Below are 57,671 nucleotides of genomic sequence, written 5' to 3'. Positions count from 1 at the left end.
TTCCGGCGTGGCGTCGCTGTCGGCGCTGCGCTTTCCGCCGGGTTCGCGAGTCGAGCCATTGGCCGACCGCATGTGGCTGAGCGGTGCACCCGTGCAGGTGGTCGTATTCGACGCGCCGGTCAATGCACCTGAATTGATTCGCCAGCTGTCACGCCAGCAGCCGGCGCTGGGCGATCTTCAGGTGCTGCCGGGGCAGGCGATCTTGTCCGGCCAGGTCGGCGATGCCTGGTGGGTGGCGCAGATGGAAAGTCCCGAAGCCGGACGCTGTGTCGGCAGCATTTCCGCGATTCATGCGCAACCGTTGCCCGCCTCGGTCCCGCCGGCCTGGTTGCCGGCCAACGCCCGTCTCAGATTGGATTTCACCGTATTGGAAGGGGGCATGAAGGTGTCTGAACATATTTGGCAGCATCCTCTGCCGCCCGCACGCCTGGCGTTGCTGTTGCAGCAGGGGCTGCTACGGGATGGATGGCGCCGTGTTGAAAGCGAGCCGGCCGGCGCAGGGCGGCAGTCGTGGCGGCGTCAGGGGGCCCAATTGCAATGGCTGCTGGTGCCGTTGGATGCAGGCAGCGGTTTGTGGGTCAGGCGGTGGACGCCATGACCGGCTTCTTCACGCAAGGTGTGCGGCGCTTGCGCAAGGCCGCCGTGTATCTGCTGGCGCTGGCGGCGGGCCTGTTGTCCGCCTGGGCGGTGCGCGAGCACGTGCAGCAACGCGTGCTGGCGCTCGAAGCCGAGGCGCGCACGCCGCAGGTCAGCCGATTGGTGGCGGCCTACGATCTGCCTGCCGGCACGACGCTGGACGAATCGCATCTGGCGATACGAGACATCCCGGCGCAATGGGCGCCGGCCGCCAGCGTCGAGCCATCAGACATCGACGGCGTGCTGGGCGCCCAGCTGACTGCCGACCTGGCCCAGGGCGAACCGGTGCTCAAGGCCTATCTGGCCTTCTCCCTGCCTGTGCCGGCGCTGGCTTCGCGGCTCAAAGCCGGTCAGCGTGCGCTGATGGTTGCCGCGGGCGACCTGGGCGGTCTTTCGGACATGCTGCGAGCCGGAGACGCCATCGACATCTACGTGTCCTTCTCGTATCGCGATCGCGAGGTGACGGTGCCGCTGTTGCAAGGTATGCGGGTGCTGACGGCGGTGGACACGGCTGGGGGGGATGGGGCGGCCCATGTCACGCTGGCCGCCAGTCCGGACGAAGCCATGCGATACATCGCGGCCAGGCAGGCCGGAACGCTGACGGCGATGCTGCGCAGCCGCGACGACGCCGCAGCCGTCAGTGCGGTGCCGCAAAGCGACCTGGCTTCGTTGATCGGCCTGAACCGCGAGCCTCGCCGCAAGCCGGGCGTGGTCATCCTGTACGGCGACCAGCTGGGCGCGCAGAGCAGCGTGCAGGGCGCTGGCGCAGCCCGTTTCGAATCGGAGCATCCATGATCATTCGATACGTGGCGGCAGTGTCCGCGCTGTGCCTGGGACTGGTCTGCGCACCCGCCTGGCCCGCCGACGAGGCGCTGGAAATGCAGGTCGGCGAAACCCGTGTGCTGTCGCAGCCGGGCGTGACGCGCGTTGCCATCGGCAACGGCCAGGTGCTCAGCGCCGTCGCGACCGAAGGCCGCGAGGTCGTCGTCTTTGCACGCGCCGAGGGCGTGTCTTCGGTGCATCTTTGGGCGGCGGGGCAAGTCAAGGCCTACGACGTGCGGGTGGTACCGGCGGGGGCGCCGCGCTTGCGGGCCGAGGTCGAATCCCTGCTGGCGCGCATTCCGGGAACCCGCAGCACCTTGGTGGGCGGCCGCATCGTCATCGAAGGCGATGATCTGTCCGATGATGACCGCGCCCGCATTGCCGCCTTGGCCGATCGTTATCCGGATGTGCTGGATTTCACCGGGCAGGTCGGTTGGGACAGCATGGTGCTGCTGGACGTGCAGGTGGTCGAGATTCCCAGTTCCCGGCTGCGCGAGTTTGGCGTGCGCTGGGACGGCATGACGCAGGGGGGCGTGAATGCCGGCCTGGCTTGGGATGGCGGGTCGCGTGGCAGGATGGGCCGCCCCGGAGAACAGGTGATCGAGACCCCGGCGCCGGTGTCGTCGGCGGCGGGCTATTTCGGCGTCAATGCACTGCTGTCGGCGCGCATTGCTGCCCTGGCCCAGAACGGCGAGGCCGTCATGCTGGCGCAGCCCCAGTTGCTGGCGCGCAGCGGCGCCAGCGCGACCTTCCTGGCCGGGGGCGAGGTGCCTTATACGTCCACCGATTCGCGTGGCAATCCCACGACGCTGTTCAAGCCCTATGGTGTGTCTCTGCGCATCACGCCGCGCATCGATCGCAACGGTGTCATCCGTTCGTTGATCGAGGTCGAGGCCAGTTCCGTCGATATGGCGCTGACGTCGGCCAGCGGGCCGGCATTGCGCACGCGCCGCGCATCCACCGAGTTCAACGTGCGGTCGGGCGACACGCTGGTCATCGGCGGCTTCCTGTCGCGCGAGCGTTCCGACGAGCACACCGGTCTGCCTGGACTGAAAGACATCCCGATTCTCGGCGCGCTGTTTTCATCGCGCCGCTATCAACTGCGCGAAACCGAGCTGGCCATTTTCGTCACGCCCAAGATCGTCTCGCGCCACGAACCGGCCATGGCCGATCGGGTGCGGCGTGGCCGTGAAGTGGTGGATGCCGCGTTTCCCGAATCCCCGCGGCTGGGGACGGCGGTTCCGACGGCGGGGGGATGGGACCCCTATGCGGGGGCCGGTTCGCAGTGGGCCGATGGCAGCCGCGGTGTGACCGCGATCAACCAGGAATAGCGCCATGCTTGAAATCGAAATGACCTATGAAGACGCGGCGACGCGCAAGATCACCGTGGCCGCCCCGATTCTGATCGGCCGGGGCACGCAGTGCGGGCTGCGCATCGCCAACTGGCGGGTCGGGCGCCAACACGCGCGGCTGCTGCACGAGGCGTCGATGATCGTCCTCGAGGACCTGGGTACGCTGGGCGGCACGCTCGTCAATGGCCAGCGGGTGGTGCGCCATTCGCCCGTCATGCCTGACGACGAGATTCTGATCGGGCCATGCCGTCTGCGTGTGGCGTGGGCGCAGCCGGGCGGGGCGGAGGACGAACCGGCCGATGCCGCCACATTGGCGCAGCCTGTCACGGCGCTGGTTCCGGATGCAGGCATGCCTGCGCCCTTGGTCGTCGCGGCGCTGCCGTCCCTGCAGCAACGCCGACGATTGCATGCGGCGTTGCTGGGCGCGCTGGATTTGCGTCGGCGCGACGTCGCCGGCATGAGCGACGCGATGCTGCGCGCCGAGGCCGAACGGCTGTTGACGCAGATCGTGGCCGACGACGTTGATTTGCCGCCCGGAGCTGATCGAGTCGCGCTTTGTCGCGATGTGCTGGACGAGGCCGTGGGGCTGGGGCCGCTCGAACCCCTGCTGGCGGCGCCGGGCGTGACCGAGATCATGGTCAATCGGTACGACGAGATCTACATCGAGCGCGAAGGCCGGCTCTGGCGGCACGCAGGCGCCTTTACCAGCGAGCAGTCCGTGCGCTGGGTCATCGAACGCATCGTCACGCCGCTGGGGCGCCGCATCGACGAAAGTTCGCCGATGGTGGATGCCCGCCTGCCGGATGGTTCGCGGGTGCACGCCATCATTCCGCCGGTCGCGCTGAAAGGCGCCAGCCTGACCATCCGCAAATTTCCACAGCGCCGGCCCGGCATGCCCGACCTGCTGGCGGCAGGCTCGTTGAGCGAGGCCATGGCGCGGTTTCTGGCGCTGTGCGTGCGCATGCGCAAGAACGTGGTGGTGTCCGGCGGGACGGGCTCCGGCAAGACCACGCTTCTGAACATCCTGTCCAACGAGATCCCGGACGGCGAGCGCGTGGTTACCATCGAAGATGCCGCCGAGCTGCGGCTGAACCACGAACACCTGGTGGCGCTGGAGGCGCGGCCGGCCAACCAGGAAGGGCGGGGCCGCATCGACATCCGCGAACTGGTGCGCAATGCCCTGCGCATGCGTCCGGACCGTATCGTGGTGGGCGAATGCCGTGGCGCCGAGGCCTTTGACATGCTGACCGCCATGAATACGGGGCACGAGGGGTCGTTGACCACGTTGCATGCCAATTCCACACGCGATGCGCTTGCCCGCCTGGAATCGATGATTCTGATGGCCGGGATGGATCTGCCCTTGGCGGTGGTGCGCGAACATATCGCGGCCAGCATCGACATCATCGTGCAGCAGGCGCGCCTGGCGGACGGGCGTCGCGTGGTGACCTCGGTGGCCGAAGTGACCGGCATGGAAAGCGGCCGTATCCAGTTGCAGGAGCTGTTCCGGCACGAGCGGTCGGGCGGCTTCGTCGGGTGTGGGGCGGTGCCCAGCTTCGCGCAGGAATGGCGGGACGCGGCCGCGGGGCTGGACCCCGCCTGGTTCTGCGGTGCGGGCGAGATGGGCAATTCGGGCAATGCGGCGCCGGGCTATCCGGCGGGCCTGGCATGATCTGGCTGGCCGCGGGTGGGGCGATGGTGTGCGTCATGGTGTTGGCCTGGTGGGCGCAGGGCTGGTTCGCACCGGCGCTGCGGCGGTATCGCGCGATCTACACGCAGGAAGCCGGCGTCAAGCTGGGTGAGCTGTTCCTGTTCATCGATCCGGCGCAGCTGTGGGTGGGGGCGATGGTCGGCGCGACCCTGGCGGCGTTGCTGGCGTTCGCTGCGACCGCCAGTGGCCTCATTGCCGCAGTCGTCGGCCTGGCCGCGCTGCGCGTCCCGCGCATGCTGGTGGACGGCCTGCGGCGCCGGCGTGCCAGCCGGTTCGAGCAGCAGTTGCCGATGGCGCTGCTGATGCTGGCGTCGGCGTTGCGGGCTGGGGTGGCGCTGACGACCGGATTGCGCCACATGGTGGATCAGGGCGCTGCGCCGCTGGCCCAGGAATTCGGCCTGATGCTGCGCGAGCAACGGCTGGGCGTGCCGTGGGACCAGGCGCTCGAGAACCTGAATGTGCGCATGGCGGCCGATTCCACCGCGCTGGTCGTAGCCGCGATGCGCATCGCCGCACAGACGGGCGGCAACCTGGCCGAAGCGCTGGAAAGCATTGCCCAGACGGTGCGTGCCAGGCTGCAATTGCAGGCCAAGTTGCGGGCCTTGACGTCGCAAGGGCGCATGCAGGCCTGGATCGTGGGCGCCTTGCCCTTGTTGCTGCTGGCCGTGCTGGACCGGATGGAGCCGGAGATCATGGGGCTGTTGTGGCGTACCCCGCTGGGGTGGGCGGTGCTGGCCATCGTGGCGGTGCTGGAAACCGCGGGCGTGCTATTGATCCGGCGCATCGTCCGGATTGATTTCTGAGAGGCGCGCCATGTGGCTGTATCTGGGAATGGTATTGGCGGCGTTGGGCGCGGCCTGGTGGGCCTGGATTGTGCTTCGCCCCTTGTTGCTGGACGAACCGGCGGTGGCAAGCGCCATGCCATGGTGGTGGCGCATGGCCTGGCCCTGGATCAGCGCGGTGGCGCCCTTGGCGGCACCGCTGTGTTCCTGGCGGTGGCGGCGCCGCCTGGACCGGGCCATCGAGCGGGCCGCCTTGCCCGCGGAGATTCGCTACGAGCATATGGCCGCGTTAGGGGTGACCGCTGCGCTGGCGGGGGCAGGGGCGGCGGCCGCATTGGCGTGGGTCTTGACGGACGGCGGCCTGCTGGCCTGGGCGCCATGGGCCGGGGGCGCCGCGGCGGTGGCTGGCAGCGTGCCTGGCCTGTGGTTGAGAGGGCTGGGTGCGAAGCGGCGCCGCAGTGTCGAGCGCGACCTGCCGTTCGTTTTCGACATGATGACGCTTTGCGTCGAGGCCGGCCTGAGCATGCATGGCGCCTTGCAGCTGGCCGCGGCCAATGGGCCCAAGGGGCCGCTTCGCGATGCGCTGGCTGGGGCGTTGGCCGACATGCGCGCGGGCGTTTCCCGCACGGCCGCCATCCAGGCGTTGGCGGATCGTTGCGACAGCCCGCTGGCGCGCAATTGGGCCGCGGCGCTGGCTCAGGCGGACGCCCTGGGTATCAGCCTGGGGCCGGTGCTGAGGGCCCAGGCGGCGCAAAGCCGCAATGATCGTCAGGTGCGCGCCGAGCAACTGGCGATGCAGGCGCCCGTGAAGATGCTGCTGCCGCTGATTGCCTGCATCTTCCCGTGCACGTTCATCGTGCTGGCATTTCCCATCGCCATTCAACTGCTGCAGGGGACCCAGTGACCGGCCGGACGCCTTTGCCGCGGACGCGTCTGCGCCTCGTGCGGGTGTCGGGCTGGATGGGCAGGATGCGCGGCCTGTTGGGACGCCGCCCGCCGGGGCCGCGGTCGGGCATTTTGCTGGCGCCTTGCTGGGCGGTGCATACCTTCGGCATGCGCCACGCCATTGACGTGGCCTTCGTGTCGCGCGAGGGGCGGGTGATGAAGGTCTGCAGGGCGCTGGCGCCCCGCAGGCTGGCGTCATGCCTGGGCGCTGTGGCCGTTGTCGAGGTTCGGGCTGGCGTTATTGATGCCGAACACGGCGGTGTACGACGGATAGAAGCTGCAATAGAACACGCCGGCCGCCGCGATCGTGAACGGAATCTGCAGCGTGCTTGCAAACTGCGGTGACAATCCGATGTAGACGAGCAGGCCCGAGCAAAGATCGAGGAACAGGGCGATCAGCACCCAGGTGGCGGCATACACCAGAAAGGCCCATTTGTTGCGCCAGCAGGCAATGCCGGAGAAGAACAGGGCCTGCATCAGGCGCAGCCCATGCCAGGCCACCAGCACGGGCGCATACCAGAACAGCGCCGCGATGATGACGTACAGCACCGTGAAGATGATGAGCGGCGTGCGCAGCGCCTGCAGGATGGGCTCCATGCTGTTTTCGATGGATGCGATGCGCATGCCTTCGGCGAAGGCAGCCGAGAAGGGCAGGAAGGTGGCCAGGCCGGCGATCAGGCTGACGGCGGCATACAGCAGGCCCATCAGGAACAGTTTCCTGAAGACGCCAGGCTGTTTCAGGGGCTTGGCCCACATCGAGGGCAACATCACGCGGTCTGCCTCGACGTGCTTGCAGGCTGCCAGACTCATCATCGTGACGGACGGCATCAGGGCGATGAACAGGATCGGGCCGACGATCTGTGCCGCGAAAGCAAAAATGACCAGGAGACTGTTGGCCAGCGCCCAGGTGTACATGGCCAGGGGTTGCTTGCGGAACAGACGGAAGCCGTCTCGGACCCATTGCCAGCCGGAGGACGCGGGTAGGAATGCTGCTTGCATGGCTCTCTTGGGGAGTGATCTCTCAATAAGGGACGTGCTACCCCCATTATGGGGGGCGTAACGGTTACGGCAATACTGGCAGGCCCGCGCGGTGGCGCGCCTGCAACACTCTTTCGAAATGGCGGGGGTCGTGCGGCTTGAGCGTCTGGGCCGGCCGCGGCAGGAAATAGTCGTACAGGCGGGACAACCAGAAACGCAGGGCAGCCGCGCGCAGCATCAGCGGCCAGGCCTGGCGTTCGGCGTCGGTGAACGGCCGGACCCGGGCGTAGGCGGCCAGCCAGGCCTGGACCAGCTCGGGGATGAATTCGCCGGTATCGCGTTCGATGCACCAGTCGTTGACGCTGACGGCCACATCGAACAGCCAGGTGTCGCAGCCGGCGAAATAGAAATCGATGATGCCGCCCATGAGCGGATCTTCGAAGGTGCCGGCGAACAGCACGTTGTCGCGGAACAGGTCGCAGTGGGCCGGGCCCGCGGGCAGCGTCTGCCATGCCGGGGTGGCGGCGGCCGCTTGCTGGTCGGCCAGTTCGGTCTGCAGCAGTTGGGCCTGGCCGGCTTCCAGGAAGGGCATGACCTTGGGGGCCGTCTCGACCCACCAGGACAGGCCGCGCAGGTTGGGCTGCTGGATCGGGAAGTCCTGCCCTGCCAGGTGGGCGCGGGCCAGGGTAGCGCCGATCAGGCCGCAATGGGCGGCGCCGGGCGCAGGCTCGTAGCCGCCGGGCAGGCGCGAAACGATGGCGCAGGGCTTGCCGTGCAGGGTGGTCAGTCGGGTGCCGTCGCGCAGCGTCTGCGGCTGCGGCACGGGGATGCCGCGGCTGGCCAGGTGGTACATCAGCTCGATGTAGAACGGCAGTTGCGCCTGCGTCAGCACTTCGAACAGCGTCAGCACGTACTCGCCGCGGCTGGTGTACAGGAAATAATTGGTGTTTTCGATGCCCGCCGTAATCCCTCGAAGCGAGACGAACTCGCCCAGGTCGAAATGCGCCAACAGGGCGCGCGCGTCGTCGTCGGATACGGGGGTGAATACGGCCATTGATGTACGGAAAGAGGGGGAGTTAACGGGCGGGCGGACATGGCTGTACGCGGCGGCGGCGCAATTTTAGACCACATGGCGGGCAGGGGTTCACTGCCCGCGCAAACCGCTTGCCGGACACAAACCGGCCAAGCACCGTAAAATACCGCATCCCCTTGTTTTACTGAGCGATTCTTGGACTCCCCCGACTGGCGGCTGTGCGTCGCCCCGATGATTGACGTGACCGACCGGCATTGCCGCTATTTCCACCGGCTGCTGGCCCCGCGCGCACGTCTGTACACCGAAATGATCACGACCGGCGCGCTGCTGTATGGCAATGTCGCCCGCCACCTGGACTTCGACGAGGCCGAGCACCCGGTTGCCCTGCAACTGGGCGGTAGCGAGCCGGACGCCTTGGCGCAGTCGGCCAAGCTGGGGCGCCAGTGGGGCTACGACGAAATCAACCTGAACTGCGGCTGTCCGTCGGAACGCGTGCAAAAAGGGGCTTTCGGCGCCTGCCTGATGGCCGAGCCGGATCTGGTGGCCGATTGCATCAAGGCCATGCAGGACGCCGTGGACATTCCTGTCACCGTCAAGCACCGGTTGGGGCTGGATTACGACGAGTCCTATTCCTTCGTGCGCGATTTCGTCGGCAAGATCTACGACACCGGCTGCCGGGTGTTCGTGGCCCATGCCCGCAATGCGGTGCTCAAGGGGCTGTCGCCCAAGGACAATCGCGAGATTCCGCCGCTGCGCTACGACGTGGTGCGCCAGCTCAAGCAGGACTTCCCGGATTGCGTGTTCGTGCTGAACGGCGGGCTGGCCGATGCCGACCAGTCCGTGGCCGCCGCCGCCGATTTCGACGGCGTCATGCTGGGCCGTGCGGCATGGCACACGCCACGCGTGCTGTCCGAAGTGTCATTGCAGCTGTGGCCATCGGTGCGCCTGCCCAGCGATGCGCAGGTGGTCGACGCCATGATGGAATATGCCGCGCGCCAAGTGGCGCAGGGCGTGCCGCTGCGCGTCATGACGCGGCCCATGCTGGGCCTGGTGAATGGCCAATCGGGCGCGCGCCGCTGGCGCCGCATGCTGTCGGACCCGGCCCTGTTGGCCGCGAACAATCCGGCGCTGATCTATGACGCCTGGCGCAGCCAACGGCACGCGCCGGATATGCGCGGTGCCGCGCTGACGGCGGCGCCGGCGGGTATCTGATCCGGATATCCAGGCCAGATACTCAACCCAGGCATCCAGGCAAAAAATAACGGCCCCTGAGCAGGGGCCGTATCTGTCCGCAGTAAGTGTCCGCGGGCCGGACTCAGGACTTGGCCGGTTCGGCGCTTTCGGCGGGCCAGTCGCGGATGTAGGCCTTGAGCATGTTGTTTTCGAACTGCTGGGCCGCCACGATGGCCTGGGCCATGTCGTAGAACGAAATCACGCCCATCAGGGTCGGGCCATCCATGACCGGGATGTAGCGCGCATGCTTTTCGAGCATCAGGCGCTGCACTTCGTCGGCGCTGGTGTTGGGCGACACGCTGACCGGGGCGTCATCCATGATGGACCGGATGGTGGTTTCGCCTGCGCCGCCATGCGCGTGCATGTGGCGGATGATCTCGCGGAACGTCAGCATGCCCGTCAGGGTGCCGAATTCCATGATGACGAGCGAGCCGATATCCTGCTCGCTCATGGTTTGCACGGCCTGGGACACGGGCATGTCCGGCGATGCCGTGTAAAGCGTGTCTCCTTTGACGCGCAGAATCTCGCTGACCTTCAACATCGGTTTCTCCTGGGCGCAACGCGCCCTGATGCTATTTGCTATTTCTTGTTCGCTTCCAGCTGCAAGACCGGGGCGATGCCATTTCCGGTATTTTGCGCCTCTCCGCAAAGTTCTTCCAGCGTTGGCGTGTTTTGCTGGGAAATCACGGCCGAGGCGACCTTGAGGATTTCGGCGTCGTCGCGGACCCGCGGCTGGCCGCGATCCAGCAGGAAACGGTCCACGACGGGGGCCAGGGATGTCTCGCGGGCGTCGCAGGTCAGCACCCACAGGTCGTCCGGGCTGCGGGTGATCAGGCCCATGTCGCTGAGCCGTTCCAGGACCTCGTTCAGTTCGTCCTGGTGCAGTTTCAGGCCGGAAGCCAGCCGGTTGGCGGCCAGGCCAGGGGGGCTTTCGGACTGGGCCCGGCGCAATACGCGCAGCACGTCCAGGGCGTCCACGAAGGGCGCGCCAGGGTAACGGTTGAATTCCCAGCGGCCCAGCCGGATGAGCGGGGCGCTGGCGGCCAGGGTAGCCCCCAGCAGCACGGCCAGCCACGACAGGTAGATCCACAGCAGGAAAATGGGCAGCGTGGCAAACGCGCCGTAGATGACGGTATAGGTCGGGAAGCGGGTCAGGTAATAGGCAAACGCCGATTTCATGACTTCCAGCGCCACGGCGGTGACGCAGCCGCCCACCAGGGCGTCGCGCCACAGCACGTCGCGGTTCGGCACCACCACGAACAGCGCCGCGAACCCCAAGCCGGTGAGCACCAGCGGGATGAACGACACGGCGACGCTGACGATTTCGGGTACGTCGCGCACCAGCCCCAGGGATTCCCGGGCTACGAACGAGGTGGCCCACAGGCTGGCGCCGGCCACCACGGGCCCCAGCGTGATGACGGCCCAGTACACCAGGGCGCGCTGCGGCAGCGGCCGCTGCCGGGTGACGTGCCAGATGTCGTTGAAGGCCTTGTCGATGGTCATGATGAGCAGCAGCGACGTGACCAGCAGGAAGCCGCCGCCGATCGCGGTCAGGCGCGAGGCCTGGCGGGCGAACTGGTTCAGGTATTCCATGATGTTGTCCGACACGGACGGCGGCATCAGGCTGTTGGTCAGGAAGTCTTCGAGGGCGACCCGGAATTCCTGGAATACGGGAAAGGCGGTGAACAGCGACAGCACCACGGCCAGCATCGGCACGATGGCCAGCACCGTGGTGAAGGTAAGGCTGGACGCAACCTGCAGCAGCTTTTCTTCGTCGGCGCGCTGGGCGGTGAACAGGAAGGCGCGGCCCACGCGGACGCCCCACGAAGCGCGTGGGGGCGGGGGCTCGGTGGCCGCCGGCGCGGCGGCGGCAGGCTCGGCGGGGCGGTTCATCAGGCGATAATAGCAGCATGAACCCTGAACTCAACCCCCGCTTGCGCCTGGCGGCATCGGTGTCGCTGTTCGCCCTGATCGTGTTGTGCGTGACCTGGGAAACGGTCGTGGCGCCGCTGCGCCCGGGCGGCTCCTGGATGCTGCTCAAGGCCTTGCCGCTGGTGTTGCCGCTGCGGGGCATCCTGCGCGGCAATCTCTATACGTACCAGTGGGCCTCGATGCTGTCGCTGCTGTACCTGATGGAAGGCGCGGTGCGGGCGATGTCGGACCCGGCGCCGCTGTCGGTCCTGATGGCCTGGGGCGAGATCGTGCTGTCCACCGTGTTTTTCCTTAGCGCCATTTTCTACGTGCGGCCGGCCAAGCGGGCCGCCAGGAGCCAACGCGCATGAGCGCCCATTCCTTGTCCGAATTGCAGGCCGTCAACTCGTTCGCGGCCTTGCCAGAGGCGTTCTATACGCGGCTGGCGCCGCAGCCGCTGAACAATCCCCGGTTGCTGCACGCCAACGCCGAGGCCGCCGCCCTGATCGGGCTGGACCCGTCGGTGCTGCAGACGCCGGAATTCCTGCGTGTCTTTTCCGGGGCCGATCCGCTGCCGGGCGGCGATACGCTGGCCGCGGTGTACAGCGGCCATCAGTTCGGCGTCTGGGCGGGCCAGTTGGGCGATGGCCGCGCGCACCTGCTGGGCGAGATCCAGGGGCCGTCGGGCGCCTGGGAGTTGCAGCTTAAAGGGGCGGGTCTGACGCCGTATTCCCGCATGGGCGATGGCCGGGCGGTGCTGCGCTCGTCGGTGCGCGAGTACCTGGCCAGCGAGGCCATGCACGGCCTGGGCGTGCCGACCACGCGCGCGTTGGCGCTGGTGACCTCGGACGATCCGGTGTGGCGCGAAACCGTGGAAACCGCGGCCATCGTCACCCGCATGTCTCCCAGCTTTGTGCGCTTTGGTTCCTTCGAACATTGGTCGTCGCGCCGCCAGCCGGACATGCTCAAGGCGCTGGCCGACTACGTGATCGACCGCTATTACCCCGAATGCCGGGCCGCGCCTGCGGGCGAGCCCCAGGACGCCGCCGCGCCGTTCATGGGCCTGTTGCGCGAAGTCACCCGCCGTACCGCGCTGCTGATGGCGGATTGGCAGGCCGTGGGTTTCTGCCATGGGGTCATGAACACCGACAACATGTCGATCCTGGGGCTGACGCTGGACTACGGCCCCTATGGCTTCATGGACGGCTTCCGCCTGGGCCATGTCTGCAACCATTCCGATTCCGAAGGCCGCTATTCCTGGAACCGCCAGCCGTCGGTGGCCCTGTGGAACCTGTATCGCCTGGGCGGCAGCCTGCACACGTTGGTGCAGGACGTCGACGGCCTGCGTGCCGTGCTGGACGAGTATGAAGGCGTGTTCACGCGCGCCTTCCATGACCGCATGGGCGCCAAGCTGGGCCTGGCGGCATGGCTTCCGGCGGACGAACCGCTGCTGGACGACCTGCTCAAGCTGATGGACGCCAACCAGGCGGACTTCACCCTGACCTGGCGCCGGCTGGCCGATGCGGTGTCAGGCCGCCGAGCGCCGTTCGAAGACCTGTTCATCGACCGGCCCGCCGCCGCGGCCTGGCTGGATCGCCTGTTGGCGCGCCACGCGCAGGATGGCCGTCCGGCCGGTGAAGTTGCTCAGGCCATGAACCGGGTCAACCCGCTATATGTATTGCGCAATCATCTGGCCGAAGAGGCGATCCGTGCCGCCAAGACCGGGGACGCGGGCGAGATCGATACGCTGATGAAGCTGCTGCGCGCCCCGTTCACGGAACAGGCCGGCTATGAAAAGTATGCCGGCCTGCCGCCGGACTGGGCCAATGGCATTGAAGTCAGTTGTTCGTCTTGATGTTCGTTTTGAGCGATTCTTGACGACAAAACGGCTTTTTAGGGGTGGATACTGTAGAAAATTGGCGCATTGAGACGAAAAATCGCGGTTTTTTTCTCTGCAATCATTCGTTTCCATTGTAAAAGTCGTAAGATTGTCGCCTGCGGGACACTCAGGACGGTACGCCCGTCCTTGGGGCATTTGTCGACAATTTTCAATATAAAGCACTCTAAATATGCCTGGCGCAGATGGTTTGCTGTGTATCGGCCTGCTTGAGGATGATGCGGACTTCCGGGAGGAGTTGGCGTTGGGCCTGGGCGGGTACGGTTTCCGAGTGGCGTTTGCCTGTGACAACGCCGCGGCCTTTTACCGCCGCCTGCAGGAGCAGCCCTGCGATATCGTGATTCTTGATGCGCATCTTCCTGGCGAAGACGGCTTCTCGGTGGCCACGCGCTTGCGCGCGCTGAGCCCCGTCGGCATCGTGATGCTGACGGGCCGCAGCGCGCTCGAAGACCGGGTGCGCGGCCTGGAAGGCGGCGCCGACGTCTACATGACCAAGCCGGTGGACCTGCTGGAACTCAGTTCCGTCATCCGCAGCCTGGCGCGTCGCATGCGTCTGGCCAAGGTGCCGCGTCCGGCCGACGCCGAGACGCGCGCATCGGCCGATACCGCCTGGTCGCTGCAGGATGGCGGCTGGATCCTGGTGGCGCCGGATGGCGCGTCGCTGCACCTGAGCGCCCAGGAACGCACGTTCCTGATGGCCCTGATGGATGCGGCGGGGTCGGCGGTCAGCCGTCAGGCGCTGGCGGAATTGTTCCTGCCGGACAGCCCCGGCGGCTTCGAACTGCGCCGTATCGACGTGCTGGTGAGCCGCCTGCGCGCCAAGGCGCAAAGCGCGGGCCTGAAGTTGCCCGTGCTGTCCGTGCGCGGCCAGGGTTACGTGTTCGCGGCCTGATCCGTGTCGGCCGCTGCCGGCGGCCGGGCGGGCAGGGTGATGACAAAGCGCGTGCCCACGCCGACCTGGCTTTGCATGGTCAGCGAGCCGCCCTGGGTCTGGCAGATGCGCCGGGCCAGGTACAGGCCAATCCCCATTCCCTGTGTTTCGCGGTGCGCCGAGCGGCGGAAATGCGGCTCGAAGATGCGCGCCTGTTCGTCCTGGCCGATGCCGGGGCCGCTGTCGGTGACCGCCATCCAGGCCATCGGTACGCCATTTTCCAGCGTGCGGCCGGTGTCGATGCGGATGGGTTCGCTGGCCGGCGAATACTTGATGGCGTTGTGGATGAGGTTGCGCACGACGACGCTGGTGAGCGGACGATCGCAATAGACGGGCAGGGTGTCGGCGCCGGTCTGCAGCAACAGGGCGTGTGCCGTGTCCGGCTGCATGGCGGCCACCACGTCGCCCACCAGTTCCGACATGTCGGTCAGTTCACCGCGTGGCGTCCAGGCCTCGCCGCCCAGGCGGTCCTGGTTCAGCAACTGTTCCATCAATTCGGTCATGCGGGTGACGGACCGGTGAATGCGGGCCAGGCGGTTGTCGACCGCCTCGCCGCTGCCGGACAGAATCATGTCCAGCGACTGGGCCGCTGCGCTGATGGTGGCCAGCGGCGCGCGCAGTTCGTGCGAGATCAGGGCGTTCATCTGGCGCTGGGTGTCGAGGGCGCCGGCCATTTCCACCAGCCGCAATTCGCCTTCGATCTGATGGTCGACTCCGGCGGGCTCGGTGCGGGCCGGGTCCTGGCGCGGCAGGCGTTCCATGCCGGCCAGCAACAGGGCGGCCAGCACCAGCAGCAGTCGGGCCAGTTCGGGCGCGAGCGCCCCGCCGACGGTGGGGGACCAGGCGTCCTGGGCCAGCACCCAGGCCGATAGTACGTAGGCGGCGCCCAGTGCGAGCGCAGAGGCCCGGTGCGGGCCGCGTCTGGCCGCGGCCGCCAGGAACCACGCGGCCAGCGCCGCGCTGGCCGCCGCGCAGACGGCGGCGATCAGGCCGGGCAGCGGGCCGCTATCGGCGTCATAGACGAAGATCAGCGCCAGCGCCGCCAGGCCTGTCAGCCCGATGCAGGCCCAACGGCTGGCGGCGGCCAACCGGGCGGCGGCAGGGCTGCCGGCAATGAGCGGGACGGTCAAGGCCAGCAGTGCGGCGAACGAGCCGGCCTGCAAGGCACCGGCGGGAAACAATTGGGGCTGCACGCGCAGCACGCCTTCCACCACCACGAACGCCAGCGCGGCGCCATAGCGAGCGGTGCGCGTGTAGGCCCAGGCGGCGGCAAATGCCGCCGCACATGCCAGCGCGACGCCGGCGATAAGGCCAGCGTGCAGGTCGGGGTAGGGATTGGCGGGGCTGGCGGCCAGCAACGGGCCGGGCCAGGACAGGGCCGCCATCAGCCATGCCGGCCAGCTTGATCGCGCCGGGCGCTGCAGGCGGCTGCGGCTTGCGCGGCGATGGCGCACGCGCCAGAGGGTGCGAAGAAACAATCCTTCCGTCAACTAGGAACCCATTGTTGGTCAGGCGCGAGGTCGTGCGCGCGGGCGAAGTTTACGACAGCGCCGCGAATCGCGCGGATGCCGATTTTCTCGAGGATGTCGCGGGTGGCGGCATCGGGCACGTCTTCGGCGTATACGGCCATGTTCAGCGAAACGGCCGTGGCGACGACGGTGGCCGCCAGGTGCTGGCTGCCGGGGCTGTGCAGGATGCCGGTGATGAAGCCGCCGCACAGCTTTACGTATGACAGGGGGTATTCATGCAGGTGTTCCATGGCGCCGAACTGCTGTGACAGGCGCGACAGGCCGACCCGGCCGCCGGCCTGGGTGACGATATGGCAGAGCTGGCGCATTTCGGCGCCGTGTTCCACCAGCGCGGCGGCATCCACTTCGACGATCAGCCGTGCCGTGAGGGCGGGGCGGTCGGCCAGCATGCGTTCCAGCCGGGACAGGAACGCCGCCTGGGCCAGCGAGGCGCGCGACAGATGCACCGTGAGCGCATCCGTGTGGGTGTACAGCCAGTCCAGGCCCAGGCGGATGGCCTGGATGTCGCATTCGGCCGACAAGCCCAGGCGCACGGCGGGCGGCATGAAGATCGAAGCCGGCACCGGGTCCGCACCCGCGGCGTCGTGCAGGGTCAGGCTGGCTTCGTGGTGCAGCAGGTCGCCCGAGACGTCCGCCAAGGGTTGCACCGACAGCGAAAACCGGTGCTGCTCCAGGGCGGTGGACAGGGCATCGTGCCAGCTGTATTCGCCGATGCGGGTGCTGTCGGCGGCCTGGCTGGCCGGGGCGATCTGGTCGTCATCAGCGCTTTCCGCGCACATCAGGGCGTGGTCCAGCCGCGCCAGCGTGTCGCTCATGTTGTCGCCGGGGGCATAGGCGGCCATCGCCAGCGCCCAGCGGCACCAGCCGCGCTTGTCCATCGGCACGCGCAGCGAGCGCAGTTCCCGGCGGACGCGCTCGGCCAAGAGGCCGGCCTGGGGGGCCGAGGTGCGGGGCATCAACAGCGCGAAGTCCGAGCCGCCGATGCGGGCCAGCACGGCGGTCGGACCGCCCGAGCCGTCCACCAGCTTGCGCAGGCGGTCGGATGCCGATCGCAGCCATTGGTCGGTGAAGGCGCGCGACAGGTGGCGGTTGATCTGCGCCAGGTCACGTTGGCGAAACAGCAGCACGTGGCCGCCCGCGTCGGGCGCCTGGTCGGCCAGCGCCAGCCGGAAATGGTCGATGAAGTACTTGCGGTTGGGCAGGCGGGTGACGGCATCGCGCGAGATCTCGCTTTGCAGCGATTCAATGCGTGCGCTCTGTTCCTGCACCGTGGCGGCCACTTTGCGCTGGGCGTCGACCAGGGCCTGGTCCACGCCGGCCAGTTCGCAGGCGTGACCGGGGGTGGGGTCGCCGCCCGGGGCCAGCGCCCGAACCCGTTCGCAGATGTCGCGTGAGGTGCGCGCTTCGATCCAGCGCAGCAGGTTGACGGCAAACAGCGTCCAGAAGACGCCGGCTGCCAGCACCAGGCCGATCACGCGCACGCCGCCTTGCCAGAGCGTGTCGCGGGCCAGTCGGGAATCGGCCTGGACGGTGACGCTGCCCAGGGGGCGGCCGTCTGCCGAAACAATGGGCCGGGTGGCGACGGGGGCGGCCATCGTCAGCCAGCTGTCGCGCCAGTCGCGCGCCTGGGCAGGCGCGTCGGCGGGCGGGTTGCGGCGTTCCACGACCGTGTCCCCATTTGCTGCGGCAATGCGCACCAACGAATACAGGCCGGCCCCGAAGAGGTCATCGGCCAGCCGGGTCTTGTCCTGCGTGCCGCCGGCATCGTGCGACAGGGCCCAGGCGAGGGCGCTGGCGCCGGCCTGACCCTGCTGGGCCAGCTGGGTGTTCAGGTAACGATGGGCGGCCAGCATCCCCAGCGCCTGCGCACCGAGCAAAATGAAGGCAATCAGGAGGGCGGTGCAGAGGATCAGCCGGCGTAATGTGGACATGTAATAAAGGTTCCCTTCGTGGCCCGCACCGTTGCCGGTGCCGTGCAATGCCGGCCTGCCAGTAAAAGGGGGAACGTCAGGCAGCGAAAGTGCCCGATCGGGAAAAATGCTGGATAAGAAACGTGACACACGTTACTAATACCTCAGTGTCGTCGCGTACGCTGTAATTCCGCATGTCACAGAACATACAGAATATTACGAAATCACCTGCGATATCAGACAACCTGTGCAATTATTTCGTTCGTGATAATTGCCCGGATGATAACTATTGAGACAGGCCGTATTAATTTTCCGGCTCTGGCTGTCGTAGTAAGGGCACGGCATGGCACAAAGGACCGGCCAGCGACTGCTATCCAAGGACCGTCATGACCCCACGCGAGCAATCAGACCAGTGCAGGAATCGAAGGAAAAGGAGCGCGTTGCTCCTGAAGTGTGGCGTTTTTTTGCGAAAATAATGCATAATTTAAAAAATGTTACAGCCCTTGGGTTTCTTTCCGGACCACAACGCCAAGGGTTTCTAGATAGGGGGCTCCGTGCGTGAGAGTTACCTGCTCGCACTGTGCCTGACGCTCGCGGGCGCACTTGCAGCGATAAGTTTGTTTTTCGTCCGCAGGGAACGCGTCCTGCGCGGTCGACTGACGCGTGACGAATTGACCGGCGTGCTGAGCCAGCGAGAGCTGCATCGGCGCGCCCGTGCCTGGCTGAACCAGGCCGACAAGCAGTCCGGCCGGGGCGCCTTCGGGCCGGGCGGCGCCGCGCAGGCGGACCGCGAGCCCCAGGACATCGCGCGCACCCGCACGGGCGCGCGCGGCATTGGTGCGTTCTTTCTGGTCAGTTTTGACCAGTACGCCGAGATCAGCGCGATGCTGCGGGCGGGCGAAGACCAGACCCTGCTGGTGATGGTGGCCGACCGGCTCAGCCTGATCACGCGCGCGCTGGGCGGCATGGTGGCGCGCAGCGGCACCGATACGTTCACGGTGTGCATCCCCGAGGTGGACGAAGAAGGCGCGGCGCAGGTGTCGGCCAAGCTGCTCGAAGACCTGTCGGTGCCCTACGAGTTGGGCGGCCGGCCCCTGATCGCGGTGTTTCGCGTGGGGGCGGCGTTGTATCCGGACCACGGCCGCAGTGTGGAAGAATTGCAACGCTGCGTGCAGGTCGCGATGGTGCCGCTGAAAGAGCGGGGCGGTCCGGGCTGGAACATGTTCGACTTTCGCATGCTGGCCCGCCAGCGTGACCAGCAAGGCCTGGAAAATGACCTGCGGCTGGCACTGACCACCGCGTCCATGGATCAGTTCGAACTGTATTACCAGCCGGTCTGCGACAGCGGCACGGGCGTGGTGCAGGGCTGCGAGGCGCTGCTGCGCTGGCACCACCCGGAACTGGGCAGCGTGTCGCCGGCCGTGACGATCGAGCTGGCCGAGCGCAGTGGCCTGATCGTGCCGCTGGGCGCCTGGATACTTGAACGGGCCTGCTCGCAGGCCGCGCTGTGGCCGGCGGCCTGGCGGGTGCACGTGAACCTGTCGGTCAAGCAGATGAACGAGGACAGCCTCGTGCAGCTGGTGTCCGACGTGCTGGCCTCGACCCGCCTGGCGCCGCGCAAGCTGGTGCTGGAGATCACCGAGTCGATTTTCATCATGCACTACGACCGCCACGTGAAGATCCTGAACACGTTGCGCGCCAAGGGCATCGGCGTGGCGCTGGACGATTTCGGTTGCGGCTATTCCAGCCTGAACCACCTGCGCCACCTGCCGATCGACTGGGTCAAGATCGACCGCAGCTTCATTTCCGCGCTGGAATCCGATGCCGGCAGCCGCGAAGTCGTGTCCGCCCTGTTCGGGCTGTGCCAGGCCATGCACCTGCCGGTGGTGGCCGAAGGCGTCGAAACCGAGGGCCAGCGCGAAATCCTCAAGTCGCTGGGCTGCCGCGTGATGCAGGGATTCCTGCTGGGCCGGCCCGCGCCGGCCGCCGAAATTCAGGCTTTGGCCTCGGCGGTGTCATAATCGGGGTTGCTTGCAAACTCACGACCTGTTGACTTCCTATGCCCGGCAATACCCTCGGTACCTTGTTCACCGTCACGAATTTTGGCGAATCCCACGGGCCGGCCATCGGTTGCGTCATCGATGGCTGTCCGCCGGGACTGTCCCTGGATGCCGCCGATATCCAGCTTGAACTGGACCGCCGCCGCCCCGGCACGTCGCGCCACGTCACCCAGCGCCAGGAAGCCGACCAGGTCGAAATCCTGTCAGGGGTCTACGAAGGCCTGACCACCGGCACGCCCATCGGCCTGCTCATCCGCAACACCGATGCGCGCAGCAAAGACTATTCGAACATTGCCGACACCTTCCGGCCCGGCCACGCCGACTACGCCTACTGGCGCAAGTTCGGCCTGCGCGACCCGCGCGGCGGCGGCCGTTCGTCGGCCCGCCTGACCGCGCCCACCGTGGCCGCGGGCGCCGTGGCCAAGAAGTGGCTGGCCGAACAGTACGGCGTGAAGGTGCGCGGCTACATGAGCCAGCTGGGCCCTATCCCGATCCCGTTCGTGTCGTGGGACGAAGTGCCGAACAACCCGTTCTACGCGCCCAACGCCGATGTCGTGCCCGAACTGGAAGCCTACATGGACCAGTTGCGCCGCGACGGTGATTCGGTCGGCGCGCGCATCGAGGTCGTGGCTGAAAACCTGCCGGCCGGCTGGGGCGAACCCATCTACGACCGCCTGGACGCCGACATCGCCCACGTGATGATGGGCCTGAACGCCGTCAAGGGCGTGTCCATCGGCGCCGGCTTTGACTGTATCGCGCAGCGCGGCTCCGAGCACGGCGACGAAATCACGCCCGACGGTTTCCTGACCAACCATGCCGGCGGCGTGCTGGGCGGCATTTCCACCGGCCAGCCGGTGACGGTGTCGCTGGCCATCAAGCCCACGTCCAGCATCCGGGTCGAGCGCCGTTCGGTCAACCGCGCCAACGAGCCGGTGATGGTGCAGACGCTGGGTCGCCACGATCCGTGCGTCGGCATCCGCGCCACGCCCATCGCCGAAGCCATGCTGGCCCTGGTGCTGATCGACCACGCCCTGCGCCACCGCGGGCAGTGCGGCGATCGCGCCTGAGGGCCGGCGGGTTCCCGATTTCAGCCACTGTTGGAGGCCGACATTGAGCCGTAACCGCTATCCGCTGCGCCGCCTGGCGGCCGTCCTGGGCCTGGCCGTATTGGCCGGCTGCACGGGCATGAACACCACCCAGTCGGGCGCCATCGGCGTCAACCGGACGCAATACATGTCCAGCATGGTGCCGTCGCAGGCGCTTGAGCAGGAAGCCAACCAGCAATACGCCGACATCCTCAAGCAGGCCCAGGCCAAGAACCTGCTGGACCGCGATGCCCAGCAGGTTGCGCGGGTGCGGGCCATCTCGCAGCGCCTGATCGCGCAGGCGGGCGTGTTCCGTCCGGATGCGTCCGGCTGGAAATGGGAAGTGCACGTGCTGACCAGCGACGAGATCAACGCCTGGTGCATGCCCGGCGGCAAGATCGCGGTCTACACGGGTCTCGTCAACAAGATCAAGCCTACCGACGACGAACTGGCTGCCGTGCTGGGCCATGAAATCTCGCATGCGCTGCGCGAACACGCTCGTGAGCGCGTGTCGCAGCAGATGGCCACCAACCTGGGCTTGCAGGTGCTGTCCATCGCCACCGGGTCCAGCGCCGCATCGGACCTGGGCGGGCAGCTCACCAGCGTGATGTTCACGTTGCCCAACAGCCGCACCCACGAAACCGAAGCCGACCGCATGGGCGTCGAGCTGGCGGCGCGGGCGGGTTTCGATCCGCGCGCCGCCGTGACGCTGTGGCAGAAGATGGGGGCGGCCGACAGCGGCAATGCGCCGCCTGAAATTCTGTCGACGCACCCGTCGGCCGCGTCGCGCATCACCGATCTGCAGGCCGCTGCGCAGCAAGTGCTGCCGTTGTACGAACAGTCCAAGGGCCGCGCGGCGCGCTGAACCGACAGAGAAGAAGGGCATCCGCGTCGCCGCGGATGCCCTTTTTTGCGCCTGCCGCAAATGGCTAGGCGGGCAGCTTGACGCCGGGCCCACGCATGACGGTGATGCCCAGGTCGGCCAGGATGCGGCGCGTTTCGCTGTCCGGCACGTCTTCGGCGTACACGGCGATGTTCAGCTTGCGGGCGGTTTCCAGTACCGATGCGGTCAGTTGCTGGCTGCCCGGGCTTTGCGACATGCCGCCCACGAAGCCGCCGCCCAGCTTCACGTACGACAGCGGCAGGGTGTGCAACTGCGCCACCGCGCCGAATTGCTGCGCCAGGCGGCGCACGCCGATATGCGCGCCGAATTCCGAGGCCACCCGTGCCAGCGCTGCGATCTGCTCGTGGCATTCGACCAGGCCGTGCGCGTCGATTTCCAGGAACAGGCGGCGGGCCAGCGCGCGGCGTTCGGTCAGCAGCAGGGCCAGCTGGCGCAGGTATTTCTGGCCGCGCAGCGAGGGCAGGGCCACGCGCAGGGCCAGTTCGCCCTCGTGGGCGGCCAGCCAGTCCAGGCCAAGTTCCACGGCCTGCAGGTCGCATTCGGCCACCAGGTCCAGCCGCACCGCGGGCGGAATAAAAAGGGTGGCGGGGATAGGCGCCTGATCGGGAGCGGTGCGCAGCATCAGCATGGCTTCGGTGCGCAGCACCGCGCCATCGGCGGCGCGCAGCGGTTCGGTCGCCAGTTCGAAGCGGCGGCCTTCCAGGGCCGACAGGATGGCGTCCTTCCAGGCGCGTTCGCCGGATTCGGACGGCGACTGCGCATCGGCGGCGCCTGCGATGACGACCTGGTCGTTGCCGGCGCTTTCAGCACGCATCAGGCCGAAATCCAGCCGCGCCAGCACCGGGCCGGCCGGATTGCCGTGGCTGTAGTCGGCCATGGCCTGGGCCCAGCGGCACAGGTGGCCTTCGCCGACGGGGATGCGCGAGGCATGCAGGTCGGCGCGCAGTTGTTCGGCGATCATCATCGCCTGTGGCGCCGCGCAGCCCGGCAGCAGCAGGGCGAAGTCGGACCCGTTCAGGCGTGCCAGCAGGGGGTTGGCCACGTGCAGCGACTTGAGCGAGCCCTGGATGCGTTCGCAGGCCGCGCGCAGCCACTGGTCGATGAATTCTCGCGGCATGTGGCGGTTCAGGTCAGCCAGGTCGCGCTGGCGGAATACCAGCACGTGGCCGCCGTCGATGGGCGCGCGGGTTGGCGAGCCGCCCTGGACCGGGCCGGCTTCGAGCGCGCGGCGGAATTCGTTGACGAAGTATTTGCGATTAGGCAGGCGCGTGACCGGGTCCTGGTTCAATTCCAGTTCCAGCGATTCGATCTTGGCGTTCTGCTCCTCGACGCTGGCGTAGACGCGCTCGCGGGTCTGGTTCAGCGCCTGCACCACGTCGGTCAATTCCGACACGCGCGCCTGCATCTGCTGCGGCGGCGTGTCCTGGCCGATGCTGCGGACGTGGTCGCTGATCTCGCGCAGCAGCCGGTTCTTGATCCAGCCGACCAGGGCAAAGGCGAACAGCGCCCAGATCAGGCCCGCGCCCACCACCAGCGCGATCATGCGCAAGCTGCTGCGCCACAGGGCTTCCCAGGCGTAGGCGTCGTTGGCCACCAGCGTCACTTCGCCGATCTGGCGCCAGCCGTCGCTGACCGCGTGCGAGGCCGACTGCGCGTCCAGCGGCGCCAGCGCCTGGAACCAGCGCGGCACCGAGGCGCCCGCGGAGGGGGCCTGGCGCTCGATCAGCACCTTGCCTTCGGGGTCGGCCAGGCGCACCAGCGAAAAATGGCCGCCGTCGAACAGCGCCGACACCAGCAGTTCCTGCACCACCGGGTCGTTGTTGGCCGGTTGCGACAGCGACAGGGCCAGCGACACGGCGGCATCGGTGCTTTGCACCTGCAACTGGCCCGACAGGTATTCGCGGGCGGCGTTGACGCTGAGCGCCAGGGTCCCCAGCAGGATCACCACGATCGCGAGGGTGACGCTGAGCAGGAGCTGTCGAAGTATGGACATAGTCTTGGTTCCGGACATCAGGGGCGTATGCCTTCCCGTTCCATGCGTTGAAGTAGATCGCGCCAGCGGCTGAGGCGGTCAACCGGTGCGGCGGGTTTGCCGTCGACGTACACGCCGTCGGCGTTGAAGCTGAAGACCGGCGTCAGGTCGCGCCGTTGCGATGCCGGCAGGATGGTGGAAATCAGGCTGTCCAGCACCAGCGGCACCGCGTTCGGGGTTTCGTAGTAGCCCAGCACCATGTGGGCGATCTGGCTGCTGCTGGCCGGGCCGCCGACCCGTGCCCGCACATAGATGAAACGCAGCTTGTTCGCCGGCACGCCCATGGACAGCAGGGTGAAATACTTGCCGATGACGTAGTCTTCGCAGTCGCCCGCGCCCTTGCCCAGCGATTCGAGCGGGGTAGCCCAGTAATCGTCCTTGCCCCAGATCGTGATGTCATCGCCTGACAGCAGGGCGCGGTTCCAGAAATCGTTCGCCACCGTCAGCCTGTCTTTCTCAAGCGCGGGGGGCGGGGTGTGCAACAGTTGCAGCCAGTTCGACACCGCCTTGGCGCCCTTGGCGCCATAGCGGCTGGCCGACAGGCTCTGCAATTTGTCGGCGTTGATCTCCAGGGCGAAACTGCCGCCCCAGCCGCACGCCAGGCAAAGCAAAACCGATCGGCACAGGTTCAGCGTGACGCGGAAACGGCGGGTTGATGGCATGAAACGGATTTTCACATTTTTCCGGAAGATTCAGGTGTCATCCGGAAAAAATCCCCCGCGCTGCCAACGCGCCGCGCCCTGTGCTTCAGGCCGGTCAGGGCCGCGGGCGGCCCTGACCGGATACAGCCTTAGCTGTGGTCGACGTTCAGCTTCCCCTTTTGCAGCAGGTCGTTGATGATCGCCTGGTTGTTCATCTGCCCGCCTTGCGTGAGGTCGATGTTTTCCAGCACGATCTTCTGGTCCGCGCCCTGCGTGCCCAGCTTGCCTTGCGTGTTGACGTCGATGACCGTGTTGTTGCCTTCCTTGTGGAAGTTCAGGTACTGGGTCAGGGTGCCGTCCTTTTCGCCGACCAGCAGGTCCTTCAGGTCCAGGATGTCGCCGCCGTCCGCAGGCTTGCCCAGCGAGAAGTCCTTGATGGTGTCGACCGCCGGCTTGGCAGTGGTGCCCTGGTCGCCCAGTTCCCACTTGAAAGTATCGCTGCCGGCGCCGCCGATGAGGATGTCATCGCCCTTGCCGCCGATCAGGATGTCGTTGCCGTTGCCGCCTTCCAGCGTGTCGTTGCCCGAACCGCCGTGCAGCAGGTCGTTGCCGTCGCCGCCGTACAGTTTGTCGTCGCCCGCGCCACCGTAGATGATGTCGTTGCCATCGTCGCCGTACAGGATGTCGTCGCCGCCCTGGCCGTAGATGATGTCATCGCCCGTGCCGCCGTGGATGGTGTCGCTGCCGCCGCGCGGGTCGTCTGCCAGGTTGAAGTCGGCGTGGTGGTCCTTGATGTAGTCGTACAGGTCGCTGTTGGTCGGCGGGTGCCCGTCACGCATTTCCAGGAACACTTGCAACGCCTTCAGGCCCGAACCCTGCAGCAGGTCGCTGGGACGGCCGCCCACGGAACTCCAGTTCAGCACCGTGCCATCCGTGTTAAGCGTGTCGCCGAAGATGATGTCGTTGCCGGCGCCGCCATTGATGATGTCGTTGCCGACGGCGGCCGGGTCCGTGCTGGACGAACCGCCTTGCAGCGCGGCGGCCAGGTCCTTGGCGGTGTTGACGATCTGGGGCTGGCCGACGGCGCCCGAGACGGATTGGCTGGGGCTCCACCAGTAGTCGCCCGGGAACGAGACGGAACCCGTGCCGGTGACGCTGGAGTTGTCGAAGAACTTCAGGTAGCCCTCGTTCACGCCGGTGCCGATGCCGATGGCATGCACCGTGCTCTTGCCGCTCAGGCCCTTGAAAGCGTCGACGGCGTCCTTCATGTCACGGTAGTCGGTGCTGCTGCCGCTGCCGTTGTTGCCGTTATTGCTGAACGTGGGGTCGCCGTCGGTCAGGAAGTACGTGACGTTCTCGAACGTCTTGCCGTTGTACGTCGTGGGCTGCTTGTTGAACCAGGTCAGCGCTTCCTTGAAGGCGCCTTCGTAGTTCGTGCCGCCGCTGGCGCTCAGCTTTTCGATGGCCTTGATCAGGTCATTGACGTTGGTCGAGTTCAGGCCGTTGATCGTGTACTTGGTGCTGGCCGACGACTCGAAGCCGATCAGCGCCACGTTGACGATGCCGTCGTGGCCCTTCAGGCTGTTGGCCAGGTTCTTGAGCGCATCAATCGTCAACTGCATGCGCGACAGGCCCTTCGTGCCCGACGGGTCCGACATGCTGCCCGAGGTGTCGACGACGATCGCGATGTTGTAGTTCTTGCCCGGCTCGACCGTGGTGACGGTGCCGCCCTTGTCGCCCAGGATGATGTCGTCGCCGCTGCCGCCGTTGATGGGCGGCTTGGTGCCGGTGCCGCTGCCGTCGTTGTCGCCCGAGATGAAGTTGTTGGTCTTGATGGCGAAGTTGTATTCGCCCGACGTGTCCTTGCCGCCGTAGGCCGTGCCGCCGTTGTCGCGGACCTGGAAGCCGAACGAGGTGTCCTGGCCGGCGGCCGACGGGGTGTAGACCAGCTTGCCCGAGGCAATGTCCGCCGCCGAGATCACGGCGTTCACCGTCACGGGCTGGCCGTTCAGGGTCAGCGTGCCGTCGGTCGGCAGGCGGGTGATGATCACGCTTTGCAGCGAATTGCCTTCAGCGCCATCGTTGAAGTTGAACTCGGCCGTGGTGAATGCATGGCCGGCGCCCGCGCTGACGGTGGTGGCGTTGTCGGCAGCGGTCGGGGCGTCGTTGGTGCCCACCACATCGACCGTGATGGTCTGCTTGGCCGAACCGTCGGCGGACGTGACCTCGAAGCTTTCCTTGAGGACCTTGCCGGGGGCCAGGTCCTGCACGGCCTTCAGGCTGTTGTTCAGCGAGTAGGTCCAGTTGCCGTTGGCGTCGATCGAGAACGTGCCGTACTTGCCCGCCACGCTGTTCTGGGCGATGACGCTGCTCTGGCCGGCGTCGGCATCGGACACCGTCAGCTTGCCCGAGGTCAGCAGCGTGTTGTCCTCGATCACCGTGCCGGTGGTCTGGCCGCTGATCTTGGCAATGTCGTTGGTGCCGGTGATGGTGACGGTGATGTCCTTGTACGCGGTGCCACCGTTGCCGTCGTCCACCGTGACCCGGATGACGTCGTTCACCGTCTGGCCTTCGGTCAGGGCTTGCACCTTGGCGCTGTTGTTGTCCAGCACATAGGTCCACTTGCCGGTCTGGTCGACGGTGAAGGTGCCGTACGTGCCCTGGCCGCCGTTGTTGACCGTCCAGGTGTGCTTGTCGGTGGCGTCGATGTCCTGCTTGGTCAGCTGGCCGCTCGTGGTCAGCGTGCCGTCTTCCTTGACGTTGCCGGTGACCAGGCCGGTAATGGTCGGGGCGTCGTTGGTGCCGTTGATGGTGATGACCACCTTGCTGGTGGTGCCATCCGCGGTGGTGACCGTGAAGGTCTCGCTCACGCTGTCCTTGGCGCCCAGCTGTTGCACCACCGTGGCGGTGTTGTCCAGCTTGAAGGACCAGTTGCCGTTGGCGTCGATCGAGAACTTGCCGTATTGGCCCTGGAAGTCGGTCTGCGGCTTGAAGACCGCTTCGCCGGCATCCTTGTCCGTCACGTTCAGCTTGCCGCTGGCCGTGTCGATCGTGTCTTCCTTGACGGTGCCCTTGTCGGCCCCCGGCGTGCTGGGGGTGATGACGGCGGCGTCGTTGGTGCCGGTGATATCGATGACGATCGTCTTGGTGGCCGTGCCGCCATGGCCGTCGTCCACCGTGACCGTGATGCTGTCGGTGACCTTCTGGCCTTCGGTCAGCGCCTGGACCTTGGCGCTGTTGTTGTCCAGCACATAGGTCCACTTGCCGTTCTGGTCGACGGTGAACGTGCCGTACGCGCCCTTGCCTTCATTGTTGACGGACCAGGTGTGGGTGTCGTTCGTGTCGACGTCCGACTTCGTCAGCTGGCCAGTCGCAGTCAGCGTGCCGTCTTCCTTCACGTTGCCGGTGGTGGCGCCGCTCAGCGTCGGGGCGTCGTTGGTGCCGGTGACGTTGACGACGATGGTCTGGGTGGCCTTGCCGCCGTTGCCGTCATCCACCGTGACCGTGATGGTGTCGGTGACCTTCTGGCCTTCGGCCAGGGCCTGGACCTTGGCGCTGTTGTTGTCCAGCACATAGGTCCACTTGCCGGTCTGGTCGACAGTGAAGGTGCCGTACGTGCCCTTGCCGTCGTTGTTGACGGACCAGGTGTGCTTGTCGGTCGCGTCGACGTCGTGCTTGGCCAACTGGCCGGACACGGTGGTGCTGGTTGCGTCTTCCTTGACGTCACCCGTGGCCTGACCGGTGATGGTCGGGTCGTCGTTGGTGCCGTTGATGGTGATGACGACCTTGCCGGTGGTGCCGTCGGCGGTGGTGACCGTGAACGTTTCGGTCAGGCTGTCCTTGGCGCCCAGCTGCTGGATGGCCGCGGCGTTGTTGTCCAGCTTGAACGACCAGTTGCCGTTGGCGTCGATCGAGAACTTGCCGTACTGGCCCTGGAAGTCGGTCTGCGGCTTGAAGACCGCTTCGCCCGCGTCCTTGTCCGTCACGTTCAGCTTGCCCACGGCGGTGAGCGTGGAGTCTTCCTTGACCGTGCCCTTGTCATCGCCCGGCTTGCTGGGCGTGATCACGGCGGCATCGTTGGTGCCCGTGATGTCGACGACGATGGTGGTGGTGGCCTTGCCGCCGTTGCCGTCGTCCACCAGCACCGTGATGGTGTCGGTGACCTTCTGGCCTTCGGTCAGGGCCTGGACCTTGGCGCTGTCATTGTCCAGCACGTAGGTCCACTTGCCGCTCTGGTCGAGCGTGAAGGTGCCGTACTGGCCCTTGCCGCTGTTGCCGACGTTATCGAACGACCAGGTGTGCTTGTCGGTCGCATCGATGTCGTGCTGGGTCAGCTGGCCGTTGGTGGTCTGCGTGCCGTCTTCCTTGACGTTGCCGGTGGTGGCGCCGGTGATGGTCGGGATGTCGTTGGTGCCGTTGATCGTGATGACGACCTTGCTGGCGGTGCCGTCGGCGGTGGTGACCGTGAACGTTTCGGTCAGGCTGTCCTTGGCGCCCAGCTGCTGGATGGCCGTGGCGTTGTTGTCCAGCTTGAACGACCAGTTGCCGTTGGCGTCGATCGAGAACGTGCCGTATTTGCCCTGGAAGTCGGTCTGCGGCTTGAAGACCGCTTCGCCGGCATCCTTGTCCGTCACGTTCAGCTTGCCCGAGGCCGTCTCGGTGACGTCTTCGGTGACGATGCCCGCGTCGGCGCCCGGCTTGCTCGGGGTCACGACGGCGGCGTCGTTGGTGCCGGTGATGGTGACGGTGATGTCCTTGGTGGCCGTGCCGCCATGGCCGTCGTCGACGGTGACGGTGATGGTATCGGTAACCTTCTCGCCGCCCTTCAGGGCCTGGACCTTGTCGCTGGCGTTGTCCAGCTCGTACTTCCAGTTGCCGTTCTGGTCGACGGTGAACTTGCCGTACGCGCCCTTGCCGTCATTGTTGACGGTCCAGGTGTGCTTGTCGTTCACGTCCACGTCGGCGACGTCGAGCTTGCCCGTGGCGGTGGTGGTGCCGTCCTCGGTGACATTGCCGGTAACCGTACCGGACAGCGTCGGCTTGTCGTTGGTGCCGGTGATCTCGACGGTGATGATTTCAGTCGCCTTGCCGCCGTGGCCGTCGTCCACCGTGACGGTGATGGTGTCGGTGACCTTCTGACCTTCGGCCAGGGCCTGGACGCTCTTGCTGGCGTTGTCCAGCGTGTAGGTCCACTTGCCGTTCTGGTCGACGGTGAAGCTGCCGTACGTGCCCTTGCCGTCGTTGTTGACGGACCAGGTGTGCTTGTCGTTGGTGTCGACGTCGTGCTGCGTCAGCTGGCCAGACACCGTGGTGTCGGCGGCATCTTCCTTGACGCTGCCGGTGGTGGCGCCCGTGAGGGTCGGGGCATCGTTGGTGCCCGTGATGTCGATCGTGATGGTCTGGGTGGCCTTGCCGCCGTGGCCATCATCGACCGTGACGGTGATGGTGTCGGTGACCTTTTGGCCTTCGGCCAGGGCCTGGACGTTGGCGCGGGTATTGTCCAGCGTGTAGGTCCACTTGCCGTTCTGGTCGACGGTGAAGCTGCCGTACGTGCCCTTGCCGTCGTTGTTGACGGACCAGGTGTGGGTGTCGGTGGTGTCGACGTCGTGCTGGGTCAGCTGGCCGGATGCCGTGTTGGACACGGCATCTTCCGTGACCCCGCCCTTGGCTTCGCCAGTGATGGTGGGCGCATCGTTGGTGCCGTTGATCGTGATGACCACCTGGCTGGTGGTGCCGTCAGCGGTGGTGACGGTGATGGTTTCTTTCAGCGTTTCGTCTTGAGCCAGCGCCTGGACCTTCGGGTCCTTGTTGTTCAGCTCGTACGTCCAGTTGCCATTGGCATCGATGGAGAACGTGCCGTGTTCGGTCACGACGCCCGTCTGCGGCTTGAAGCTGGCTTCGCCCGCGTCCTTGTCGGTCACGTCCAGCTTGCCGCCGGTGACCAGGGTGCCGTCTTCCGTGACGCTGCCCTTGTCGTCGTCCGTTTCGTGCGGGGTGATCACAGCGGCGTCGTTGGTGCCGGTGATGTCGATGACGATCGTCTTGGTGGCCGTGCCGCCGTGGCCGTCGTCGACCGTCACGGTGATGGTGTCGGTGACCTTCTCGCCGCCCTTCAGGGCCTGGACCTTGTCGCTGGCGTTGTCCAGCTCATACTTCCAGTTGCCGTTCTGGTCGACAGTCAGCGTGCCGTACTCGCCCTTGCCACCATTGTTGGCGGTCCAGGTGTGCGTATCGTTGGTGTCGATGTCGGTGACGTCCAGCTTGCCGGTGGCGGTGGTGGCGCCGTCTTCGGCCACGTTGCCCGTGGCCGTGCCCGACAGCGCCGGCTTGTCGTTGGTGCCGGTGATCTCGACGGTGATGGTCTCGGTCGCCTTGCCGCCATGGCCGTCGTCCACGGTGACCGTGATGGTGTCGGTGACCTTCTGGCCTTCAGCCAGGGCCTGGACGTTCTTGCTGTCGTTGTCCAGCGTGTAGGTCCACTTGCCGTTCTGGTCGACGGTGAAGCTGCCGTACGTGCCCTTGCCGTCGTTGTTGACGGACCAGGTGTGCTTATCGGTGGCGTCGACGTCATGCTGCGTCAGCTGGCCGGACACGGTGGTGTCGGCCGCGTCTTCCTTGACGCTGCCGGTGGTGGCGCCCGTGAGGGTCGGGGCGTCGTTGGTGCCCGTGATGTCGATGGTGATGGTCTGGGTGGCCTTGCCGCCATGGCCATCATCGACCGTGACGGTGATGGTGTCGGTAACCTTCTGGCCTTCGGCCAGGGCCTGGACGTCCTTGCTGGCATTGTCCAGCACGTAGGTCCACTTGCCGTTCTGGTCGACGGTGAACGTGCCGTACGTGCCCTTGCCGTCGTTGTTGACGGACCAGGTGTGGGTGTCGTTGGTGTCGACGTCGTGCTGGGTCAGCTGACCGGACACCGTGGTGTCGGTGGCGTCTTCCTTGACGCCGCCGGTGGCCTCGCCAGTGATGGTCGGGGCGTCGTTGGTGCCCGTGATGTCGATGGTGATGGTCTGGGTGGCCTTGCCGCCGTGACCGTCATCGACCGTCACGGTGATGGTGTCGGTGACCTTCTGGCCTTCGGCCAGGGCCTGGACGTCCTTGCTGGCGTTGTCCAGCACGTAGGTCCACTTGCCGTTCTGGTCGACGGTGAACGTGCCGTACGTGCCCTTGCCGTCGTTGTTGACCGACCAGGTGTGGGTGTCGTTGGTGTCGACGTCGTGCTGCGTCAGCTGGCCGGACACGGTGGCGTCGGTGGCATCTTCCTTGACACCGCCCTTGGCTTCACCGGTGATCGTCGGATCATCGTTGGTGCCGTTGATCGTGATGACCACCTGGCTGGTGGTGCCGTCAGCGGTGGTGACCGTGATGGTTTCGGTCAGCTTTTCGCCTTGGGCCAGCGCCTGGACCTTCGGGTCCTTGTTGTTCAGCTCGTACGTCCAGGTGCCATTGGCATCGATGGAGAACGTGCCGTGCTCGGTCACGACACCGGTCTGCGGCTTGAAGTTGGCTTCGCCCGCGTCCTTGTCGGTCACGTCCAGCTTGCCGCCAGTGACCAGGGTGCCGTCTTCGGTGACGCTGCCCTTGTCGTCATCCGTTTCGTGCGGGGTGATCACGGCGGCGTCATTGGTGCCGGTGACGGTGACCTTGATTTCCTGGGTGACCTTGCCGCCATGGCCGTCGTCGACCGTCACGGTGATGGTGTCCACGACCTTTTCGCCGGCCTTCAGGGCCTGGACCTTGGGGTCGTCGTTGTTCAGCTCGTACGTCCAGTTGCCGTTCTGGTCGACCTTCAGCGTGCCGTACTCGCCCTTGCCGTCGTTGCCGACGGTCCAGGTGTGCGTGTCCTTGGTGTCGACGTCGGCGACGTCGAGCTTGCCGGTGGCGGTGGTGGTGCCGTCTTCGGTCACATTGCCGGTGGCCGTGCCCGACAGCGTCGGGGCGTCGTTGGTGCCGGTGATGTCGACGGTGATGGTCTGGGTCGCCTTGCCGCCGTGGCCGTCGTCGACGGTGACGGTGATGGTGTCGGTGACCTTCTGGCCTTCGGCCAGGGCCTGGACGTTCTTGCTGTCATTGTCCAGCACGTAGGTCCACTTGCCGTTCTGGTCGACGGTGAACGTGCCGTAGGTACCCTTGCCGTCGTTGTTGACGGACCAGGTGTGGGTGTCGTTGGTGTCGACGTCGTGCTGCGTCAGTTGACCGGACACCGTGGTGTCGGTGGCGTCTTCCTTGACGCCGCCGGTGGCCTCGCCAGTGATGGTCGGGGCGTCGTTGGTGCCCGTGATGTCGATGGTGATGGTCTGGGTGGCCTTGCCGCCGTGACCGTCATCGACCGTCACGGTGATGGTGTCGGTGACCTTCTGGCCTTCGGCCAGGGCCTGGACGTCCTTGCTGGCATTGTCCAGCACGTAGGTCCAGTTGCCGTTCTGGTCGACGGTGAACGTGCCGTAGGTGCCCTTGCCGTCGTTGTTGACGGACCAGGTGTGGGTGTCGTTGGTGTCGACGTCGTGCTGGGTCAGTTGACCGGACGCCGTGGTGTCGGTGGCGTCTTCCTTGACGCTGCCGGTGGCTTCGCCGGTGACGGTCGGCGCGTCGTTCGTGCCGGTGATCTCGATGGTGATGGTCTGGAGGGCCGTGCCGCCGTGGCCGTCGTCGACCTTGACCGTGATGGTGTCGGTGACCTTCTGGCCTTCGGCCAGGGCCTGGACGCTGGCGCTGGTGTTGTCCAGCGTATAGGTCCACTTGCCGTTCTGGTCGATCGTCAGCGAACCATACTGGCCTTTGCCGCCGTCGGTGACCGACCACGTGTGCGTGTCGGTCGCATCCACGTCGTGCGGCGTCAACTGGCCGGACACGGTCGTGTCGGCCGCGTCTTCCTTCACGCCACCGGTGGCTTCACCGGTGATGGTCGGCGCGTCGTTGGTGCCGGTGATCTCGATGGTGATGACCTGGGTGGCGGTGCCGCCGTGGCCGTCATCGACCGTGACGGTGATGGTGTCGGTGACCTTCTGGCCTTCGGCCAGGGCCTGGACCTTGTCGCTGCCGTTGTCCAGCGTATACGTCCACTTGCCGTTCTGGTCGACGGTGAACGTGCCGTAGGTGCCCTTGCCGTCGTTGTTGACGGACCAGGTGTGGGTGTCGCTGGTGTCGACGTCTTGTTGCGTCAGCTGGCCGGACACGGTCGCGACGGTCGCATCTTCCGTCACGTCGCCGGTCGCGGCGCCGGTGATGGTCGGGGCATCGTTGGTGCCGTTGATCGTGATGATGACCTGGCTGGTGGTGCCGTCGGCCGTGGTGACGGTGAAGGTCTCGGTCAGCTTTTCGCCCGCGGCCAGGGCCTGCACGCGCGGATCGGTCTGGTTCAGGCTGTAGACCCAGTTGCCGTTGGCATCGATCGAGAACGTGCCGTAGGTGCCCGGGCGGTCGGCCACGGCCACGAAGAACGACTGGCCGTCGTCCGGGTCCACCACGTTGAGCTTGCCGTTGGCGGTGGAGACTACGTCTTCCGTGACCGCGCCGGCGTCGTCGCCCGGCTTGGACGCGGTGATCTGGGCGGGGTCATTGGCGCCCACGACCGTGATTTCGACGGTGGCGGTCGACGTCGCGCCGCTGGGGTCGGTGACCACGTAGGAAATCGTGGTGGTGGCGGTCTGCCCTTCGGGCAGGTGCTGGAAGCTGGTGCCCGGCACGAACGTATAGCTGCCGTCCGGCTGCACCACGAAGGTGCCGCCGTTCGAGCCGGTGACGGTGATGCCGCCCGGCGTCATGGGGCGGCCGCTGACCGAGGCGATGGTCAGGGGATCGCCGTCGGGGTCACGGTCGTTGGCCAGCAGGTTGCCGCTGGTGGTGGCCTTTTCGCCGACGCGGGCCGTGTCATTGACGGCGATGGGGGCGTTGTTGACGGGCGTGGCCGGGCCGGTGCCGGTGCCCGTACCATCGCCGGTGCCGGTACCGTCACCCGTGCCGGTGCCGCTGGATGCACGGTCTATCGTGTCGGTGCCGCGGCCCGGGTTGGGGTAGGCCAGGTCCAGCGGGCTGGTGGATTCCAGGATGCGGGCCAGGCGCACGAAGCTGCCGCCGCCGTCATCGCCGCTGCCGCCGGTCAGGGTGGCGGCGGTGGGGTCCAGCACCTCGAACGGGTCCTGGCCGGCTTGCAGGGCCGCCAGCAGGCGGTCGGAATCGGTGCCCTTGGGCGCGGCCACCGCGGCTTCGGACGGGTCGGCCAGCGGGCCGGCCATGTCCCCATTGACGGCGACCTCACGGCTTTCCCCGATCACGATCGGCATGCCGTTCTCGACCTGCAGGGCCACCGTCGCACCGGAGGCGGTGACGATGTCGCTGCCGGCGGGGACGTTGCTGCCTTGACGCAGTTCGGTCAGGGATCCGTCGCTATTGCGTATCCACGCGCGACCGGTGAGTTCAGTGACGACTGCGGGAGAGGAGTTGGCCATGTCGGTTCCGTTTCAGGGATTTATCCAAGATGGCCAGATACTAGAGAGGGCGCGCGGGCGGCGGTATTGTCCTCAAGGACAGGTTCACGAAGGAACTTTGCCGCGCGCGTCGACGGGCGCCGAAATGCCATGCACCCGCAGCGCCAATTGCAGGCGGTCGGTCACGCCCAGCTTCTCGAACACCGCCGACAGGTGCGCCTTGACCGTGCGCTCGGTGATGCCCAGCGCCTCGGCGATCTGGGCGTTGGACTGGCCGCTGGCCGCGTAGCGCGCCACGGTGGTCTCGCGTTCGGTCAGGGTGCCGTTGTCCCAGGTCGAGGCGTCCTGGGCCCGCTCGGTCACCAGCCGCAACAGGCGGGTCACCAGCGAACGGCCCATCCAGATGCCGCCGGACGCCACGACTTCCAGCGCCTGGGCCAGCGCCTGGGCCGGCGCATAGCCGTGGCAGTAACCCAGGGCGCCGGCGCCCAGGGCCTGGGCGCCTTGCTCGTCATTGGGGCTGGGGCTGGCCACCACGACCTGCAGGCCGGACAGCAGCGGCAGCCAGGACGGGTCCTGCCAGGAAGGCAGGCGCGGCAGGCCGGTGTCCACCACCGCCAGCATGCGGCCCTGTTCGCGCCAGCGCTGCAGATCCGCCAGGCCGCGGCCGCGGGCGGCCAGCCAGCGCGTGGGATCCAGGGCGCGCCAGTGCTGCCAGAGCAGGTCGTCGTGCGTAACCAACAAGACAGGAACGGATTTCATAACGCCTTCCAGCACTCCTCAACGTTCAGTAAAGGCATTGGCCTTGGCCCGCAGGATCGGCTTGAGCAGGTACTGCAGCACGGTCCGCTTGCCGGTCAGGATATGAACCTCGGCCACCATCCCGGGGATGATCGGCAACAGCTTTTCGCCCACGGTGCTGCGGTCGGTGCGCACCCGCACCACGTAATAGGAATTGCCCTTTTCGTCGGTGACCGTGTCGGCGCCGATCTGCTCGACCTTGCCTTCCAGCCCGCCGTAGATGGCGAAGTCGTAGGCGGTGAACTTCACTTCCGCCTTCTGTGCCGGATGCAGGAAGCCGATGTCGCGCGGCAGGATGCGCACTTCCAGCAGCAGGGTGTCGTCCTTGGGCACGATCTCGATGATGTCCTTGCCCGGCTGCACCACGCCGCCGACGGTGTTGTTGAACAGCGTCTTGACCGTGCCGCGCACCGGCGCGCGCACTTCGGCCAGCTTCACCCGGTCGGCCAGCGCCAGCTTGCCTTCGCGCAGCGTGGCCAGCTTGGTGTTGGTTTCCGACAACTCGTTGCGGGCCAGGTTGCGGATGTTCAGCTCGGATTCTTCCAGCTTGCTCTGGGCTTCCTTGATGGACGCCTGGAAGCGGTCGATCTGGGCTTCGGCGCCTTTCTGCTCGCCGCAATAGCGGGCCACGTCGCGTTGCAGGCGCAGCAGGTCCACCTCGGATACCGCACCGCTCTTGAGCAAGGGCCGCGTCACCTGCAGCTCGCGCGAGGTCAGGCTGCAGCTGGCCGACGCCTGGTCACGCTTGGCGATGGTTTCGCGCAGGTCTTCCTGGCGCTGCTTGAGCTGTTCGCGCGCCACGTTGATGGTGGCGTTCAGCTCGGTGGTGCGGGCCTGCCAGGCGTTGCGCTCCATTTCGACCAGGCCGGGCGCCTGGGCCAGCACTTCCTCGGGCGCCACGAACGGCTCGCCGGTCGCCAACGCGTGCAGGCGGGCAGACTTGGCCAGCAGCGACAGGTATTCGGCGTTGTTCTCGCCCAGCGACGAGGCAAAGCGCGTGTTGTCGATCTTGAGCAGCGTCTGGCCGGCCTCGACTTCCTGCCCCGGGCGCACCAGCAGTTCCTGGACGATGCCGCCGTCCAGGCTCTGGATGATCTGCACCTGGCGCGACGGCACGACCTTGCCTTCGCCCCGCACGACTTCATCGATGTTGCCGATCGCGGCCCAGATCAGCAGGGCGGCCAGCGCCAGCAGGCTCATCCACAGCAGGATGCGCGCGCCGCGGGCCTGGGATTCATGGATGACCCATTCGGCGTTGCCGACGTAGTCCGTACGCTGTTCGGGCTTGCCCTTTTCGGCGCCGTCCAGCAGCCGGTCGAAGAAGAAAATGAAGATGCCGCGCAGCTTGCGCCACGGCGCGCCGAGCAGGCTCGGCCGTTTTTGACCTGGAATTTTCTGCATGCTTGCCTCAGCTTCCCCGTCCGACGCGCCCTTGGCGCAGCGCTTCGACGACCTGTTCCTTGGGGCCGTCGGCCACGATGTGGCCGTTGTCGATGACGATCAGTCGATCGACCAGGTCCAAGAGGGCCGTGCGGTGGGTCACCAGCAGGATGGTCTTGCTGGCGCTGGCTTCGCCCAGGCGGCGGCGCAACTGGGCCTCGCTCTGGTGGTCCATGTTGCTGCTGGGTTCGTCCAGCAGCAGGATGGGCGGGTCGTTGATCAGGGCGCGCGCCACGGCTACCGACTGGCGCTGGCCGCCCGACAGCGATTCGCCGCGCTCGCCGATGATCATGTCAAAGCCGTTGGGGTGCAGGTTGGCGAACTCGGTCACCCCGGCCAGGTTGGCGGCGGCCAGGATGCTGGCGTCGTCGGCATAGGGCGCGCCCATGGCCAGGTTGTGCTTTAGGCTGCCGTAGAACAGGATCGGGTCCTGCGGCACGTGGCCGATGGCGCGGCGCACGTCGGCCGGATCGATCTGGCGCACGTCCACGCCGTCCAGCAGCACCGCGCCTTCGGTCGGCTGGTACAGCGCCAGGGCCAGCTTTTCCAGCGTGGTCTTGCCCGAGCCGATGCGGCCGATGATGCCGACTTTCTCGCCCGGCTTGAGCTTGAATGACACCTTCTTGAGCACGGGCTGGGTGGCGCCGGGGTAGGTGAAGGTCACGTCGCGGAACTCCAGCGCGCCGTGGAACACCGGCCGGTGCAGGAATTCGGCCTCGGGCGGGCGTTCGATCGGCAGCTTCATATAGCTGTCGATCGAACCCAGCGAGGTACGCGCGTTCTGGTATTGCATCAGCAGGCCGGCCACCTGGCCCAGCGGCGCCAGGCAGCGCCCGGCTATCATCGACGCGGCAATGATGCCGCCCATCGACAGCGCCGCGTCCTGCACCAGGTACACGCCGATGATGACCACCGAGATGGACACCAGCTGTTGAATCGCCTGCACGAAGCCCACGGTGGACGACGAGATCAGCTTGAGCTTGCCGCCGTTCTGGGCGATGAACTCGGTGGCGCGCTCCCAGTTGCGCTGGATGGCGCCCTGGGCGTTCAGGGTCTTGACGGCTTCCAGCCCCGTCAGGGCCTCGACCAGCGTGGCGTTGCGCTGCGACGACGCCTGGAACGTGGCCATCGTCAGCGCTTCCATCCGCGCCTGGGCGGCCAGCGACACCAGAAGGATCAGCACGATGGCGACCACCGGCGGCAGCACCATCCACGGCGAGATCCAGGCCAGCGCGGCCAGGAACAGCAGGATGAAGGGCAGGTCCACCAGGGCGGTGATGGTGGCCGACGCGATGAAGTCGCGGATCGACTCGAACGAACGCAGGTTGGCGGCGAACGACCCGACCGACACCGGCCGGCCTTCCAGCCGCAGGTCCAGCACGCGTTCCATGATCTGGGCCGACAGGCGCACGTCGACCCGCTTGCTGGCACTGTCCACCACGTGGGACCGCGCCGTGCTCAGGATCATGTTGAAGATCACCACCAGGGTGATGCCGATGGCCAGCACCCACAGGGTTTCCACCGCGTTGTTGGGCACCACGCGGTCATACACGTTCATGGTGAACAGCGGCATCGCCATGGCGAACACGTTGATCAGCAGGGCGGCGACCAGCGCGTCGCGGTACAGCCGCCGGTTTTCCATGATGGCGGCCCAGAACCAATGGCGTTCGCGCACCTTGGCCACTTCCGGGGCGCGCGCGTCAAAGCGGAACTGCGGCCGCACGAAGCACACCAGGCCGGTGTACTGGCTGGCCAGCTCGGCGGCGCTCATGTTGACCGCGCTGCCGCCCAGTTCGGGGTGGCTGATCACATAGGTGTCGCCGTCTCTTTTCAGCAACAGGCAGGCCCGCTCGCCATTGAGCAGCAGGATGGCCGGCAAGAGGTCGGGCGGCAGGCTGTCCAGCGATCGCTTGACCACGCGCGCCGACAACTGGGCGCGCGCCGCCGCCCGCGGCAGCAACGCGGGCGTCAGCTTGTGGGCTTCCAGCGGCAGGCCGGCCGACAGGGCCTGCGCGGTCGAGGCCACGCCGTGCAGGCGTGTGATCTCGACCAGGCAGTCCAGCAGCGGGTCGTCATGCGCGGCGCGCGCATCGGCGCGCCATTCCCGGGACGCCTGTTCCATGTCAGATAACTTGTCCATCTTCGTCATCCAGCAGGTCCAGATGTTCCGAGAGGCGCGCACGCTGTTGCTTGCGCTGGTTGAGCTTTTGCTGGGCCTGTATCGGCAAATCGGTCAGGCGCAAGGTGCCATTGGCGATCAACGCGTCGATCAAGTCTTCCAATACGCGGACGAAGTCCGCATCCAACTGCGAGAAATCGTTGTTCTGGTTCGCCATGCGGCCTCCTTGCGCCCGAATCCTGATGGTCGATCAGGAGCGGGGCTGGTTGGCCGGCGCGTTCACCGGCACGAACGTCGGCGGCAGCGTGCCTTCGTTGTATTGCACGCGCACCGGCGTCAGGCGGGCCGAATCGGGCACCGTGGAATTGCACAGCTTGATGACGTCGTCCGACACCACCAGCTTGCCGTTTTCCTCGGGCATCTCGTTGCGCGCCGGTTGCAGCGTCAGCGCCGGCAGCAGCTTGTGCGACAAGGCCAGCCAGCGGTACTGCGCCAGCTTCAGGTCGTAAGTGGCGTTGGTCAGCGCGCGGCGCGATTCGAACAGCTCGTTCTCGGTGTTCAGCAGGTCCAGCAGCGTGCGCTGGCCGATCTGGAATTGCTGGCGGTAGGCATCGCGCACCTTGGACGTGGCCAGTTCGTGGTCACGCAGGAAGGGCAGCTTTTCCTGCAGGCTGGCGATGTTGTTCCAGGCCACGGCCAGTTCCTGCTGCACGTTGCGGCAGGTGTAGTCGCGCACGTCGCGCGCTGCATACGACTGGGCGGCCGTCTGGCGCACGCGCGCCGAATCGGCGCCGCCGCGGTACAGGTTGTAGTTCATCACCACCTGCACGCTGGAACTGCGGATGTTGCGGTTCTCGGGCGTGGGGTCGTTCTGGTCGCGGCCGGTGGCGGCCACGAATTCGAACTTGGGCGAGAACGCGCCCTTGGACGAGGCCACGCCGGCTTCGGCGCCCTGCAGGGCGGCCTGCTTGGACAGGAAGGTGGGGTTGCGGCGCAGCGACTCGTTGAAGTTGCCGGGCTTGACCGGCAGCTTGTCCGACACGTCGGGCACGGGCTGCATCGCTTCGGGCGGGAACGCGCCGGTGACGCGCTGGAAGCGCTGTTGCACGTCCAGCAGGTTGGCCGTTTCGGTCATCAGGTTGGTCTGGGCCAGCGACAGGCGGCCGCCGGCCTGTTCCAGGTCGACGCGCCGGCCGACGCCGGACTCGGCGCGCTGGCCGATCTGCTTGAGGGTTTCTTCGTGCAGCGAATAGTTCTGGCGGGCCAGCAGTTCCATGTCGCGGTAGCGCTGCAGGTCGATGTAGGCCTGCACGGCCGCTAGGGCGGTGGTGTCGCTGGTGGCCAACACGTCATAGAAGCGCGCCAGCTTGTCGAAACCGGCCTGCTTGACGTCGTTGCTGGTGCGGAAGCCGTCGAAAATCAGCTGGCGCAGCTCGAAGTTGTAGCCGGGGCGGTTCCAGTTCTGCGAGCCCGTGCCGGGCACGTTGTTGCGGTACTCGCGGCCGACGTAGCCCAGGGCGTTGACTTGCGGGAAGAAGGCGCCGCGAGCCACTGCCTGGCCTTCCAGGGACGCCTGGAAGTCGTGGTATTTGGCCTGGATCTCGGGATTGCTCAGCAGGGTCTGCTCGACGATCTGGTTCAGGGTGGTGACGCCCGGTGCGGTGGCCGGGGCAGGGGATTCCGCAGTCGCGGGCTGTGCAAATGCGGCAGGAACGAATGCCAAGGCCAGGGCCGAAACCGTGGTTTTAAGCAGAAACGAAGCCATAGGGATTATTCGCGAGTCGAGTTTTGGATTAGTGGCCGGCATATTGTTTGCAGTCGCCAGAATTGGCGATTCAAGATTTGTAAAGTCTTGACCAAACTTACCGGCCCGTCGGATTTATTTCGAATAAAATCACGAAAAATGACGGAAAATTACGTGATTTAGGCGAAATTCAATATGGACGGATTAATCAAAAACTATTAATGCGATTTATTGCGCATTATGTCGGTTTCTGCTTTGCCACATTGAAACTCGATTATATCCGTTTGCGACTTCTGTATCTAAATTGTTTTTAAGTTCGTCAACTTTTGATTATCTGGGCGAGGCTGCGGCGCAACGCCGGGAATGGACCTGGCAGGCAACCCGATGCCAGGTTCCATGGTAGTGTTGGTACTAGTATCTTTGGTGTGGTTGTACTAGGTTCAGAGGCTGTGCATAATTCCCCTCATGCCGCAGTGGCCGGCGCGTGGGGCGATTTGCCTTCAGGCGTGCGAGGCCCAAGCCGGACTGTCTATTTGCAGAGCGCATCCATGGCCCAAACCCTTTACGACAAACTCTGGAACGCCCACATCGTTCACCAGGAATCCGACGGCACCTGTCTGCTGTATATCGACCGCCACCTGCTGCATGAAGTCACCAGCCCGCAGGCGTTCGAGGGCCTGGCCATTGCCGGCCGCAAGCCGTGGCGCATCGGCGCCAACCTCGCGGTGGCCGACCACAACGTGCCCACGCTGAACCGCGCCCAGGGCATCGACGATCCGGTTTCGCGCCTGCAGGTCGACACGCTGGACGCCAACTGCGACAAGCACGGCATCACCGAATTCCGCATGAACGACCTGCGCCAGGGCATCGTCCACGTGATCGGGCCGGAGCAGGGCGCCACCCTGCCGGGCATGACGGTCGTCTGTGGCGACTCGCACACCAGCACGCACGGCGCGCTGGGCGCGCTGGCCTTCGGTATCGGTACGTCCGAAGTCGAGCACGTGCTGGCCACCCAGACGCTGCTCATGAAGAAAGCCAAGAGCATGCTCATCAAGGTCGAAGGCGAACTGCCGTTCGGCTGTACGGCCAAGGACGTGGTCCTGCACATCATCGGCATCATCGGCACGGCCGGCGGCACCGGCCACGCCATCGAATTCGCCGGCAGCACGATTCGTTCGCTGTCCGTCGAAGGCCGCATGACCGTCTGCAACATGGCCATCGAAGCCGGCGCCCGTTCCGGCATGGTCGCCGTCGACGACAAGACCGTCGAATACTTCCGCGGCCGTCCGTTCGCGCCGTCCGGCGTGCTGTGGGACCACGCCGTCACCTACTGGCGCACGCTGCACACCGACGAAGGCGCCAAGTTCGACACCGTGGTCGAAGTCAACGCCCGCGACATCAAGCCGCAAGTCACCTGGGGCACCTCGCCCGAGATGGTCCTGCCGGTCGATTCCCGCGTGCCGGACCCCGATCGCGAAAAAGACGACGTGCGCCGCAGCGGCATGGAGCGCGCGCTGGAATACATGGGCCTGAAGCCCAACACCCCGCTGACCGACATCCGCGTGGACCGCGTGTTCATTGGTTCGTGCACCAACTCGCGCATCGAAGACCTGCGCGCCGCCGCCGTCGTGGCGCGTGGCAAGCACGTGGCGTCCAATGTGCGCCAGGCCATGGTGGTGCCGGGATCGGGCCTGGTCAAGCAACAGGCCGAACGCGAAGGGCTGGACAAGATCTTCATCGAAGCCGGCTTCGAATGGCGCGAGCCGGGCTGCTCGATGTGCCTGGCCATGAACGCCGACCGCCTTGAACCGGGCGAACGCTGCGCCTCGACCTCGAACCGCAACTTCGAAGGCCGCCAGGGCCAGGGCGGCCGCACGCACCTGGTCAGCCCGGCCATGGCCGCCGCCGCCGCCGTGGCGGGCCATTTCGTCGACGTCCGCACCTTCCGTTAAGCAACGCGCACCGAGTACACATCATGCAAGCATTTACCACTCACGAAGGCCTGGTGGCTCCGCTCGACCGCGAAAACGTCGACACGGACCTCATCATCCCCAAGCAGTTCCTCAAGTCCATCAAGCGCACCGGCTTCGGCCCGAACCTCTTCGACGAACTGCGCTACCTGGACCACGGCGAACCCGGCATGGACAACAGCAAGCGTCCGCTGAACCCGGATTTCGTGCTGAACCAGCCGCGCTACCAAGGCGCCTCGGTGCTGCTGGCGCGCAAGAACTTCGGCTGCGGCTCCAGCCGCGAGCACGCGCCCTGGGCCCTGACGCAATATGGTTTCCGCGCCATCATCGCCCCGTCCTACGCCGACATCTTCTTCAACAACAGCTTCAAGAACGGCCTGCTGCCGATCGTGCTGTCCGAATTGGAAGTGGCCCGCCTGTTCGACGAAGTGAAGGCGTTCCCCAACTACAAGCTGCGCATCGACCTGGAACGCCAGGTGGTCGTGGCCGCAGACGGGCGCGAAATGGGTTTCGACATCGAACCCTTCCGCAAGTATTGCCTGTTCAACGGCTTTGACGACATCGGCCTGACCCTGCGCCATGCCGACAAGATCCGTGCCTTCGAGGCCGAACGCCTGGCCCGCCATCCCTGGCTCGAAAGCCGGCCCATCGCCTGACCGCATTCCCATACCGACCACAGGACCGTTTCATTCCATGACCCATAACATCGCAGTCTTGCCGGGCGACGGCATCGGCCCCGAAATCGTCGAACAGGCCGTGCGCGTCCTGAAGGCGCTGGACGTGCCCTTCGACATCAAAGAGGCCGCTGTCGGCGGCGCCGCGTTCGATGCCTTCGAACACCCGCTGCCCCCGGCCACCCTGAACCTGGCCAAGGAATCCCACGCCGTGCTGTTCGGCGCCGTGGGCGACTGGAAGTACGACAGCCTGCCGCGCGAGTTCCGCCCCGAACAGGCCATCCTGGGCCTGCGCAAGGCGCTGGGCCTGTTCGCCAACCTGCGTCCGGCCATCCTGTATCCCGAGCTGGCCAGCGCCTCGTCGCTCAAGCCCGAGATCGTCTCCGGCCTGGATATCCTGATCATCCGCGAACTGACCGGCGACATCTATTTCGGCACGCCGCGCGGCGTGCGTTCGTCGCCGGACGGCGTCTTCGCCGGTGAACGCGAAGGCTACGACACGATGCGCTATGCCGAATCCGAAGTGCGCCGCATCGCGCGCATCGGCTTCGAATCGGCTCGCAAGCGCAACAAGAAGCTGTGCAGCGTCGACAAGGCCAACGTGCTGGAAACCTCGCAGTTCTGGCGCGACATCGTCATCGAAGTGGCCCGCGAATATCCGGACGTCGAGCTCTCGCACATGTACGTCGACAACGCCGCCATGCAGCTGGTGCGCAACCCGCGCCAGTTCGACGTCATCGTGACCGGCAACCTGTTCGGCGACATCCTGTCCGACGAAGCCGCCATGCTGACCGGTTCGATCGGCATGCTGCCGTCGGCGTCGTTGAACGCCGGTGGCCAGGGCCTGTACGAGCCCAGCCACGGTTCGGCCCCCGACATCGCCGGCCAGGGCATCGCCAATCCGCTGGCGACCATCCTGTCGGCCGCCATGCTGCTGCGCTATTCGCTGAACCTGGCGCCGCAGGCCGACCGCATCGAAGCCGCCGTGCGCCGTGTGCTGGCCGATGGCCTGCGCACCGCCGACATCTTCGAACCCGGCACCACCAAAGTCAGCACCTCGGGCATGGGCGACGCCGTCCTCAAAGCCCTGGCCTGATCGATGCCGCACCGGGCGCGCCCTGGCGGCGCGGCCCCGGCGCCAGGGGCCGCCTGTGGAGCGGCCCTTTTCCATATAGGTTGTTGCCGCCGCGCCGCGAAAGCGGGGCGGCGTCGCTTGTGGCCCCGTTTTTTCAAGCTGCGCCGCAACATCTGCGCGTGCATTCTGATAAATTGTTGGGTTCTTGCACGTTTTTTATTCACCAGACCTTGTCCCCACCTTTAAAGAGCGATTGAAATGAATCAAGCAGTAGGCCTTGTCGGCTGGCGCGGTATGGTCGGCTCGGTGCTCATGCAACGCATGCGCGACGAGAACGACTTCGCACTGATCGAACCGGTGTTCTTCTCCACCAGCAACGCTGGCGGCGCCGCCCCCCCTTGGGCGACTGGCGCAGGCCCGCTGCAAGATGCCTACAACATTGATGCTCTGAAAAAACTGCCGATCATCGTGACGGCCCAAGGCGGCGACTACACGTCCGAGGTCTATCCGAAGCTGCGCGGCGCGGGCTGGAACGGCATCTGGATCGACGCGGCCAGCACCCTGCGCATGGCCGACGACGCCATCATCGTGCTGGACCCGGTCAACCGTCCGGTCATCGACGCGGCGCTCAAGCGCGGCGTGCGCAACTTCATCGGTGGCAACTGCACCGTCAGCTGCATGCTGATGGGTCTGGCCGGCCTGTTCAACAACGACCTGGTCGAGTGGATGACCACCATGACGTACCAGGCGGCATCGGGCGGCGGCGCGCAGCACATGCGCGAACTGCTGACCCAGTTCGGCGAACTGAACCACGCCGTCAAGCCGCTGCTGGACGACCCCGCCTCGGCCATCCTGGAAATCGACCGCGGCGTGCTGGCCAAGCAGAAAGACGACGCGCTGCCCCGCGACCACTTCGGCGTGCCGCTGGGTGGCAGCCTGATTCCCTGGATCGACAAAGACCTGGGCAACGGCATGACCAAGGAAGAATGGAAGGGCGAGGTCGAGACCAACAAGATCCTGGGCCGCGGCGCGGCCTTCGGTTCGGCTCCCACGCCCATCGACGGCCTGTGCGTGCGCATCGGCGCGATGCGCTGCCACAGCCAGGCGCTGACCATCAAGCTCAAGCGCGACCTGCCGCTGGACGAGATCGAATCGCTGATCGCCCAGGGCACGCAGTGGGCCAAGGTCATTCCCAACACCAAGGAAGCCACCATCCGCGACCTGACCCCCGTGGCCGTGACCGGCACGCTGGACATTCCGGTGGGCCGCCTGCGCAAGATGTCGATGGGCCCGCAGTACCTCAGCGCCTTCACCGTGGGCGACCAGCTGCTGTGGGGCGCCGCCGAACCGCTGCGCCGCATGCTGCGCATCGCGCTGGCCGAAGCCTGATGCCCGGCGGGCGGCGCAAGCCGCCCGATCCGCCAGGGCAGTCCCTGCAAAGGCACCTTCGGGTGCCTTTGTCATTTGCGCCGCGGCCGCGGGGCTGGGCAATGTGCCCGCCAGCCAACGCCGATGCGCCTTTCAGGTTTGTGAAACGCGCTGCATCTATTACACTTTTCGGGTGAATTGAGGCTTGTTATCACAAGATCGCCATGAACAAGCCCTAGCCCGTAATTCGACTACAAGAACGGAATTCCAGCTTATGACCCAGCGTTCGCGCCAAGTGAAGCATGCCCGCCGTTTGAAGGCCCTCCAGTGGGCGATCGCATTGGCGCTGGGCGCGAGCATCAGCAGCCAGGCGCTGGCGATGCGGGTGGGGCATTCACGCGTGGTGTCGGCGCCGGGCGCGCCGCTGCAGGCGCTGGTCGGGCTGCAGGAACTGACCCCCGACGAAGTGTCGTCGCTGCGGGTCTCGATCGCGGACGAAGCCGCCTGGCAGCGCGCGGGCCTGAAGCCGCCCGCGCCCTTGGCCGGCATGGTGGTCAGGGTGGAAGACGGCATGGATGCCACCCGCAAGAACCTGCGGGTACGGTCGGCGCAAGCGCCGGCCAGCGGGGCGGTCGACCTGTTGCTGGACATCAGCTCCAGTTCGGGCCAGCGGCAGGTGCAGGTCAGCATTCTTGTACCGCTGCGGGGCGCGGGCGCCGACGTCACGCCGGCCGCCGTGGGCACGCCGGGCCGCACGGGCGGCAGCGCGGGCAGCGTCAACGTCAAGTCGGGCGACAACCTCTTTGCCATCGCCCAGCGCAACGCAGTGCCCAACGCTTCGGTGTACCAGATGCTGGTGGCGCTGTGGCGCGCCAATCCCGAAGCCTTCATCCAGAACAATATGAATCTGGTGCGCGCCGGCCAGACGCTCACGATTCCCGACGCCGCCACCGTGCGGGCCGTGGATCCGGCCGAAGCGCGCCGCATCTTCAACGAACACGCCGAAGCCTTCGCCCGTTACCGCGCCCGCATCGGCGCCGCGGCCGGCGCGAACCCGTCCGTGGTCAAGGGCCAGGACGCGTCTTCCGGCACCGTGGCCCGTCCGGGCGACACCGGCGTGGCGACGGCATCGCCGCCGCAAGACCGGGTGCGCCTGTCGTCCGGCCAGGCGGCCGGCGGCGCGGCCGCGCAGGCCGAAGCGCAGGCGGATCAACGCACGTCCAACGAACGCGCCATCGCCGATGCCGAGGGCCGCGTCAATCAGTTGCAAAGCAACGTCGACGAATTGAACAAGGCCGTGGCCGGGCAGGGGGCGTCGGGGGCTGGTGCGCCCGGGGCCGAGGGCGCAGCGGGCGGAACGGGTAAGCCGGGCGTGGCCGGGGCTGCGGGTACTGCGGGTACTGCGGGCGCGGCAGGGGCATCCGGCACGCCGGGTGCTGCCGGGGCTTCGGGCACGCCAGGTGCCGCGGGCGCCGCAGGAGCAAATGGGGCATCGGGCACGCCGGGCGCTGCCGGTGCCACGGGGGCCAGCGGGGCATCCGGTACGCCGGGAGCCGCCGGAGCCGCAGGCGCAGCGGGAGCCGCAGGGGCAGCCGGCGCTGCAGGTACGCCAGGCGCTGCCGGTGCTGCGGGCACCGCAGGCTCGACCGGGGCATCAGGAACACAGGGCGCCACCGGCGCCGCAGGCTCGACCGGTGCGCCTGGCGCTGCCGGATCGGCCGGAACATCGGGCACTCAGGGCGCCGCTGGCGCAGCAGGTGCCACAGGCGCGGCAGGCGCCACCGGAACGCCAGGCGTTGCGGGCGCAGCGGGCGCACAAGGCGCCGCAGGCGCGCCTGGCAGCCCTGGCGCAACCGGTACCCCCGGCGCCACGGCGCCGACGGCCGCCGCCGCACAAGACAAGGCCGCCGCGGATGCGGCGGCAAGCAACAACAAGGATAAGGATTTGACTTCTTCCATGCCGGCCTGGCTGGCCGACAATCTTCTGGTGATCGTCACCGCGGTGCTGGCGCTGATCGCGTTCGCCATCGCCTGGGTGCTGCGCCGCGCGGGTGCGCGCCGTGGCGACGACGACGAGGAAACCTACGCCTACAACGAGCCCGCGCTGGATACCGCAGCGCTGAACCGCAAGCTCGATTCGATCAATCTCGACCTGGACGAACCGCCCACGGACGAACCGCGCCGGGTCGGCGGTCCACGGGTCTGACAGATGTCCAGAGTTGCAATGGGGCTGGCCTACGACGGCTCCGCCTGGCAGGGTTGGCAAACCCAGCCGCACCGGCAGACGGTGCAAGACACATTGGAAGCCGCGCTGGCGCGCTTCTGCGACGTAAAGGAACCGGTGGCCACCATCTGCGCCGGCCGCACCGATACCGGTGTGCATGGCGCAATGCAGGTCATCCATCTGGATACCAGCCTGGACCGGCGCATGGAATCCTGGGTGCGGGGCGTCAACGCCTTCCTGCCTCCCAGCATTTCCGTGCAGTGGGCCAAGCCGGTCTCGGATGATTTCCATGCCCGCTTTTCCGCCCGGGCCCGTACCTATGTCTATCTGCTGTGGCGGGGCAGGGTGCGACCGGCGCTGTGGGCCGGCCGGGCAGGGTGGTGCTACCAGCCGCTGGATGTCGATGCCATGCGCGCGGCCGCTCGCGCCTTGCTGGGGGAACACGATTTCTCCAGCTTTCGTTCGTCGCAGTGCCAGGCCAAGCATCCGGTGCGCGTCATGCACCGGCTGGACATCGAAGAGCGCGGTCCGTTTCTAGTGTTTACGCTTCGGGCCAACGCTTTCCTGCATCATATGGTGCGCAACATCATGGGTGCGCTGCTGCAGATCGGCCAAGGCCGCGAATCCGTCGACTGGATGGCGCAGCTGCTGTCCTGGCGCGACCGCAAGCGCGGCGCGCCCACGTTTTCCCCCGACGGCCTGTACCTGTCGGCCATCGAATACCCCGACGAGTTCGGCCTGGACGAGTTGGATGGCGGGGCGCTCTTGCTGTCGCCCTTCACGCAACCCGCTACGCAACCGTCGGGCAACCCGCCATAGCCCGGCGGCCGTCGGCACCCAAGGAGGCCAGTCTCATGCAACGCCGCGCGTTTTTGAAGCGAACCGCCCTGGGCGCCGCCGCCGGCGGGGCCGCCCTCGCCGCCCCGGTCTATGCGCAAGAGGCGCCGGCCGTGTCCTGGAAGCTGGCCTCCAGTTTCCCCAACGAGTCGCCCACCCTGTTTGCCGGCGCCGAAGACGTGGCCCGCTACGTCAGCGACGTCACCGACGGCAAGTTCCGCATCGAGATTTTCTCGGCTGGCGACCTGGTCGACGCCGGCCAGGTGCTGGACGCCGTGCAGCACCGCATCGTCGAATGCGGCCATACGGCATCCACCCGCTTTTTCGATACCGACCCCGCGCTGTGCTTTGACGCCGGCCTGCCGTTCGGCCTGAATACCCGCCAGATGAACGCCTGGATGATCCAGGGCGAAGGGTTGGCGCTGACCCGCGTGCTGTTCGATAAGTACAACATCGTCAACTACCCCTGCGGCTTCACGGGCGCCCAGATGGGCGGCTGGTTCCGCGGCGAGGTCAAATCCGTCGACGACCTGCGCGGCCTGAAGATCAAGGCAGGCGGCTTTGCGCGCCAGGTGCTGGCTCGCCTGGGCGCTGAACCCGTGGACCTGTCCATCGCCGATACCTATGCGGCGCTGGAACAGGGCGGGGTGGATGCCGTGGCCTGGATCGGTCCGCACGACGACGAAAGCCTGGCGCTCTACAAGGTCGCTCGCAACTACTACTTTCCCGGCTGGTGGGCGGGCACGCTGCAGTTGTCGCTGTACGTCAACCAGGACGCGCACGACGAACTGCCCAAGCCCTATCAGGCGGCGCTGGGCCTGGCCAGCCGCATGGCCACGGCCAACATGATCGCCAAGTACGACGCCGGCAACCCCGACGCGCTGCGCCGGCTGGTGCAGCGCGGCGCGCAGCTCAAGGCCTTTCCGCGGCCCATGCTGCAGGCCGCCTATGACGCGTCGCTGAAGCTCTACCAGGAACTGAGCGCCAAAGACCCCATGTTCAAGAAGCTGTACGAGAGCATGACGACCTTTCGCGACAAGGAAATCCCGTGGTTCCGCGTGGCCGAAGGCAGCTTCGACAGCTTCATGGCGACGGCGGGCCAGCCGGCCGGCTGACGGCGCGCTCTTATATATACTGAGTGCATCCGTCGCGCTGGGCGACGCAAGCAATGAACTCCATGCGCACACGCATCAAGATCTGCGGCCTGACCCGCGAAGAAGACATCGACGCCGCCGTCTCGGCCGGCGTCGACGCCATCGGCTTTGTCTTCTACCCCAAGAGCAAACGCTGCCTGACGCCGACCCGCGCTGCGCAACTGCGCCGCACGGTGCCGGCGTTTGTCGACGTGGTGGCCCTGTTCGTGAACCCTGATCCCGCCGACGTGCAGGCCGTGCTGGACCAGGTCGGCCCGGAACTGCTGCAGTTCCATGGCGACGAATCCCCGCAAGACTGCGCGCGCTACCACCACCGCTACCTGCGCGCCTTTCGCGCTGGCGCCCCGGGCCTGGCCACCGCCGAAGACCTGGCATCCTACTGCCGCGCCTACGGTGAAGCTGCTGGCTGGCTGTTCGACAGCTACAGCGCCGGCTACGGCGGCAGCGGCCACGGCTTTGACCACGCGCTGCTGTCCGACGTGAAGGCCGATCCTGTGTCGCGTCCGCTCATCCTGTCTGGCGGATTGACCCCCGACAACGTCGCCGCCGCGGTCCAATCCGTGCGTCCGTGGGCCGTCGATGTGAGCAGCGGCGTCGAGGTCGAGCAAGGAATAAAAAGTTCTGATAGAATCTCGTTCTTCGTTGCTGCGGTGCATGCCGCAGACGCGAAAAAGTAAGAAGGTTTGCGCAGTGCTGGCAGTCGTTTGGAAGTTGCAAAACACGTTCAAAAGACAGGCCGTTGCGGATGAAGAGTAGGGCGAAAGCAAAACTCCGGAACGCAACAAAAACAGCAAAAAGTTTGAAAAGACGATTTGCACAGTTTAAAAAAGCACTATATAATTCTTCTTCTTTGCAGGCGGTTAGCTCAGCTGGTTAGAGCGCCACGTTGACATCGTGGAGGTCGTTGGTTCGATTCCAATACCGCCTACCAAATTCCTGCAAAGTGGTGCTTGATAGAGCTAGTCAAGCACCGCCAAAAAAGCCGCGACAGTCTAAGACTTCGCGGCTTTTTGCTTTCTACGTCGCCTGGAGAGCATTCAAGCATGGGGTTACGCCCAAATCCACCGTCTGATCCCGTGTCACATCCGCAGCGGCCTTCCTGGCGAACCCGCTTGGCGGAAGTGATTTTTGGCGGTATTGCGATTGTGACGGCCGGCCTGGGCCTGATCGTGGCAGTCGGGTTGGGTCTGCTGTCCGGCGACCCGGGCATATTGTCGTGGCCGAAGAATACAAACAGGTGGGTGAAGGCTGCGACAGTGCTCTTTGTATTCGCGATTTTTGGTTTGCTTGCGTACCTGTTGTTCAAGTGACGCGCTGCCCACTGACACGTCGACACTCCGACTGGGCAGAAAAACATCGGCCCGCACTTAGAGAGACATTATGTTTGGGCGCGGCCGACCAGGTGCCAACGGTATGCCTCTGGCGCTGATTCTTTCGGCTATGACTGCCGGGAATCAGGGCTTTTAAATACTGACGACACCCTGCGACGACGTTGCCTTATTCCGTCCGCAAACACCGCCGCGCCATCTTCTTATAGTGCGCAATCGGCGGCGTATCCAATCCCACCACCTTCGCGAAGTCGTCATACCGGCGCGGCCGCACCGCCGGCAGCGCGTGCGGCTGGCCGCCGCGAGAAACCGTAGTCTGAGTCGTTTTCTTTATAAGTACTACCTGAGGAAGCGTCCCGGCCAAAAAACCGGGGAGTTTTGCTATCTACCGACTAAGTCGCAGTTTTGGCTGGTGAACTTATTGCCTGCGCGCATTTCCTGCGCTGCGTCGTCCAGGTACTTACCGTCGAGCATGTAAACGTCTCGGAGTGCCGACTCGGATGCCGATGCGTATATCCGTCCGAGCATGAAGTCAGCGGACGGGCCTTCCAGATTGTTCATCACCCCCATGGGGACTATGGAACTAATCGCTGCTTGGCTGATGCGCTTGGCCTGGAGGTCGTCGATAAACCGCTGGCCCTGCGCCAACCCATAAGCAAAGAGCCGCTGCTGGTCCGGCGCCTTCTTGAGGAGCTCGGCCAATGCGCTGCAGCCGAAGGCAGCCCACGCGGCGCGGCCACTCGTCGCGCGTGCTGTTGAGTCAACATCCGCCGCTTGGGCGGGCGAGCCGAGAAAGAGTGCGAGTGCAATGGGCACCGACAACTGGCGCATGCTGAAAGCCCTCATCAAATGAAAGAAGACGGCGACCGTCAAGCAGCTGTGACTGCGCGACCGACAGCCGACCCACGGAGCAAACCGTGAGCGACCCGAAGCCGTCCCACCTGCGCGGGTGGGGCCTAAGGTAACATAAAATTACTAGCCCACATGGAAACTGCCGCTGACACGCGTGATTCGTCTTGCCCAGAACTTTGGAATCGAGAAGGAGGCATATGCTTCAGTGGGAAGTGTTACACCGACTGTAATAGTTCTCAGGCGTAACGCGTGCTGGCGAAATGCGTTTGAATCGTCCAGGCGCTAAAGATCTTTTAGTTCGACAATTCCAAGTTCCAGCTTGGCCACAGCGGAGCTAAATGCGCGCTTTGTGTATGGGAAGCCGTCAAATCGCCTTTCAAGGAATGGCCCTCGCATTGCCGCGATGAGATAGTCAGAAGTGGCTTCTAGATTGTCTAGAAGTGCATATTTCTCAATCAGAGTCGCGAATCTTTCTCCGCGTTTTGTGGTGCCGTTGTATGCAAGAATCATCATTTCAGGCCAAGTGAGCTGGGACCGAGCAATCGCGACGTAATGCCATTTCTCGCTATCTGGTATAGGACTATTGTCAACCCAGTCGATGAGTCGGTAAAGCGATCGCAGTAGAGGACCCAGGACGTCATGATGATTTTTGTATGTGTCCTCGTAGCGGTCCTTTGCTGCGAAAAACTTAATTTCTAAAAGTTTGCCGGCGGACTGGCGATGACGCTCCGCCCATTGGTCAAAATCTGTCCCGACGCTATCCAGTGTGCCGGCGGCCCAAGGTCTTACCAAACTTTGTAAGACTTTAAAGCCCTGATGCGGTCCAGCATTGAGGCTGCTTACAAATTGTCTGTTGCTTTGGAGCCAAGCAAAGAATGTCTGCTCAAAGCTCTGCATCTTGATAGCATTATTTTGCGCCGCTAAAGCCTCCGTAGATCTCGCAGTTTCTGCACGTTGGAGTTTTAATTCATCGCGCTGCAGTGTTAACTCCTCTCGTTGCATGTCGATAGCATGTAATTGGGCTGTGAGCGTACGGACGAGAAGGATGATGGTGACGGCACCCACGACCGGGTTTAATAGTCCACCCAAGAAGTCGCCAAATTGGCCCCAGGTATCGGGGCCTCCTGATTCCTCCTTCCGAATGAGCCCAAAATAGATGCCGTAGGCAAGTATTAGCAAGCCTCCGATGACTATCGGGATTCGGATTAATCGTGATGTTGCCTGCTCAGTTGGTTGAGTTTTCTCGGTGTTAGGCACCGGATATCCTTATTGTAATATTTGGAAAAATTAGAATGTAGTGAAAATAGGTTGAGCAGGCAAGCATCGCCGCTTCGGGGACGATTAGTGCATCGATTTCGACGACCTAAAGTGGCGACCAGCTCTCATGCGGCCAGGCAAGGGAACGAAAAGTTGGGGATCCGGCTTCGAGCGGAGCGAGGCCGACCAAAGTACCAGGGTGATTCAGCATGATCAGAGGGCGGGGGCAGACGGCGGAGCTGCGGCGATTGCGGCCGACCTCCGAGTGGCTGACGCACGCGGAGGTCGTGGGCGGCCTGCGGGCGCTGGCCCCTGAACTGTTGGAATGAACCGAGCGGGGGATACTCGCCTCGGGCTGGTCGCTTCACAATCCCAACCATATCCATCTGGTTGACGCCGACCTGGCTTTCCTTTGGGCGTCGGCGGACGCGTGGTGCTGGGCCAAGCCCAACAAGTGATGTTTCACACCGCCGGTTGGCAGAAGATGCGCCAGGAATAGTAGATCATCGAGTGGTTTGGCCACGTGCCGGCGTTTCTGATCATCCTGGCGGCCGATTACTACGCCGGCTGCAGCGGGGGGGAGTTCTGTGCGCTGATAGAGCATGAGCTCTACCACATAGGGCATTTGCCTGATCCCTACGGCGTACCAGCATTCGACAAACTGGATCGGCCGAAGCTGCGCATCGTAGGGCACGGAGTGGAAGAGGTCGTGGTGGCGTCGTATGGGCCGTCAGCAAATGCTCAGGAAATTGCGGATGCGGCATGGGCGAAGGCGGCTATTGACGTGGGGCATTGCCCGGGCTTGTGGGACCGCTCCTTCATACGGCGTCAACTTATGCGCAGCGCGCAGCCTCCTAGCTTCAGGCGCCTGCCAACATATTCGCCAGAAAGTCGAACTTTAAACAGCAAACGGACTCGATATCTTGTCGAACTGACGCGTGTGTTGCTTTATCGTGCAACGCTACACTAAGGTAATAGTTCTTTCCCCTGTGTTTTCCAAAAAGCAGCCATCCTCCGGAACGTGCACTTTGTGCGACTTGTCGGTTGAGATTGCCGCTAATAGCGTCGTTCACAATTGCCGAAATATCTGGGAGCGTTACAACTGAAGCTCGCCTGAGATCCTCGACTCTCGCGCCTTCTGATCAAAGTAGGATATTCCGTGTTTGCGAAGCGCATTCCGTACGTTCAAGGCAAGCGATCGCAAGCTGGCTCCGCATAGTGCTTATGCCACAGCCCTTTGAGTAGAGGATACTTATTTTATTGGCGGCTTAAATGAGCTGGTTGTGCCGCCTTCAAGAGCCGCAATCTCGTGCACGATCCGTGCAGGATTTAATTCGTTGTTCGATAGCTCGTCCTGCAACTGACGTACGCCGATACTATTTCAAGTGCCGCTAGGCCATCAAGTTCCGAGTCCACTGGCATTACGAGCTGATCGCGCCGAAGGTGCTGGGCGACCCTGTCGTCGCGGGTATTGAATGTGTCCAGCGTGGGATCGAATGCCGTGGCGCTGCGGCTATCGGCCCCCATCGCCACACTCCAGTCTCCCGCTTTTCCGTGGACTGCTGACAGTGGACGAACAACCCGTCGTACTCCTGTGCATGTCGTAAAGATAGGGCGTTCGGGTGCATGAGCCGCGAGCCGCGCAAGCAGCAGATTGGCGTCCTTAAGGGTCTGGCAATGGCTGCACACGGAATCCTCCGTAGCGGTATTTAGGTGCCGGCCGTGAGTTGACGCCTATTCTGGATATACTGAGTTCGGCGCTCCGCCGGAGTCGCGAGGTTGCCAATTCTTTAACGCTTCTGCAAGGGCATTCGGGTTCGGTTCGCGAACGTCTCCAAATACGATCAGGCGTGAGTACAAGGCGAAAATCGCCCAGCGCACTTGCACAGTTAGCTCTGCATCACCCTCGACGGTGCTCATGCCAATTTGTGCTTCCTGGCTTCGGACGAACGCCTCGAATCGCTTAATGAGATCGGCGGTCTCATTGGTGTCCAACCCATGAGCCAAAGAATTTCGGGCGGCGTTCAACAGACCTAGGGCTTTCCACACCCAGGAATCTTCGGGGCCTTTGAACACTGCGCGAGCCAGCTTCGCCTTGGCGTGAAATTGCATCCGATCAAATTGGAGGTGTTCCGGCCGCTGCACGCCCGCCCGGACTATTGCCGTCAGTACCTCTTCAATCAAAAGATGGCCTTTCAACAGAGTGAGTTCAATGTCCGGCGAGGATGGCATAATGCCGAAGAATCGTTGAGCCAGATCATGTGCGTAGGTCGTCATGCAGTGCCCTTGTTATCGAGGATGCCGTGCCAAGCATCCCCTGTGGATGCAGAGTCGGCATTTTGTTGACTGCCGTAAGTATCGTAGCAGTTTGGGGATATGATCGACCATCGAGAGATCCTGTACCCGCATCCATGCAGGTCGTAGGGCATGATTCGGTCTCAAAACCACCTACCAAATTCCTGCAAAGTTGAGCTTGATAGAGCTAATGAAACACCACCCTGAAAGGCGCGACAGTCTACGACTCTCGAGCCTTATTGCTATTTCAAAGAATCCCCAACCATAATCGAGAGTTATCGGATCCATTGTTCACTCTATTCGGCCTGTCTGTGGACCGCTGGATACTGAGTCATCTTGGTGAGGCATGATTATCTCTGTGGCAGAATTTGCCGAAATCTAATAACGAACTGAGAAGCACCTATGACCGAGGTTAATCAGGAAACGCCGTTGCATGAACGTTGGTGAGTTTGGACGTTGGGTGTTCTGGTGGTGGTGGGGCTAATGGGCGGTCTGCCGGGGAAGGCGAACCGCGCTGCGAGTTCGAGGGTGGCGATGCCGGCTGACGAAGCCGCATTTGTTTCAGTCGTGGCTGCTGCCCAGAAGGAAGCCGGCAAAGCCGATAACGACATGCAACGTGGCGGCGTCAAGGCCAAGCGCGATCAGGCGTTGTGCCAGGCGGTCACCAGCCTGGGAGTGCATGAATGGGTCGGCACCGTAAAGCAGATCGCTGCGAATAGCGACGGCAAAGGCGTCTTTGCCGTGGAGATATCCAAGGGCATTACCGTCAAGACCTGGAATAACAGCCTCTCGGACATCGTGCACAACACCCTGTTGCAGCCGGGATCTCCGCTGTTCAACACTGCTTCGATTCTGAAGAAGGGCCAGTCCGTGAAATTTTCCGGATCGTTGTTCAGGGGCACAGGCGCGGATTGCTTCTACGAGTCCAGCCTGGGTCTGCGGGGCAAGTTGATGGACCCGGAATTCATTTTCCGTTTCAGCAGCCTGACGCCGATGTAGCAGGCCGTCAGTTTCACGCCACCCGCAAACACCGCCGCGCCATCTTCATATAGTGCGCAATCGGCGGCGTATCCAACCCCACCACCTTGGCCAAGTCGTCATACCGGCGCAGCCGCACCGCGGCCAGCGCGTGCGGCTGACAGGCAAACGTCTCGGCTTGTTCGGCGGTGAATACGCCGCCTTGCAACGCCAGGCTTTGTACCGAGGCGGGCGACAGGGTGTCCAGGTAGGCGGGTTCGATCGCGCCCAGGTAACGTTTGGCCGCGACGTGCAGGCGCACAGGCGTGGTGACGTCGTCGCTGAACAGCGTGGCCAGGGCGTCAGCAGCGACTTCCTGGTGGCGCATGTCGGTGGTGATGCTTTCGGCCAGCATGAGGTGGCCGACGTCGTGCAGGAAGGCGGCGACGATCACGGCTTTGGACTCGCCGGCCTGTTCGGCCAGTTGCGCGCATTGCAGCGCGTGTTCCGTCTGACTGATGGCTTCGCCGCCGTAGTAGGCGGCGCCGTGATGGGCGAACAGGTTTTCGATAGTGGGCAGGGTCAGCATGGAGCAGCCTCGGCGTTGGGAAGTTGCACGAGACGATAGCGCTTGGTGGTGACATCTAGATGACTAGAGCACAATGCGCGGGCTGGGTCCGCCGGCTCTGACGAGGTTCCTATCGATGATAGTCTTGGGCCTCACCCGGGATGATTCATGCACAGACTGCCCCTTCGCCTT

43 protein-coding genes, 1 tRNA gene and 1 pseudogene (2 of these 45 running past the window's edge) are annotated in these 57,671 nt (G+C 65.3%); 27 read left to right on the top strand and 18 right to left on the bottom strand.

Features of this window, described 5'->3' with window-relative positions:
- The 7 genes and pseudogenes from HV798_RS10000 to HV798_RS31925 form a co-directional block, all read left to right on the top strand.
- Nucleotides 1-598, top strand: the 3' portion of a protein-coding gene (locus tag HV798_RS10000) for a hypothetical protein (protein WP_246288668.1). The gene continues 5 nt to the left of window position 1, outside the view; 598 of the gene's 603 nt are visible here — the last part of the coding sequence; its start codon lies beyond the left edge, outside the window; it ends in the stop codon at nt 596-598.
- Nucleotides 595-1,431 carry a Flp pilus assembly protein CpaB gene (gene cpaB / locus HV798_RS09995; RefSeq protein ID WP_175192621.1) on the top strand — a complete coding sequence of 279 codons (837 nt, stop codon included), beginning with the start codon at nt 595-597 and terminating at the stop codon, nt 1,429-1,431. The genes HV798_RS10000 and cpaB overlap by 4 nt, the downstream gene beginning before the upstream one ends.
- Nucleotides 1,428-2,789: a type II and III secretion system protein family protein gene (locus HV798_RS09990; RefSeq protein WP_175192620.1), complete on the top strand. Its 1,362-nt coding sequence runs from the start codon at nt 1,428-1,430 to the stop codon at nt 2,787-2,789. The genes cpaB and HV798_RS09990 overlap by 4 nt, the downstream gene beginning before the upstream one ends.
- A 4-nt stretch (nt 2,790-2,793) precedes the next feature.
- A complete protein-coding gene (locus HV798_RS09985; RefSeq protein ID WP_175192619.1) occupies nt 2,794-4,479 on the top strand; it encodes a TadA family conjugal transfer-associated ATPase in 1,686 nt (561 codons plus the stop codon).
- On the top strand, nt 4,476-5,321 hold the full coding sequence (locus HV798_RS09980) for a type II secretion system F family protein (protein ID WP_025135289.1): 846 nt from the start codon (nt 4,476-4,478) through the stop codon (nt 5,319-5,321). The genes HV798_RS09985 and HV798_RS09980 overlap by 4 nt, the downstream gene beginning before the upstream one ends.
- 10 nt (nt 5,322-5,331) lie before the next feature.
- Nucleotides 5,332-6,204: a type II secretion system F family protein gene (locus tag HV798_RS09975; RefSeq protein ID WP_175192618.1), complete on the top strand. Its 873-nt coding sequence runs from the start codon at nt 5,332-5,334 to the stop codon at nt 6,202-6,204.
- Between the two features lie 56 nt (nt 6,205-6,260).
- Nucleotides 6,261-6,434 (top strand): annotated as a pseudogene (locus HV798_RS31925) (DUF192 domain-containing protein); the annotation flags it as partial.
- A gap of 6 nt (nt 6,435-6,440) precedes the next feature.
- Here HV798_RS31925 and HV798_RS31695 read toward each other — a convergent pair.
- On the bottom strand, nt 6,441-7,244 hold the full coding sequence (locus HV798_RS31695; RefSeq protein WP_246288666.1) for a BPSS1780 family membrane protein: 804 nt from the start codon (nt 7,242-7,244) through the stop codon (nt 6,441-6,443).
- 64 nt (nt 7,245-7,308) lie between these two features.
- On the bottom strand, nt 7,309-8,277 hold the full coding sequence (locus tag HV798_RS09965; RefSeq protein WP_175192616.1) for a homoserine kinase: 969 nt from the start codon (nt 8,275-8,277) through the stop codon (nt 7,309-7,311).
- A gap of 174 nt (nt 8,278-8,451) precedes the next feature.
- Here HV798_RS09965 and dusA point away from each other — a divergent pair, with 174 nt between their 5' ends.
- Nucleotides 8,452-9,468 (top strand): tRNA dihydrouridine(20/20a) synthase DusA, encoded by a 1,017-nt coding sequence (dusA, locus tag HV798_RS09960; protein WP_175192615.1) that lies wholly within the window; start codon nt 8,452-8,454, stop codon nt 9,466-9,468.
- 103 nt (nt 9,469-9,571) lie between these two features.
- Here the strand turns inward: dusA and HV798_RS09955 are convergent, their stop codons facing one another.
- Nucleotides 9,572-10,030 (bottom strand): CBS domain-containing protein, encoded by a 459-nt coding sequence (locus tag HV798_RS09955; protein ID WP_025135294.1) that lies wholly within the window; start codon nt 10,028-10,030, stop codon nt 9,572-9,574.
- 38 nt (nt 10,031-10,068) lie between these two features.
- Nucleotides 10,069-11,382 carry a YihY family inner membrane protein gene (locus HV798_RS09950; protein WP_175192614.1) on the bottom strand — a complete coding sequence of 438 codons (1,314 nt, stop codon included), beginning with the start codon at nt 11,380-11,382 and terminating at the stop codon, nt 10,069-10,071.
- 17 nt (nt 11,383-11,399) lie between these two features.
- Here HV798_RS09950 and HV798_RS09945 point away from each other — a divergent pair, with 17 nt between their 5' ends.
- The 3 genes from HV798_RS09945 to HV798_RS09935 all read left to right on the top strand — a co-directional run bounded on the left by HV798_RS09945 (nt 11,400) and on the right by HV798_RS09935 (nt 14,189).
- Nucleotides 11,400-11,771: a DUF2069 domain-containing protein gene (locus tag HV798_RS09945; protein ID WP_175192613.1), complete on the top strand. Its 372-nt coding sequence runs from the start codon at nt 11,400-11,402 to the stop codon at nt 11,769-11,771.
- Nucleotides 11,768-13,255 (top strand): protein adenylyltransferase SelO, encoded by a 1,488-nt coding sequence (locus tag HV798_RS09940; protein WP_175192612.1) that lies wholly within the window; start codon nt 11,768-11,770, stop codon nt 13,253-13,255. The genes HV798_RS09945 and HV798_RS09940 overlap by 4 nt, the downstream gene beginning before the upstream one ends.
- 214 nt (nt 13,256-13,469) lie before the next feature.
- Nucleotides 13,470-14,189, top strand: a complete 720-nt coding sequence (locus tag HV798_RS09935) for a response regulator transcription factor (RefSeq protein WP_025135298.1) — start codon at nt 13,470-13,472, stop codon at nt 14,187-14,189.
- Here HV798_RS09935 and HV798_RS09930 read toward each other — a convergent pair.
- Together HV798_RS09930 and HV798_RS09925 are read right to left on the bottom strand one after the other, a co-directional pair.
- Nucleotides 14,171-15,613 (bottom strand): sensor histidine kinase, encoded by a 1,443-nt coding sequence (locus HV798_RS09930; protein ID WP_246288664.1) that lies wholly within the window; start codon nt 15,611-15,613, stop codon nt 14,171-14,173. The two genes, HV798_RS09935 and HV798_RS09930, sit on opposite strands and share 19 nt — an antisense overlap.
- Before the next feature lie 101 nt (nt 15,614-15,714).
- Nucleotides 15,715-17,688, bottom strand: a complete 1,974-nt coding sequence (locus HV798_RS09925) for a bifunctional diguanylate cyclase/phosphodiesterase (protein ID WP_175192610.1) — start codon at nt 17,686-17,688, stop codon at nt 15,715-15,717.
- 533 nt (nt 17,689-18,221) lie between these two features.
- Here HV798_RS09925 and HV798_RS09920 point away from each other — a divergent pair.
- Genes HV798_RS09920 through HV798_RS09910 form a run of 3 tightly spaced genes read left to right on the top strand, consistent with a single transcriptional unit; the run spans nt 18,222 to nt 21,677 of the window.
- Nucleotides 18,222-19,688: a putative bifunctional diguanylate cyclase/phosphodiesterase gene (locus HV798_RS09920; protein ID WP_025135301.1), complete on the top strand. Its 1,467-nt coding sequence runs from the start codon at nt 18,222-18,224 to the stop codon at nt 19,686-19,688.
- Nucleotides 19,689-19,726: 38 nt separating this feature from the next.
- Complete coding sequence (aroC, locus tag HV798_RS09915; RefSeq protein ID WP_175192609.1) at nt 19,727-20,794, top strand: chorismate synthase; 1,068 nt, start codon at nt 19,727-19,729, stop codon at nt 20,792-20,794.
- Between the two features lie 43 nt (nt 20,795-20,837).
- Nucleotides 20,838-21,677: a M48 family metallopeptidase gene (locus HV798_RS09910; protein WP_175192608.1), complete on the top strand. Its 840-nt coding sequence runs from the start codon at nt 20,838-20,840 to the stop codon at nt 21,675-21,677.
- Between the two features lie 64 nt (nt 21,678-21,741).
- Here HV798_RS09910 and HV798_RS09905 read toward each other — a convergent pair whose 3' ends face one another.
- The 8 genes from HV798_RS09905 to HV798_RS09850 form a co-directional block, all read right to left on the bottom strand.
- Nucleotides 21,742-23,709: a bifunctional diguanylate cyclase/phosphodiesterase gene (locus tag HV798_RS09905; protein WP_175192607.1), complete on the bottom strand. Its 1,968-nt coding sequence runs from the start codon at nt 23,707-23,709 to the stop codon at nt 21,742-21,744.
- A gap of 17 nt (nt 23,710-23,726) precedes the next feature.
- Nucleotides 23,727-24,410 carry a transglutaminase-like cysteine peptidase gene (locus tag HV798_RS09900; RefSeq protein ID WP_175192606.1) on the bottom strand — a complete coding sequence of 228 codons (684 nt, stop codon included), beginning with the start codon at nt 24,408-24,410 and terminating at the stop codon, nt 23,727-23,729.
- Between the two features lie 128 nt (nt 24,411-24,538).
- A complete protein-coding gene (locus tag HV798_RS31685) occupies nt 24,539-34,837 on the bottom strand; it encodes a retention module-containing protein (RefSeq protein WP_281360822.1) in 10,299 nt (3,432 codons plus the stop codon).
- 84 nt (nt 34,838-34,921) lie between these two features.
- Nucleotides 34,922-35,578 carry a helix-turn-helix transcriptional regulator gene (locus HV798_RS09870; RefSeq protein ID WP_175192605.1) on the bottom strand — a complete coding sequence of 219 codons (657 nt, stop codon included), beginning with the start codon at nt 35,576-35,578 and terminating at the stop codon, nt 34,922-34,924.
- 18 nt (nt 35,579-35,596) lie between these two features.
- Complete coding sequence (locus tag HV798_RS09865; protein ID WP_175192604.1) at nt 35,597-37,018, bottom strand: HlyD family type I secretion periplasmic adaptor subunit; 1,422 nt, start codon at nt 37,016-37,018, stop codon at nt 35,597-35,599.
- Between the two features lie 7 nt (nt 37,019-37,025).
- Nucleotides 37,026-39,197: a type I secretion system permease/ATPase gene (locus HV798_RS09860; RefSeq protein ID WP_425486135.1), complete on the bottom strand. Its 2,172-nt coding sequence runs from the start codon at nt 39,195-39,197 to the stop codon at nt 37,026-37,028.
- Nucleotides 39,181-39,393: a hypothetical protein gene (locus HV798_RS09855; RefSeq protein WP_025135310.1), complete on the bottom strand. Its 213-nt coding sequence runs from the start codon at nt 39,391-39,393 to the stop codon at nt 39,181-39,183. The genes HV798_RS09860 and HV798_RS09855 overlap by 17 nt, the downstream gene beginning before the upstream one ends.
- A gap of 33 nt (nt 39,394-39,426) precedes the next feature.
- Complete coding sequence (locus HV798_RS09850) at nt 39,427-40,941, bottom strand: TolC family outer membrane protein (protein WP_175192602.1); 1,515 nt, start codon at nt 40,939-40,941, stop codon at nt 39,427-39,429.
- A gap of 527 nt (nt 40,942-41,468) precedes the next feature.
- On the opposite strand from HV798_RS09850, the gene leuC reads away from it, so the two are divergent.
- The 10 genes from leuC (at nt 41,469) to HV798_RS09800 (ending at nt 51,532) form a co-directional block, all read left to right on the top strand.
- Nucleotides 41,469-42,872, top strand: coding sequence for a 3-isopropylmalate dehydratase large subunit (leuC, locus tag HV798_RS09845; RefSeq protein WP_175192601.1), 1,404 nt, complete (start codon nt 41,469-41,471; stop codon nt 42,870-42,872).
- 23 nt (nt 42,873-42,895) lie between these two features.
- Nucleotides 42,896-43,546, top strand: coding sequence for a 3-isopropylmalate dehydratase small subunit (gene leuD, locus HV798_RS09840; protein ID WP_025135313.1), 651 nt, complete (start codon nt 42,896-42,898; stop codon nt 43,544-43,546).
- A gap of 37 nt (nt 43,547-43,583) precedes the next feature.
- Nucleotides 43,584-44,660 (top strand): 3-isopropylmalate dehydrogenase, encoded by a 1,077-nt coding sequence (leuB, locus tag HV798_RS09835; RefSeq protein WP_025135314.1) that lies wholly within the window; start codon nt 43,584-43,586, stop codon nt 44,658-44,660.
- A 237-nt stretch (nt 44,661-44,897) separates the two neighbouring features.
- On the top strand, nt 44,898-46,028 hold the full coding sequence (gene asd / locus HV798_RS09830) for an aspartate-semialdehyde dehydrogenase (protein WP_175216355.1): 1,131 nt from the start codon (nt 44,898-44,900) through the stop codon (nt 46,026-46,028).
- 253 nt (nt 46,029-46,281) lie between these two features.
- Nucleotides 46,282-48,213: a type IV pilus assembly protein FimV gene (locus tag HV798_RS09825; RefSeq protein ID WP_175192600.1), complete on the top strand. Its 1,932-nt coding sequence runs from the start codon at nt 46,282-46,284 to the stop codon at nt 48,211-48,213.
- Nucleotides 48,214-48,216: 3 nt separating this feature from the next.
- On the top strand, nt 48,217-49,050 hold the full coding sequence (truA, locus tag HV798_RS09820) for a tRNA pseudouridine(38-40) synthase TruA (RefSeq protein ID WP_175192599.1): 834 nt from the start codon (nt 48,217-48,219) through the stop codon (nt 49,048-49,050).
- 35 nt (nt 49,051-49,085) lie between these two features.
- Nucleotides 49,086-50,183 carry a TRAP transporter substrate-binding protein gene (locus HV798_RS09815; protein WP_175192598.1) on the top strand — a complete coding sequence of 366 codons (1,098 nt, stop codon included), beginning with the start codon at nt 49,086-49,088 and terminating at the stop codon, nt 50,181-50,183.
- Nucleotides 50,184-50,236: 53 nt separating this feature from the next.
- On the top strand, nt 50,237-50,899 hold the full coding sequence (locus tag HV798_RS09810; RefSeq protein WP_081821513.1) for a phosphoribosylanthranilate isomerase: 663 nt from the start codon (nt 50,237-50,239) through the stop codon (nt 50,897-50,899).
- Between the two features lie 177 nt (nt 50,900-51,076).
- A tRNA-Val gene (locus HV798_RS09805) sits at nt 51,077-51,153 on the top strand.
- 181 nt (nt 51,154-51,334) lie between these two features.
- The gene (locus HV798_RS09800) at nt 51,335-51,532 is read left to right on the top strand and encodes a hypothetical protein (RefSeq protein WP_175192597.1); all 198 of its coding nucleotides are present in this window, start codon (nt 51,335-51,337) and stop codon (nt 51,530-51,532) included.
- Between the two features lie 399 nt (nt 51,533-51,931).
- On the opposite strand, the gene HV798_RS09795 is transcribed toward HV798_RS09800, so the two are convergent.
- Nucleotides 51,932-52,423, bottom strand: a complete 492-nt coding sequence (locus HV798_RS09795) for a hypothetical protein (protein WP_175192596.1) — start codon at nt 52,421-52,423, stop codon at nt 51,932-51,934.
- Between the two features lie 261 nt (nt 52,424-52,684).
- Nucleotides 52,685-53,659, bottom strand: coding sequence for a putative phage abortive infection protein (locus tag HV798_RS09790; protein ID WP_175192595.1), 975 nt, complete (start codon nt 53,657-53,659; stop codon nt 52,685-52,687).
- Nucleotides 53,660-54,182: 523 nt separating this feature from the next.
- Between HV798_RS09790 and HV798_RS31665 the strand changes: the two genes are divergently transcribed.
- Nucleotides 54,183-54,629 carry a putative metallopeptidase gene (locus HV798_RS31665; RefSeq protein ID WP_246288662.1) on the top strand — a complete coding sequence of 149 codons (447 nt, stop codon included), beginning with the start codon at nt 54,183-54,185 and terminating at the stop codon, nt 54,627-54,629.
- Between the two features lie 764 nt (nt 54,630-55,393).
- On the opposite strand, the gene HV798_RS09785 is transcribed toward HV798_RS31665, so the two are convergent.
- Nucleotides 55,394-55,936 carry a hypothetical protein gene (locus HV798_RS09785; protein ID WP_175192594.1) on the bottom strand — a complete coding sequence of 181 codons (543 nt, stop codon included), beginning with the start codon at nt 55,934-55,936 and terminating at the stop codon, nt 55,394-55,396.
- A 552-nt stretch (nt 55,937-56,488) separates the two neighbouring features.
- Between HV798_RS09785 and HV798_RS09780 the strand changes: the two genes are divergently transcribed.
- On the top strand, nt 56,489-56,953 hold the full coding sequence (locus HV798_RS09780) for a hypothetical protein (protein ID WP_175216354.1): 465 nt from the start codon (nt 56,489-56,491) through the stop codon (nt 56,951-56,953).
- Nucleotides 56,954-56,966: 13 nt separating this feature from the next.
- Here HV798_RS09780 and HV798_RS09775 read toward each other — a convergent pair whose 3' ends face one another.
- A complete protein-coding gene (locus tag HV798_RS09775; protein WP_175192592.1) occupies nt 56,967-57,500 on the bottom strand; it encodes a phosphonate degradation HD-domain oxygenase in 534 nt (177 codons plus the stop codon).
- 147 nt (nt 57,501-57,647) lie between these two features.
- Here HV798_RS09775 and HV798_RS09770 point away from each other — a divergent pair, with 147 nt between their 5' ends.
- Nucleotides 57,648-57,671, top strand: partial view of a tetratricopeptide repeat protein gene (locus HV798_RS09770; RefSeq protein ID WP_175192591.1) — the 5' portion only. 684 nt of this gene lie beyond the right edge of the window; 24 of the gene's 708 nt are visible here — the first part of the coding sequence; its start codon is at nt 57,648-57,650; the stop codon falls past the right edge of the window.

This window comes from Achromobacter deleyi (assembly GCF_902859705.1).
In the GTDB taxonomy this organism is placed as follows: Bacteria; Pseudomonadota; Gammaproteobacteria; order Burkholderiales; family Burkholderiaceae_B; genus Achromobacter; species Achromobacter deleyi.
This window is presented reverse-complemented; position numbering and strand designations above follow the sequence as displayed.

Excerpts from the sequence above, each read along its gene's own strand:
- cpaB (WP_175192621.1), top strand. The coding sequence starts at position 595 with ATGACCGGCTTCTTCACGCAAGGTGTGCGGCGCTTGCGCAAGGCCGCC.
- HV798_RS09990 (WP_175192620.1), top strand. The coding sequence starts at position 1,428 with ATGATCATTCGATACGTGGCGGCAGTGTCCGCGCTGTGCCTGGGACTG.
- HV798_RS09985 (WP_175192619.1), top strand. The coding sequence starts at position 2,794 with ATGCTTGAAATCGAAATGACCTATGAAGACGCGGCGACGCGCAAGATC.
- HV798_RS09980 (WP_025135289.1), top strand. The coding sequence starts at position 4,476 with ATGATCTGGCTGGCCGCGGGTGGGGCGATGGTGTGCGTCATGGTGTTG.
- HV798_RS09975 (WP_175192618.1), top strand. The coding sequence starts at position 5,332 with ATGTGGCTGTATCTGGGAATGGTATTGGCGGCGTTGGGCGCGGCCTGG.
- HV798_RS31695 (WP_246288666.1), bottom strand. The coding sequence starts at position 7,244 with ATGCAAGCAGCATTCCTACCCGCGTCCTCCGGCTGGCAATGGGTCCGA.
- HV798_RS09965 (WP_175192616.1), bottom strand. The coding sequence starts at position 8,277 with ATGGCCGTATTCACCCCCGTATCCGACGACGACGCGCGCGCCCTGTTG.
- HV798_RS09955 (WP_025135294.1), bottom strand. The coding sequence starts at position 10,030 with ATGTTGAAGGTCAGCGAGATTCTGCGCGTCAAAGGAGACACGCTTTAC.
- HV798_RS09950 (WP_175192614.1), bottom strand. The coding sequence starts at position 11,382 with ATGAACCGCCCCGCCGAGCCTGCCGCCGCCGCGCCGGCGGCCACCGAG.
- HV798_RS09945 (WP_175192613.1), top strand. The coding sequence starts at position 11,400 with ATGAACCCTGAACTCAACCCCCGCTTGCGCCTGGCGGCATCGGTGTCG.
- HV798_RS09940 (WP_175192612.1), top strand. The coding sequence starts at position 11,768 with ATGAGCGCCCATTCCTTGTCCGAATTGCAGGCCGTCAACTCGTTCGCG.
- HV798_RS09935 (WP_025135298.1), top strand. The coding sequence starts at position 13,470 with ATGCCTGGCGCAGATGGTTTGCTGTGTATCGGCCTGCTTGAGGATGAT.
- HV798_RS09930 (WP_246288664.1), bottom strand. The coding sequence starts at position 15,613 with ATGGCGGCCCTGTCCTGGCCCGGCCCGTTGCTGGCCGCCAGCCCCGCC.
- HV798_RS09925 (WP_175192610.1), bottom strand. The coding sequence starts at position 17,688 with ATGTCCACATTACGCCGGCTGATCCTCTGCACCGCCCTCCTGATTGCC.
- aroC (WP_175192609.1), top strand. The coding sequence starts at position 19,727 with ATGCCCGGCAATACCCTCGGTACCTTGTTCACCGTCACGAATTTTGGC.
- HV798_RS09905 (WP_175192607.1), bottom strand. The coding sequence starts at position 23,709 with ATGTCCATACTTCGACAGCTCCTGCTCAGCGTCACCCTCGCGATCGTG.
- HV798_RS09900 (WP_175192606.1), bottom strand. The coding sequence starts at position 24,410 with ATGCCATCAACCCGCCGTTTCCGCGTCACGCTGAACCTGTGCCGATCG.
- HV798_RS31685 (WP_281360822.1), bottom strand. The coding sequence starts at position 34,837 with ATGGCCAACTCCTCTCCCGCAGTCGTCACTGAACTCACCGGTCGCGCG.
- HV798_RS09870 (WP_175192605.1), bottom strand. The coding sequence starts at position 35,578 with ATGAAATCCGTTCCTGTCTTGTTGGTTACGCACGACGACCTGCTCTGG.
- HV798_RS09865 (WP_175192604.1), bottom strand. The coding sequence starts at position 37,018 with ATGCAGAAAATTCCAGGTCAAAAACGGCCGAGCCTGCTCGGCGCGCCG.
- HV798_RS09860 (WP_425486135.1), bottom strand. The coding sequence starts at position 39,197 with ATGGACAAGTTATCTGACATGGAACAGGCGTCCCGGGAATGGCGCGCC.
- HV798_RS09855 (WP_025135310.1), bottom strand. The coding sequence starts at position 39,393 with ATGGCGAACCAGAACAACGATTTCTCGCAGTTGGATGCGGACTTCGTC.
- HV798_RS09850 (WP_175192602.1), bottom strand. The coding sequence starts at position 40,941 with ATGGCTTCGTTTCTGCTTAAAACCACGGTTTCGGCCCTGGCCTTGGCA.
- leuC (WP_175192601.1), top strand. The coding sequence starts at position 41,469 with ATGGCCCAAACCCTTTACGACAAACTCTGGAACGCCCACATCGTTCAC.
- leuD (WP_025135313.1), top strand. The coding sequence starts at position 42,896 with ATGCAAGCATTTACCACTCACGAAGGCCTGGTGGCTCCGCTCGACCGC.
- leuB (WP_025135314.1), top strand. The coding sequence starts at position 43,584 with ATGACCCATAACATCGCAGTCTTGCCGGGCGACGGCATCGGCCCCGAA.
- asd (WP_175216355.1), top strand. The coding sequence starts at position 44,898 with ATGAATCAAGCAGTAGGCCTTGTCGGCTGGCGCGGTATGGTCGGCTCG.
- HV798_RS09825 (WP_175192600.1), top strand. The coding sequence starts at position 46,282 with ATGACCCAGCGTTCGCGCCAAGTGAAGCATGCCCGCCGTTTGAAGGCC.
- truA (WP_175192599.1), top strand. The coding sequence starts at position 48,217 with ATGTCCAGAGTTGCAATGGGGCTGGCCTACGACGGCTCCGCCTGGCAG.
- HV798_RS09815 (WP_175192598.1), top strand. The coding sequence starts at position 49,086 with ATGCAACGCCGCGCGTTTTTGAAGCGAACCGCCCTGGGCGCCGCCGCC.
- HV798_RS09810 (WP_081821513.1), top strand. The coding sequence starts at position 50,237 with ATGAACTCCATGCGCACACGCATCAAGATCTGCGGCCTGACCCGCGAA.
- HV798_RS09785 (WP_175192594.1), bottom strand. The coding sequence starts at position 55,936 with ATGACGACCTACGCACATGATCTGGCTCAACGATTCTTCGGCATTATG.
- HV798_RS09780 (WP_175216354.1), top strand. The coding sequence starts at position 56,489 with ATGCCGGCTGACGAAGCCGCATTTGTTTCAGTCGTGGCTGCTGCCCAG.
- HV798_RS09775 (WP_175192592.1), bottom strand. The coding sequence starts at position 57,500 with ATGCTGACCCTGCCCACTATCGAAAACCTGTTCGCCCATCACGGCGCC.